This is a genomic window from Kitasatospora sp. NPDC023176 (genome assembly GCF_055560495.1).
In genome coordinates this window covers 1-43,203 of the sequence record NZ_JBVHIP010000052.1, presented here as the reverse complement: position 1 = coordinate 43,203, position 43,203 = coordinate 1, and the positions used below count along the sequence as shown (strand labels likewise).

The window sequence follows — 43,203 nt, the reverse complement described above, 5'->3', positions numbered from 1 at the left end:
AGTCTGAAAATCACCCGTCACGCCCCTCTCCGCAGCCACCCCCTGCGCCGCCCCCTTCCGCAGCGCGTCCCTCTCGCCTGGTGGGGAGGGGGTGGTGCGTGGGTGGGGGAGGTGGGGAGGTGGGTGGGGAGGTGATTGGGGGTGCGGGGGGTGGGTCAGTTGGGGGTGGTGGTGGGGGTGGGGAGGGGCTCGGGGATGCCGGGGAAGGGGGTGTCGGGGGCGCCCCAGTGGTGGGCGCGGAGGGCGCAGTCGCGGAGGGCGGTGGCTGCGGTGGGGCGGTGGGGGGTGGGGAACTCGGCGACCAGGTCGGCGTAGACGGTGGTGAGGCGGGTTTCCAGGTGGGCGGCGAGTTGGGTGGCGGTGGTGGTGTCGGTGACGGGGAAGGGGAGTTGGTAGCCGCCGGCGGCGGGGGCGGGGGTGGCGCCGAGGCCGGTGATGAGGCGTTGCCAGGCGTCGCGTTGGGCTTGGTGGGCGGCGTAGGCGGTGCGGGCGTCGGCGCGCTGTTGGTCGTCGGGGAGGTGGGCGCCGACGACGCCGTAGCCGTAGATGGCGGCGTGTTCGGCGCTCAGGGCCTGCTGGAGGGCGGGGAGTGCCGCGCCGGGGGTGGCGGTGGGGGTGGGGGTGGTGGCCGGGGCGGGTTGGTCGGCGGGGGCGCCGAGGGCGGCGGCGTGCAGGGCGTTGGCGGTGGCCACCGAGGCGAGCAGGCGGGCGAGGGGTGGGCGGGCTGCGCCGAGGTCGGCCAGGCGGGCTTGGGCGGTCTGGCGTTCCAGGGTGGCCAGGGTGGCGGGGGTGGGAGTGCCGCTGGGGGGTGTGGTGGGGGTCGTGGTGGTGGGTGTCGGGGGGACGGAGGCGGCCGGGATGCCGTAGGCGAGGGCGGCGCGGTGCTGGGCGGTCTCGGCGCGGAGGGTCCTGAGCAGGGCGGTCTGGGCCCCGGGCGCGGCGAGGAGGGTGTCGTAGGCCGCCAGCAGGGTGTCGGTGGCGGCGACGGCGCGCAGGCGGACGGGGGCGTCCGGGTCGGGGCCGGGGCCCTTGGCGCCGGGTAGGACGTCGCCGTCGGGGTCGGTGCCGGAGTTGGTGCAGGCGGTGGTGAGGGTGATCAGGCCGAGGGCCAGGAAGGTCCTTCGGCTGGGCGGCTGCATCGGGGTCACTCCGGAGCGGGTACGGGAGGACGGCCTCCCCGCCTGCCCTCGAGGGAATGAATCTTCGCAGAACCCCCACGTTTGCGGGTGGTGTTCGAGGGTTCGGTGCGGTGGGTGGGGCGGTGTGAGCTTGCTCGCAGTGAGTGGCGTGCGGCTGGTCGGGGGAGGTCCGGAATCGGTGGTTCGCGGCTTCACCGGCTAGGCTTTGGGCCGAGCTGCCGTGACCCGGTGTGCGCCCCGAGGGGCGCGGAGGGTGCGGGGCGACCTCTGACAACAGCAGACGCGGCCGAGGAGTCCACCCGGATGAGCACCACCCACACCGACCGGCTGCGCGCGTTGCTGGAGCCGCTGGCCGTCCAGGCCGGACTGGACCTGGAGGACGTCAAGGTCACCAAGGCGGGCAACCGCCGGCAGGTGCAGATCGACGTCGACACCGACGGCGGCGTGGACATGGACGCCATCGCCGAGTTCAGCCGGGCGGTCGGTGAGGCCCTGGACGCCTCGGACGTGATGGGGGACGAGCCGTACCTGCTGGAGGTCGGCTCGCCGGGGGCGGAGCGTCCGCTGGTCCTGCCGCGGCACTGGCAGCGCGCCGAGGGCCGGCTCGCCAAGATCCACCTGGTCGACGGCGGGGAGCTGGTCGCCCGGGTGCTGGAGGCGGACGAGGCCGGCGCGCTGGTCGAGGTGCAGCCGGTGAAGGGGCGGGGCCGTCCCAAGGAGCGCCGCCTGGAGTACGTCGAGGTGGCCCGGGCGCGGGTCCAGGTCGAGTTCAACCGCAAGGACGACGAGCAGCTCCTGGACGAGGCCGCCGACTTCGACGAGGGGGACGACGGCGCCGAGTGAGCCGGCCGCCGTACGACCATCATGAACGTGACGAAAGACGAGGAGGCGTAGCCGTGGACATCGACATGAGTGCCCTGCGCACGCTGGTCAACGAGAAGAACATCCCCTTCGACCTGCTGGTCGAGTCCATCGAGTCCGCCCTCCTCACCGCGTACCACCGCACCGAGGGCTCGCGCCGTCGCGCCCGGGTGCAGCTGGACCGCAAGAGCGGCCACGTCACCGTGTGGGCCATGGAGGACCCGGCGGAGCTGGACGAGGGCGTCGAGCCGAAGGAGTTCGACGACACCCCGAACGGCTTCGGCCGGATCGCGTCCAGCATCGGCATCCAGGTGATGATGCAGCGCCTGCGCGACGCCGCCGACGACCAGACCTTCGGTGAGTACGCGGGCAAGGAGGGCGACATCGTCACCGGTGTCGTCCAGCAGGGCAACGACCCGAAGAGCGTGCTGGTCGACATCGGCAAGCTGGAGGCCATCCTGCCGCCGCAGGAGCAGGTCCCGGGCGAGGACTACCGGCACGGCACCCGGCTGAAGTGCTACGTGGTGGCGGTGCGCCGTGGTGTCCGCGGCCCGTCGGTGACGCTGTCGCGCACCCACCCGAGCCTGGTGAAGAAGCTGTTCGCGCTGGAGGTCCCGGAGATCGCGGACGGCAGCGTGGAGATCGCGGCGATCGCCCGTGAGGCCGGCCACCGCACCAAGATCGCGGTCTGGTCGCGCCGGGCCGGGCTGAACGCCAAGGGCGCCTGCATCGGCCCGATGGGCTCCCGGGTGCGCGCCGTGATGGGCGAGCTGCACGGCGAGAAGATCGACATCGTCGACTGGTCCGAGGACCCGGGCGAGATGGTCGCCGCGGCGCTGTCCCCCGCGCGGGTGACCAGCGTGGAGATCGTGGACGCCGCCCAGCGTTCCGCCCGGGTGATCGTGCCGGACTACCAGCTGTCCCTGGCGATCGGCAAGGAGGGGCAGAACGCCCGTCTGGCCGCGCGCCTCACCGGGTGGCGGATCGACATCCGGCCGGACACCGAGGGTCAGGGCGAGCCCCAGTAGGAAGACGGAGGGCCCCCGGCCCGGTAGTCAGCGTTGTTCCCGGCGCCCCCGCCGGTCCTCCGGGATCTGCGGGGCGGCGCCATCTCCCTTCGGAGGGGTAGACTTGCCTTCGTCTGGCCGGACGCACGTCCGAGCACGCCCGGAACGCACCTGCGTGGGCTGCCGCAAGCGCGCGGCCAAGCACCAGCTGTTGCGTGTCACGGCGGTCGAGGGCGTCTGCGTCCCTGATCCCCGTGGCGCACTGCCGGGCCGGGGCGCGCACCTGCACCTCGATCCGGCCTGCCTCGACCTCGCGGTCCGCCGTCGGGCGTTCCCCCGGGCCTTCCGGCTCCAGGGGACGCTCGACACGGAGCGGCTCCGCGGGTTCATCGAGGAGCGGGCGGGCGGAGCCTCCTAGGCGGGCCGCCTCACGCGACAACCGCCGCTCATCGCGGCGGAGAACCACCGCAACAAGCACAGCGCTTGGGCAGCCGCGCGCCGTGCCACCAGTCAGGTACCTCGCGATGTGGAAGTAGGTCGAGATTGCGATGAGCACTCGATGAGTACGCGATGAGTACGCGATGGGTACGCCCATGAAGTAGCGACAGTCCGGCGGACGAGACCCCCGGACTCATAGACAGGAGTGAAGTGGCTAAGGTCCGGGTTTATGAACTCGCCAAGGAGCTTGGTTTGGAGAGCAAGGCCGTCATGGCCAAGCTCACCGAGCTCGGTGAGTTCGTCCGTTCGGCGTCCTCGACCATCGAGGCGCCGGTCGTACGCAAGTTGACTGACGCGCTTGGTGTGGCCCCCACCGGTGGTGGCGCTGCCAAGCCTGGCCCGCGGAAGCCCGCGGCGCCCCAGCCCGCGGCAGGTGCCGCGGGTGCACCCAAGCCGGGTGCCCCGACCCCGGGTCCGCGCCCCAGCGCGACCCCTGGTCCCCGTCCGACCCCGGCCGCCGCGGCTCCCGCCGCCCCGGCCGCCCCCGCGGCTCCGGCTGCCCCTGCGGCTCCGGCCGCTCCCGCCGCCTCGCGTCCCGGTGCGCCGACCCCGGGCCCGCGCCCGGCCGCGCGTCCCGCCGCTCCGGCGGCCCCGGCCGCTCCCGCGGCCGAGTTCTCCTCGCCGGCTCCGGCCGGTGCCGACGCCCCGCGTCCGGCCACCCAGGCCCCGCGCCCGAGTGGCCAGGCCTCCGGCGGCGCCCGTCCGGGCCCGCGTCCGGCCGGCCCGCGTCCGGGCAACAACCCGTTCACCTCGGGTAGCGCCACCGGCATGGGTCGCCCCGGCGACCGGCGTCAGGGCGGCGCCCAGGGTGGCGACCGTCCGCGTCCGGCCGGTGCTCCGGGTGCCGACCGTGGCGCCCCGCGTCCCGGCGGTGACCGTCCGCGTCCGGCCGGTGCTCCGGGTGCCGACCGTGGCGCCCCGCGCCCCGGCGGTGACCGTCCGCGTCCGGCCGGTGCTCCGGGTGCCGACCGTGGCGCCCCGCGTCCCGGTGGCGACCGTCCGCGTCCGGCCGGTGCTCCGGGTGCCGACCGTGGCGCCCCGCGTCCCGGTGGTGCCCCGCGTCCCGACGGCATGCCCCGTCCGGCCGGTCCCCGTCCCGGTGGCCCGACCCCGTCCGGCATGCCGCGCCCGAACCCGGGCATGATGCCGCAGCGTCCGGCTCCGGGCCCGCGTCCCGGTCCTGGTGGCCGTGGCCCCGGTGGCCCCGGCGGCCGTCCGGGTGGTCCGGGTGGCGCCGGTGGCGCCCGTCCCGGCTTCCAGGGTCGTCCGGCCGGTCCGGGCTCGCGTCCGGCCGGTGGCGGCGGCTTCGGCGGTCCGCGTCCGGGTGGCGGCGCCCCCGGTGGTGGCGGCGGCTTCGGCCCGCGTCCCGGTGGCTTCGGCGGTCGTCCCGGCGGCCCGGGTGCCCGTGGTGGCACGCAGGGCGCCTTCGGTCGTGGCCCGGGCGGTCGCCCGGCGCGCGGTCGCAAGTCGAAGCGGGCGAAGCGCCAGGAGTACGAGGCCATGCAGGCCCCGTCCGTCGGCGGTGTGATGCTGCCTCGCGGCAACGGCCAGACCGTTCGCCTGTCGAGCGGCGCCTCGCTGATGGACTTCGCGGAGAAGATCAACGCCAACCCGGCCGCGCTCGTCTCGGTGATGTTCAACCTCGGTGAGATGGTCACCGCGACCCAGTCGGTCTCCGACGCGACCCTCGAGCTGCTGGCCGGCGAGATGGGCTTCATCCTGGAGATCGTCAGCCGGGACGACGAGGACCGCGAGCTGCTGGAGTCGTTCGACATCGACTTCGGTGCCAACGAGGGCGATGAGGATCAGCTGGCCCCGCGCCCGCCGGTCGTCACCGTCATGGGTCACGTCGACCACGGTAAGACCCGCCTGCTGGACGCCATTCGCAAGTCGAACGTGGTGGCCGGCGAGGCCGGTGGCATCACCCAGCACATCGGTGCCTACCAGGTCGCCACGGTCGTCAACGGCGAAGAGCGCCCGATCACCTTCCTCGACACCCCGGGTCACGAGGCGTTCTCCGCCATGCGTGCCCGTGGTGCCAAGTCCACCGACATCGCGATCCTGGTGGTCGCGGCCAACGACGGTGTCATGCCGCAGACGGTCGAGGCGCTCAACCACGCCAAGGCCGCGGGTGTGCCGATCGTGGTCGCGGTCAACAAGATCGACGTCGAGGGCGCCGACCCGACCAAGGTCCGCGGTCAGCTGACCGAGTTCGGTCTGGTGGCCGAGGAGTACGGCGGCGACACCATGTTCGTCGACATCTCCGCGCGCCAGGGTCTCAACATCGACCAGCTGCTGGAGGCCGTGGTCCTGACCGCGGACGCCTCGCTCGACCTGCGGGCCAACCCCGAGCAGGACGCGCAGGGTATCGCCATCGAGGCGCACCTCGACAAGGGCCGCGGCGCCATGGCGACCGTGCTCGTGCAGCGCGGTACCCTCCGCGTCGGCGACTCGATCGTGGTCGGCGACGCCTACGGTCGCGTCCGCGCCATGCTGGACGAGAACGGCAACAGCCTCGCCGAGGCCGGCCCGTCCCGCCCGGTGCTGCTGCTCGGTCTGACCTCGGTGCCCCGCGCCGGCGACAGCTTCATCGTCGTCGACGAGGACCGCACCGCCCGTCAGATCGCCGAGAAGCGCTCGGCCCGCGACCGCAACGCCGCCTTCGCGCAGCGTCGGGTCCGGGTGTCCCTGGAGGACCTGGACAAGGCCATCGCCGCCGGCGAGATCGAGCAGCTCAACCTCATCATCAAGGGTGACGTCTCCGGTTCGGTCGAGGCCCTCGAGGACGCCCTCGTCAAGCTGGACGTGGGCGAGGAGGTCGAGCTCCGCATCCTGCACCGCGGTGTGGGTGCGATCACCGAGTCCGACGTCAACCTGGCGATGGGTTCGGACGCCATCATCATCGGCTTCAACGTGCGCGCCGAAGGCCGTGCGCGCGCTGCGGCCGACAAGGAAGGCGTGGACGTCCGGTACTACTCGGTCATCTACCAGGCGATCGAGGAGATCGAGAACGCCCTCAAGGGCATGCTCAAGCCCGAGTACGAGGAGGTGCGCCTCGGCTCCGCGGAGATCCGCGAGGTGTTCCGCTCCTCCAAGTTCGGCAACATCGCGGGTGTCATCGTCCGCGAGGGCCTGCTGCGCCGCAACGCCAAGGCCCGCCTCATCCGCGACGGCAAGGTCGTGGCGGAGAGCCTCACCATCGAGGGTCTGCGCCGCTTCAAGGACGACGCGACCGAGGTCCGCGAGGGCTTCGAGGCCGGTGTCACCCTGGGGTCGTTCAACGACATCAAGGTCGAGGACATCATCGAGACCTACGAGATGCGCGAGAAGCCGCGCGCCTAGTCGGTGTCAGCCGGGGCCGGTCGACGGAAGGTATTTCCGTCGACCGGCCCCGGTCTCGCTGTGTAGGGTCCTGGGAAGCCGGCCCGGTTCCGGACCGGCTTCCCGAGGCCTTCCAGGTCGGCGAGACCTGTCATACATGTTCGTGGGAACACTCACCTTCGACCTGCTGCTGGGCGACGTCCACTCGCTCAAGGAGAAGCGTTCGATCGTGCGGCCCATCGTGGCCGAACTGCAGCGCAAGTACAGCGTGTGCGCTGCCGAGACCGGGAACCAGGACCTGCACCGCCGGGCCGAGATCGGCCTCGCGGTGGTCGCCGGCGAAGCCGGGTACGTCACCGAGGTCCTGGACAGCTGTGAGCGGCTGGTCGCCGGCCGCCCCGAGGTGCAGCTCCTCTCCGCGAGGAGGAGGTACCACAACGACGACGACGAATGAGAGCTGTGGAGCCGGCCGGCGGAAGTCGCCGTTCTCACACAGATCAGGACCGAGAGCGCCCGCAAGGCCGGGCGCGGGCCGGTATTTTGGGGCATGGGCCCCGACGGGTGCGCAGCTCGCCCGGGTACCGGGCCCACTGCACGAGGAGGCAACGTGACCGACACCGCAAGGGCGCGCAAGCTCGCCGACCGCATCCAGGTGGTCGTCGCCCAGACCCTGGAGCGGCGGATCAAGGACCCCCGACTGGGGTTCGTGACCATCACCGACACCCGGGTGACCGGCGACCTGCGCGAGGCCACCGTCTTCTACACCGTCTTCGGTGACGAGACCGACCGCGAGGCCACCGCGGCCGCGCTGGAGAGCGCCAAGGGCGTGATCCGCTCCGAGGTCGGCAAGATCGGGGTGCGCTTCACCCCCACGCTGACCTTCGTCGCGGACGCGCTGCCGGAGAACGCCCGGAACATCGACGACCTGCTCGACCGGGCCAAGGCCATCGACGCGGCGGTGCGCACCACCGCCGCGGGCGCGACCTACGCCGGTGACGCGGACCCGTACCGGGTGCCCGCGGCCGAGCGTGACGACGAGGACGAGTAGTCATGGCGGGTGAGTCGGCGCAGGCCGCCTCGCGAGCCGGAACGACCACGGGGGCGTCCTCCACCAGCACGGTGGAGGGTGCCCTCGCGGCGCTCCCCGGCCCGCGCGCCGAGGAGAGCGGCTTCGAGCTGCTCTGGCAGCAGGTGGTGGCGGAGATCGGGCGGGCCCGCTCGATCGACCTGATCTGCCACATCTGCCCGGACGGCGACGCGCTCGGCTCCTCGCTGGCAGCGGCCCTGGCGCTGCGCGGGCTCGGCAAGCAGGTGCGGGTCTCCTTCGGCGACGACCCGCAGATCGTGCCCGAGTCGCTGGCCTTCCTGCCCGGCCAGGAGCTGATCGTGCCGGCCGCCGAGGTGCCGGACGTGCCCGAGCTGGTGCTCTGCTTCGACGTCGCCGCGCAGAGCCGGCTGGGGCTGCTGCACGACAAGGCCTTCGCCGCGCCCGTCCTGGTGGTGTTCGACCACCACGCCTCCAACCCGGGCTTCGGCACCCACCAGCTGATCGACCCGTCCGCGCCGGCCACCGCCGTCCTGGTGGACGAGCTGCTGCGCCGGCTCGGCGTCGAACTCGACCAGTCCCTGGCCACCTGCCTCTACACCGGGGTCGCCACCGACACCGGCTCCTTCAAGTACCGGGCCACCACGCCCGCCACCCACGAACTCGCCGGACGGCTGCTGGCCACCGGGATCCGGCACGACCTGATCTCCCGGCAGCTGTGGGACACCTCCTCCTTCGGCTACCTCAAGGTGCTCGCCGCCGCGCTGGACCGGGCCGTCTACGAGCCGGACGCGGCCAGCGGACTGGGCCTGGTGTGGACCTGGGTGCCCTACCAGGACCTGGCGCTGTTCAGCGTCACCGTCGAGGAGATCGAGGGACTGATCGACATCCTGCGCCGGCCGGCCGAGGCCGAGGTGGCGCTGGTGCTCAAGCAGGACCCGGACGGCACGCTGCGCGGCTCCTCCCGCTCCAAGGGGGCGGTGGACGTGGCCGCCGCCTGCGCCGAACTGGGCGGCGGCGGGCACGTCTTCGCGGCCGGGTTCAGCGCCCGGGAGGACGTCGCCGCCGTGGTCGAGCGGTTCCGGGGCGCGCTGCGGCCCTGCCCCTGACCGTCCTGCGGGGAGCGACTCCCGCACGTCCGCATGTTCGTACGACCGCACGTCCGCATGTCCGCATGTCTTGGAGAAAGAACTCGATGAAGCGCAAAGGCACCGGCCCGGACGGCCTGGTGATCGTCGACAAGCCCGAGGGCATCACCTCGCACGGGGTCGTCGCCAAGATGCGGTGGCTGGCCGGGACCCGGAAGGTCGGGCACGCCGGCACGCTGGACCCGATGGCCACCGGGGTGCTGGTGATCGGCGTCGAGCGGGCCACCCGGCTGCTCGGCCACCTGATGCTGACCGCCAAGACGTACGAGGCGACCATCCGGCTCGGCCAGACCACCGTCACCGACGACCGCGAGGGCGAGATCACCGCCTCGGCCCCGGCGGACGGCGTCACCCAGGAGGCGGTCGACGCCGGGATCGCGGCGCTCACCGGCGAGATCATGCAGGTGCCGTCCAAGGTCAGCGCGATCAAGATCGACGGCAAGCGTTCGTACGCCCGGGTGCGCGAGGGCGAGGACTTCGAACTCGCGGCCCGGCCGACCACGATCCACTCCTTCACCGTCCAGGCGCGGCGTGAGGCCGTCGCCGAGGACGGCACGCCGGTGATCGACCTGGACGTCACCGTCGAGTGCTCCTCCGGCACCTACATCCGGGCGCTGGCCCGCGACCTGGGCGCCGGGCTGGGCGTCGGCGGGCACCTGACGGCGCTGCGGCGCACCAGGGTCGGGCCGTACGGGGTGGAGTCGGCGCGCACCCTGGAGGAGCTGGAGGCCGCCGTCACCGGCGAGTCCGGCGCGCCGCTGGAGGTGCTGCCGATCGCGGCGGCCGCGGACGCCGCCTTCCCGCGCTGGGACCTGGACGAGGACTCGGCGGAGAAGCTGTCGCACGGCGCCCGGCTGAAGGCGCCCGGGCTGGGCGTGGACGGGCCGATCGCGGTGTTCGGGCCGGACGGGCGCTTCCTCGCGCTGGTCGAGGAGAAGGGCGGGCAGGCGAAGCCGGTCGCGGTGTTCGTCGGCTGAGCAGGGCGTGCTGTCACCCCCCGTCGGGAAGTCCTCCCGGCGGGGGTTTCCGCATTCAGGGGGCACCCTCGGGGGCACCGGTGGAGGAACCACCGGAGGGGGTCCTTCACCCGAACCGGGGGTATCACCCGTGCGGGGGAGCGCGCGAGGTGAACCGCCGTGGTGAACGGCGCAGGCGCGGTCGGGGCGCCCCGGCGGCGGGCAGGCTCCCGGCGGCGAGCGGGCGACGGGCCCGGTCGACGGTCGAGGGGGCGTTCATGCCGGGGTTTGCGGAAGGCGATCCGGAGCGGTACCTGCTGCGGATCCGCGACCTCAACGGGCGGCTGCACGGCTTAGGGTTCGCCGCCGACCCGCAGGGCGGGGTGCTCACCGCACACGAGGCCGTGGCGGGCCTGGACCGGGTGGTGCTGCACACCCCCGGCGGACAGACCCGGGTGCTCGGCCCGGACGCGGTCCTGCCGCTGCCCGAGCACGGGCTCGCCCTGCTGCGCACCGACGCCGTCGGCGGGCTGCCGGTGCCGCCGCTGCCGCTGCCGGTGGCCGCGGTGGGGGCCGGGCACGAGGTGCTGGTGCCCGCGCTCACCGGCGAGGACGGCCGGGCGGTCGTGCTGCGCTGCGGGCTGCTGGGCGTCAGCGGCGCGGCCTACGGCGGGCACCGGCTGGCCGGGGTGCTGGTCCTGGACGTGCCGGTGGTGGGCGGGATCCTGGTGCCGGCCGGCTCCCCGGTGCTGGACGCCCGCAGCGGCGCCGTGGTGGCGCTGGCCGCGCCCGCGCTGCGCGGGGCGCAGTACGGCGGGCAGTACGGCGGGGCGCAGTACGGCGGAGCGCTGTTCGCTGTGCCCGCCGGTGGCGGGGCGGTGGTGGCGGAGGCGTTGGCCGGGCTGCTGGCGCGCAACGCGGCGGCGGTGCCCGGGTACGGCCCGGCGCTCAACCTGGCCGGGGTGCTGCGGCTGACCGCCGCCCAGCTGGCCGCCGCCGGGGCCGGTCCGGGCCGGGTGGCCGGGCTGGCCGCCGACCGGGTGGACCGGCCGGACGGCCTGGCCGGGGACGAACCGGAGGCGACCGTCACCGCCTTGGTCGGCGCCCCCGGCAGCGGACGCTCCACCGAACTGGCCGCGCTGGCCGTCCGCCGCTCCGGCGGTGACCGGCCGCTGCCCACGCTCTGGCTGCGCGGCGCTGACCTGCGCGCCGGGGACCGCTCGCTCGCCGAACCGGTGGAGCGCGCGCTGGCCGCCGTCGCGGCCGAACACGGCGTCCCGGCGCCCGCCCCGGAACCGGTGGCGGCACTGTGCGCGGCCGCCGGGCGCCCGCTGCTGGTGGTCCTGGACGGCCCCGAGGAGGCCCCGGCCGAGCTGGACCCGCGCTGGCTGCGCGGCGCCGGGCAGTGGCTGACCGGCTGCGGGGCGCGGCTGCTGACCGCCTGCGGCGAGGAGGTCTGGGAACGGCTGGCGGCCGAGCCCTGGAGGAGCGGCACCCCGGACGCCGCCCGCCCGGTCGAACCGGCGCCGGACGGCGACCTGGCCAGCGCCCCCACCGTCCGGATGGACGGCGCCGGCCCCGGCGCCCCGACCCTGGCCGGGCACCGGCTGGGCCCGCTGCCCGCCGAGGCGGCCGAGCGGGTGCGCCGCCGCTACGGGCTGCCGCCGGGCCACCCGTCCGCCGCCGCGGACGCCCGGCACCCGCTGGCCGTCCGGCTGGCCGGGGAGCTGTGGGCGCAGGGCCTGCACGACGGGCCGGCGCGGCGCGGCGAGCTGTTCGGCGCCCACCTGGACCTGTGCTGCCTGCGGGTGGCCCAGCGGCTGGCCGAGGACGGTCGGCCGCGCCGCCCCGGCGCGCACCGTCGGGGCGCCGCCCGGCCCGCCGGACCGCGCCAGCGCCGGGTGCGCCGGCTCGCGGCGGCGGTCGCCGGGCGGGTGCACGAGGCGGCCCGGCGGATGCTCGGCCAGGAGCCGGGCGCGCTGGGCCTGGAGGCCTTCGAGGGGCTGTTCCCGGTGGACGGCGGCTGGGCGGGCGCGGTGCTCGCCGAGGGGCTGTTCGTCCCCGCCGGGCCCGGCTACCGCTTCGCCCACGGGGAGTTCGCCGACTGGCTGCAGGGCCGGCACCTGGACCTGGACGCGGCGCTGCGGATGCTGCTCGGGGAGGCCGAGGACACCCCGCCCGGGCCGGAGGGGGCCGGTCCGGCCGTCGCCCGGCACCGGATCGGTCCGGTCGCCGCCGCGCTGCGCCGGGTCGCCGAGACCTGGGGCGCGCCCGCCCTGGACCCGTGGCTGCACCGGATCTGGCGCGCGCTGGACCTGCGCCCGCCGGGCAGCGAACCCGCCTGGTGGGCGGCCCGGTTGCTCACCGCCGGGCTCGCCGCCAGCCCCGACCTCGCCGAACACCGGGCGCTGCTCGACCAGTTGGCCCGCCGGATCGCCGAACGGGCGGCGACCGCCGGACGCTGGGAGACGCTCGACGGGCTGAACCGCTTCGGACCGGCGTTCTGGACCGGCCTCGGCCTGCCCGTCGAGGCCGAACTCGCGCTGCTGCGCCGCCTGGTGGCCGCCGACGGTCCCGGGCAGCACTTCCTCGGCGCGGTGGCCGAGCGGCTGCGCGCCGACCCGGCGGCGGTGCTCCCGCTGCTCTGCGCCTGGTTCGACGACCCGGCCGGGCTGCCGGGCCGACCCGGCCTGACGGTCGCCGACCTCGCCCACGACCTGCTGTACGCCCACCGCCGGCTGGCCCTGGACGAGTTGGCCGACGCGCTGGCCGACGCCGCGCACCCGAGGGCGGACGCGCTGCTCACCGTGCTCGCCGCCGAGGAGCCGTCCGCGCTCTGCCGCGCGGTCGACCGCTGGAGCCACGACCGGCGGCCCGAGCGGCACGTCGCGGCTGCCGTGCACGCGCTGCGGACCGCCCCGTACGCCGGCGGCGCCGGGGCCGGACTGCTGCGGTTCACCGCGCTGACCCTGCTCGCCCGCGAGGACGAACCGGCCCTGCACGGCGCCGCGCTGGCCCTGCTGGTCGGCGACCCGGAGACCCGGGCCGGGCACCTGGACGCCGCCCTCGCCCGCCACCGCGCGGGCGGCGACGCCTTCCTCACCCCGCGCGCCCTCGCCCCGGCCCTGGAGAGCGACCCGGAGCCCGTCCTGGCCGCGCTCGCCGACGGGTTGGAGCTCCCCGGCGCGGCCCCCGCCGAGACCCTGCGGGTGCTCGCCGACGCCAGGGCGCCGGTGGCCGCCCGGCGCAGCGCCGACCTGGCCGCCCGGCTGCTGCGCCGGCACCCGGCGCTGGCCGGGCCGGTCGCCGTGGACTACCTCGGCCGCCGGCTGCGGCACGCCGCGATCGACGGGCCGGCCGCCCGGCTGGATCTGCGGGTGCTGCTCGGCGGGGCCCTGGCCGCCCGGGCGGCCGCCGTCCGCCGGCCGTTCGCCGAGGTGCTGTCCGTCCCGGTGGCCGATCCGGCGGCGGACGCGCTGCGCTGCGAACTGCTGGACACCCTGCTCGCCACCGAGACCGACCGGACGGTGCTCACCGCCGCCGTGGAACGCCTCGCCGAGCACTGCGCGCAGGAGAACCCGGCCCGGGCCCGGGCCGTGCTGGCCCGGGCGACCCCGGGGCTGGCGGGCGCGGACGAACTGCTGGTGCGCTGCGCCGGGCGCTCTGCGGCCTTCGCCCGGCTGCTCGCCCGGTGGCCGCGCGACGCCGCCCCGACGGCCCCGGACGGCCCCCGGCTGGCCCGGCTGCGGGCCCTGGTCGCGGCCGGCCGGGACCCTCAGTACGCCGCCGCCGAGGCCGAGCGGGCCGTACCCGCGGGAGCGCTGCGCGCACCGGTGCGCCCAACCCCCCTTCCGGTGCCTGAGCCCGGGCAGGCGCATGGCACGCTATAGGGGTTCGGTTGTGAGCGTTTGAGCGTGCCGAGGGTACGCACCGTACGGAACTAGGAGCAGTCGGGTGCAGCGCTGGCGTGGCCTGGAGGAGATCCCCGGTGACTGGGGACGCAGCGTCGTCACCATCGGCTCGTTCGACGGAGTGCACCGCGGGCATCAGCTGATCATCGGCCGGGCCGTCGAGCGGGCCCGCGAACTCGGCCTCCCCTCGGTCGTGGTGACCTTCGACCCGCACCCGCGCGAGGTGATCCGCCCGGGCAGCCACCCGCCGCTGCTCGCGCCGCACCCGCGCCGGGCCGAGCTGATCGCCGAACTCGGCGTGGACGCGGTGCTGGTGCTGCCGTTCACCACCGCGTTCTCCCAGGAGTCCCCGGAGACCTTCGTCCAGCAGGTGCTGGTGGACGCGCTGCGCGCCCGGGTCGTCATCGAGGGCCCCAACTTCCGCTTCGGGCACAAGGCCGCCGGGGACGTCGCGCTGCTCACCGAGCTGGGCCGGGCGGACGACTTCCAGGTCGAGGTGGTGGACCTCCAGGTGTCCGGCACCGCCGGGGACGGCGAGCCGTTCTCCTCCAGCCTGACCCGCCGCCTGGTCGAGACCGGGGACATGGCCGGCGCCAACGAGGTGCTCGGCCGCCCGCACCGGGTCGAGGGTGTGGTGGTGCGCGGGGCGCAGCGCGGCCGGGAGCTCGGCTACCCGACCGCCAATGTGGAGACCGTGCCGCACAGCGCCGTCCCGGCCGACGGCGTGTACGCGGGCTGGCTGACCGCCGGGGGCGAGAGGATGCCGGCGGCGATCTCGGTCGGCACCAACCCGACCTTCGACGGCACCGCCCGCACCGTCGAGGCGTACGCCATCGACCGGGTCGGTCTGGACCTGTACGGGCTGCACGTGGCCGTGGACTTCCTGGCCTACCTGCGCGGGATGGAGAAGTTCGACTCCATCGAGGCGCTGCTGGACCGGATGGCCGACGACGTCAAGCAGGCCCGGGAGCTGACCGAGGCCTGATCCCGGCCGGATGTGGAAGGGCCCGCCGACTTCGGAGTCGGCGGGCCCTTCCGTCGTCACTGCTGGGGCGGCGCCTGCGGCGGGTAGCCGTAGCCCGGGCCCGGCTGCGGGGCGCCCGGCTGCTGCGGCCAGGGGGCTCCGGGGGCGGGCTGCTGCGGGTAGCCGTACCCGGGTGGCGGCGGGGCCTGGCCGGGCTGCGGCGCCCACGGCGCCCCGGGGACGGGCTGGGCGGCCTGGCCGGGGTAGCCCTGCTGCTGGGGGTCGGCGTACGGCTGCGGCTGCTGCTGGTACCCGGCCTGGGCCTGCTGCTGCCAGCCGGCCTGCTGGGCGGCCGCCTGCTGGGCCCGGGCGATGTCCTCGCCGACCAGGGTGGCCAGCTCGAAGTACGCCTCGCGGACCTTGGGCCGCATCATGTCGAGGTTGACCTCGGCACCGGCGGCCAGGCTTTCGTCGAAGGGCACCACGATGACGCCGCGGCAGCGGGTCTGGAAGTGCGCGACGATGTCCTCGACCTTGATCATCTTGCTGGTCTCGCGCACCCCGGAGACCACCGTGATGCTGCGCTGCACCAGGTCGGCGTAGCCGTGCGCGGAGAGCCAGTCCAGGGTGGTCGAGGCGCTGGAGGCGCCGTCCACGCTCGGGGTGGAGACGATGATCAGCTGGTCGGCGAGGTCCAGCACCCCGCGCATCGCGCTGTACAGCAGGCCGGTGCCGGAGTCGGTCAGGATGATCGGGTACTGGCGGCCCAGCACGTCGATGACCTGGCGGTAGTCCGAGTCGTTGAAGGTGGTCGAGACGGCCGGGTCGACGTCGTTCGCCAGGATCTCCAGGCCCGAGTTCAGGTCCTGCGAGGTGAACTGACGGATGTCCATGTAGCTGCGCAGGTGCGGGATCGCCGTCACCAGGTCGCGGATGGTCGCGCCGGTCTGGCGCTTGACCCGGCGGCCCAGGGTGCCGGCGTCCGGGTTGGCGTCGATCGCGATCACCTTGTCCTGGCGCTCGCTGGCCAGGGTCGCGCCGAGCGCGGTGGTGGTCGTGGTCTTGCCGACGCCGCCCTTGAGGCTGATCACGGCGATCCGGTAGCAGCTCATCACCGGGGTGCGGATGGTCTCCAGCTTGCGGGCCTTCTCGGCCGCCGCGGCCTTCCCGCCGAACTGGAACCGCGGCTGCTGGCGCTGCTGCTTGGGCTGGCTGCGCAGCAGCCGGTCGGAGGACAGCTCGACGGCGGCGGTGTAGCCGAGCGGGGCGCCGTGGGCGGTCTGCTGCGGGGCGGCGGCCTGCTGGAACGCGGCCGGCGGCGGCGCGGCGGGGCCCTGCGGCGGCCAGGGCTGCGCGGGGGCGGGCTGCTGCGGCTGGCCGGGCTGGCCGGGCTGGCCGGGGTACGGCTGTCCGGGCTGGGGCTGTGGCTGGGCGGTAGCCGGCTGCTGATAGGCACCGGGCTGCGGCCAGCCGCCCTGACGCGGGTCCACCGGGGCGGCGGGCTGCGGCTGGACCGGCTGCGGCTGCGGCGGCGCGGGCTGCGGCTGGACGGGCTGCGGCTGGCCGGCGGCCGACTGCTGGGCGGCCCAGGCCGCCTGCGGGTCCCAGCCGGCCTGCGGGTCCTGCGGCGCGTGCGGAGCCTGGACGCCCTGCGGGGCCGCCGGGCCGGGAGCCGACACCGGCGGGACCGGCGGCTGCGCGAAGTGCTGCGGCGTGACGGGCTGCGGCGGTGCGGGCTGCGCGGGCTGCGGCGCGGCGGGGGGCGCCGCCGCCGGGTACGGCTGCGGCGCGCTCGGCAGGCCCGGTGCCTCCGGCTGCGGAGCCGGCGGCCAGGTGGCCGCGGCGGGGGCCTGCGGCTGCTCCGGCGTCACCGGTGGGGCCGGCGCCGGGAACGGGACGTGCTGCGCCTCGGCCTGGACGGGCGGTGTCGGGGGCACGGGAGCGGGCGCCGGTTCCGGCTCGGCCACCGGGGCCGCCACCGGAGCCGGAGCCGGAGCGGGTACCGGGGCGGGTGCGGGCGCCGGAGCGGGTGCCTCGGCAGCCGTCGGAGCCGGAGGACCGGGAACGCCCGGCGCGGCCGGGACGGCAGGCGCCGCGGCCGCGGGCGCCGGTGCGGCCGGAGCCGCCGCCGGGCCCGACTGCACGTACCAGGACGGGGGAGTGTAATCGGGCGCGTCGGACCAGTCGTCGTCGTCCTCCGCCGCGTTGTCGCCGACGTAGACGCCGTCCCGATCGCTGCTCACTAGGGCTCCCTCGTGTTCGCCGCCGCTTGTTCAGCGGTGCCGTTTCCGCAACAAAGACTAGGCCGTTCGGCTGCCCCTGTTGAAGGCGGCTTCGGTTCCGGACCGGGATCGACCGGCCCGGAAGCGCCCCTCAGTCCATCCGGCGCGGCCCGCCGAGCACCTGCTGTTCGGCCTGCCCGGCCACCGCGCGGACGTACTGACGCCGCATCCGGGTGGCCCACAGGGTGAGGTCGTCGCCGAGGGCGGGCAGCGCGGCCACGTCCTCCGGCGGGAGCGACAGCACCCGGCCGACCAGCTCCGCCTCCTGGGGCATGATCCGCTGCACACCGACCAGGTCGGCCGCGTTGAGCACCCGGGAGGCGTTCGGGCCCAGGTACGGGAGCAGCGTCAGGGTGGTCTGCCAGGGCGCGGCGGAGAGCCGGGTGCGCGGCGGGCGGGCGCCGAGGTCGCGCACCACGAGCACCGGCGAGGCCACCGAGGCGCCCTGCGGGCCGAGCCGTCCGACCTGGTGGACCGTCACGCAGGGCTGGCCGCCGCCGGCGGCCTGCGCCATCGGGCCCCAGAGCTGGGCGCGGGCGGTCTCCACCGCGACCCGGGCGCCGATCGCGGCCGCCCGCAGCGCGATGATCTGTGCCGTCCACACGCCGCCGACCAGCACCAGGTCGTACGCGCTGGGGCGGAACAGGCCGAGCACCGCGGGCAGTCCCTGCGGGTCGACGCCGATCACCACGCCGTCGTCGCCGACCGGGAAGGCCAGCGCCGCGAGGTCGGCGGCCTCCAGCACGTGCTTCTCCCGGCGCGGACCGCGCAGGCCGAAGCCCGGCAGGATCCGCGGCCGCGGCCGGCGCTGTTCGGGGCCGGGCGTCGGGCCGGGGGCGGGGTAGGTCTGGTACGCCATCAGGACGTTCCTCCCAGCGGCAGGGTGGCGAGCATGCCGGGGGCCTGTTCGAGGTCGAGCCGGACGAGGCCGAGCCCGGCGCTCTGCGCCCGCGCCTCCAGCTGGCGGCCGACGTCGCCGACCTCGCCCTCACTGCGGCCGGTCACCCGCAGGTGGCCGCTGACGGTCACCGAGCCGCCGGTGCCGTGTCCGGCGGTGAGGCTGAAGGTGCTGGCCAGCGCGGGGGAGCCGGTGATCAGGTTGACCAGGTCCGGTGCGCCGATCCGGCCGGTGCCGCCGCCGGGGCGGGTCAGCTGCGGCCAGCGGGAGATCGCGTAGGTGCTGTGCCAGCGGTCGTCGATCCGCCAGAAGCGGTTGCCCTCCTGGGTGCGGCGGGCGGTGCCGCCGCCGCTGCCGGTGCCCTGGCGCCCGGCGACCGCGATCGGGTTGGCGCAGGTGGCGATGGCCAGGGCGGCGATCAGTTCGCGCTCGTCCAGCACGGTCGCGTTGAACCCGGCGCTGTTGAGGCGTCCGGCCAGCTGGTCGGTGACCCGCTGGAGCGCCTTGCGGGCGCCGTCCTCGCCGCCGCCGCGGGCCCGGACGGCGGTGGCCGAGCGCTCCGGGTCGAGCTTGAGGGCGACCCAGGTCAGCCGCAGTCCGGGGGTGGAGGTGCCGTCCGGCAGTTCGCGGTAGGCGCGGGCGGCCAGCGACTGCTCCGGCAGGTGCTGGGCCGGGGCGGGCTGGGTGTGCTGGACCAGCTGCACCGACTCCAGGGCGATGTCGTCCACGGTGAGCGCGGAGCAGATCACGTCCAGCGGCAGCGGCAGCGCGGTGCGCACCGGGCGCAGCGGCTGGTCCTTGGCCTGGACGAGCAGCACCGAGGTGAGGAAGGTGCCGTCGCCGACCATGCCGGTCTCGCGGCGCACCGGGCGGCCGCCGAAGTCGGCCTCGGTGGCGTGGGTGCAGGTGCGCAGCGCCGGTTCGAGCTCCAGCGCGGGCGCCAGGGCCGGGTCGGTGCCGGGCGGCGGCAGCAGCGACTTCGCCTGCCTGCGGCGGGACTTGAGGGCGGAGCGGACCCGCAGCAGCTCCGGGATGGTGCGGCCGCGCAGCGGGACGACCGCCAGCACCAGCAGGACCAGCGAGACCGCGCCGAAGCCGGCCGCGACCGGGCGGCTGATCGTCCAGCCCACCGCCACCAGGGCGGCGGCGACCTCGACCAGGACGACCTGCTGGAGCTTCAACCGGCCGCCGAGCAGCCCGGGTCGGGGGTTGACGCGCACCTGGACGGGGCCGCCGGTGCCGGCCGCCGCCGGTCGGACGGCCGCGGCCTCGGCGGGCGGGCCGCCGCGGCGGGCCCGTCCGGACCGGCGCGACCTCCCTGCGCCCGCGGTGCCGCGGCGTTCTGGAGCGGTCTGGCTTGGCATCCCCCGGTGGCCCTCTCTGATCCTTTGGCGCGGCCCGGCTGGCTGGTTCGCGGACCGTACCCGTACCGTACTCACCGTCTGCTGCCGCATCGTAGAGGGTTCGGGCCGGATCCCGCCCGGCGGGTGCGGACCACGGGGCAGGTCGGGCCGACGGAGGCCGACCACGGCCGGCACAGGTCTGACAGAGGGGGACGACGAGGATGGCATCGCGTCGGGACGAGCTGAACGCGTACACCTTCGCCCGCAAGCGCACGGTGGGGGCGTTCCTGCTGCCCTCCGGCGGCGGCAGTGACGAGGACGCGCCGCGCCCGGTGAAGGCGGTGCTGCCGAGCGTGCTGGTGGGGACGCTGGTGGTGGCCGGGTTCGGGCTCTGGGGGGTGTTCAAGCCCGCCGCGCCGGTGCAGTGGGACAGCGGGAAGAACATCGTCCAGGGCAAGCAGTCGACCACCCGCTACGTGGTGCTGACCGATCCGGACGGCAAGACCAAGCGGCTGCACCAGGTGCTCAACATGTCCTCGGCGCGGCTGGTGCTGCCGGCCGGCGCCAAGGTCGTGGTGGTGGACGACGGGGTGCTGGACCGCTACCCCAACCACGGCCCGACCATCGGGATCCCGTACGCCCCGGACAAGTTGCCGGGCAGCGCCAGCCAGCCGATGAAGTGGGCGGTCTGCGACCGTCCGGGGTCGGACGAGAAGCAGGAGACCGTCAACCAGGCGGTGTTCGTGGCGGCCGGCGCGGACGCGGCCGCGCTGTCCGCCAAGGACCGGATGCTCGGCCCGGACCAGCTGATGCTGGTGCAGCAGGCGGACGACCAGCAGGTCTCGACCTCGGGGCCGGGCCAGCCGGCCGCGGGCGCCGCGAAGGTGTACCTGGTCGACGCCCAGGGCCGCAAGCACGAGATCGGCTCGGCGCAGTCGGACGACAAGGAGCGCAAGGCGCTGATCACCGCGGTCTTCGGGCCCAACGCGGTGCCGCAGCGGGTGAAGCGGGAGTGGCTGGACACCCTGGTGACCGCCAGTCCGATCACCTTCCCCGACGTCCAGGGGATGGCCGACAGCCCGAACCCCAACTCCAGCGTGAACCTGGGCAACGCGGCGGACCGCCGGATCGGCCGGCTGGTGCACTACCAGGACCGCAACTACGTGGTCGGCAAGGACGGCCTCTTCCTGATCACCCCGTTCCAGGCGGAGCTGATCCGGCAGAACCCGGCCTACCAGGTGCTCTACAAGTACGACCAGGACAGGCGCCCGCGCAACGACGAGATGACGCCGGACGACCAGTTCAAGAACAACACCGACGTCCGGCTGCCGAAGACCCCGGACGACTGGCCGCTGAAGTCCGGTGCGCCGGTGAACAACTGGCAGGAGCGCCAGGACGCCCGGCTGGTCGTCTGCAGCACCTTCGACGGCATGGCCGAGGACGGCCGCACGCCCCGGCGCAGCGTCTGGGCCGGGACGTCCTACCCGGCGGCGTACAACAACGGCGCGGGCGCGGCGTACGTGACGCCCGGTCACGGCCTGTTCTACCGGGCGGTGGACAACGCGGCCGCCGGCAACGGCGCCGGTGCCGTTGCCGGTACCGCGGCCGGTGCCGGTGCGGCCGGTGGCTCCGGCACCGACTTCCTGATCACCGAGACCGGCCTGCGCTACTCCGTCCCGGCCAACGGCGACGGCGGCCACGGTCCCACCCCGTCGCCCGGCTCCAGCGGCTCCGCGAAGGCGACGACCCCGCCGTCGAGCACCCCGAACCCCGGCTCCGGGGACCAGTCGGCTCCGAACCCGGACGACCAACCGGGCGGCAACCAGGCCCGATTGGGCTACCAGAACGTCCAGCCGCTGCCCGTCCCCAAGGAGTGGTCGAACCTGGTGCCGGCCGGTCCGCCGCTGACCGCGAAGAGCGCCGCGCAGCCGCAGAACGCCTGATCAGCCAAGCCCGGCAACGGAATTGGCCCCAGTGTCATGGTCTGGTAACTACTCGACACTCGATGTTGGGTGAGTTGCGTGTGCCGACTACAGTGCTGCTGGACATCACACGGGTGATGCGGCGGCAGGGCCCCGGGGGCTCTCCGTACACACAATGTTTTTTCTCATGGGGGACGGTGGATCATGAGTGACGGCCAGTTCACGGTGACCGCGCAGGAGATGATGGACTTCGCCGGGAAGATCGAGACGGCGATCGGCCAGATCGAGGCGGAGCGCAACACGCTCCAGACGACGGTCGACAACATCACCAGCGGCTGGAAGGGCCAGGCGGCGGACGCCTACAAGGCCCTGCAGACGAAGGTCAACGATGACGTCAAGGCGCTGAAGGAATCGCTGACCGCGATCAAGCACGCCATCGAGCTGACCACCAAGCACTACGCGAGCGCGGAAGAGGAGCAGAAGTCCCTGTTCGGCCCGCAGGGCTGATCGTCGAAGGACTGATCTCCACTCCGTTCCGACCGTCCGCTCGACGGGGTGCCCGCGACTGAGCGCCGGGTGCTCCGCATCCTCGTCCAGGGAGACATTGTGACCGACCACATTCTCGTCAACTTCCAGACCCTCCACCAGGCGTCCCAGGACGTCCAGAACTCGGCCAACAAGATCGACCACATGCTGGGCGAGCTGCAGAAGGAGGTCACCAAGATCTCCCACGGCTGGCAGGGCCAGGCCCAGCAGGGCTACAAGACCCAGCAGACCAAGTGGGACAACGCCGCCCAGGACCTGAAGGACACCTGCGGCAAGATCTCCAGCGCGCTGGAGAGCGCCGCTCAGAACTACCAGGCGACCGAGAAGAAGAACGCCGGTCTCTGGGGCGGCCACTGATCCGGACGTTCCCGGACGGGAACGACAGGGGGCGGGTACCCGGGTTCCGGGTACCCGCCCTTCGGCGCGCGGCGCGGCACGGGGTGGCGAACATGAGGGGTGGCAGGGTGTCCGGACGCGGGTTCCGTAGGACGGCCGCGGCGCTGGCCGCGCTCGTGGTGCTGGGCGGCCCCTGCACCGCCCCGGCGTTCGCGGACGGCGGGCCCGCACTGGCCGCCGCCGGTGACTGCCCCAAGCCCGCGCCCGACGTGCCGACCGTGCCGTGGTCGCTGCAGCGGATACTGCTGGACGAACTCTGGCAGGGCGGGAAGACCACCGGCGGCGGGGTGACGGTCGCCGTCATCGACACCGGGGTGGACGACCGCAACCCCCAGCTGGCCGGCAAGGTCGACGCGGGCTCCAGCCTGCTGTTCGACAAGCAGAACAACAAGCCGGTCGACGGCACCTCCAAGGACGACACGGTCGGTCACGGCACCAAGGTGGCCGGCATCATCGCCGCGGGCCGCAGCGACCGGACGGGCTTCGTCGGGCTGGCCCCCGACGCCAGGATCTACGCGATCCGGCAGAACGACAGCGAGGGCAACGGTGACGTCTCCAGCCTCACCGCGGCCATCGCCGAGGTCGTCAAGAACAACACGGACCCGAAGAAGGCCCCGATCAGGGTCATCAACATCTCCCAGGACGTGCGCGGCGCGGGCGACGCCCACTTCGGCGGCTACCAGGAGCTGAAGGCCGCGATCGAGTCCGCCGAGAGCGCCGGCATCGTGGTGGTCGCCTCCAGCGGCAACGACGGCAAGGAGGGCGACACCTACCCGGGCGCCTTCCCGACCGTGCTCTCCGTCGGCGCCTCCGACCGCAACAACGAGCGCGCCCCGTTCTCCCAGTACGGCTCCTTCGTGAAGGTCGCCGCGCCGGGCGTCGACATGCTCTCCACCGTGCCCGGCGGCGGCCAGTGCGTCGACAACGGCACCAGCTTCGCCGCCCCGTACGTCTCCGGGCTCGCCGCGCTGCTGGTCGGCGCGCACCCCGGCTGGACGCCGGCCCAGGTGCGCGCGTGGATCGAGCAGTCCGCCCAGCGCACCGAGCGCGGCTCGAACGAGTTCATCGGCTGGGGTGTGGTGGACCCGGTCAAGGCCGTCACCAAGGCGCCCGACAATCCGCCGTCCGCCGCCGCCCCGGACGCTCCGGTGCAGCTGGCCGCCGCCCCGATCGTGCCGGCGCCGGTCGGCCTCGGCGAGACCCAGGCCGACCGCGACGGCCGCACCGCCACCTACGTGGTCGGCGTCGGCGCCCTGCTGGTGGCCCTGCTGATCGGCGGCGGCGTGGTGCTCCGCGACCGGCGCCGCGGGAAGAACCCGTGAACCGCCTGTAACACCGCGGCCCGTTCACCGCATCCATCAGGTGTCGGAGGCACACGGACGCGGGGGAGCGACGGGCGATGGGGTGGATCGGTGGTGGCCGCGAGGCCAAGGACGCGGAGTTCCTGGAACTCGTCTCCAGTCGCACCGGCCACCTCTACCGCTCGGCCTGTCTGCTCACCAGCGGCGACACCCACTACGCCGAGGACCTCGTACAGGAGGCCCTCAGCCGGATGTACGTGCTCTGGCGGCGCAGCGCCTTCACCGGCGGCCGGAACCGGATCGACAACCCGGCGGCCTACACCCACACCGTGATGGTGCGCACCTTCATCGCCCAGCAGCGCCGCCGCTCCAGCGGCGAGCGTCCGACCGAGGCGCTGCCGGAGCCGGAGGGGCACGACGCGGACAGCAGTCTGCGGCTGACCCTGCTCGACGCGCTCGGGCGGATGCCGGCCAAGGACCGGGCGGTGCTGGTGCTGCGCTACTGGGAGGACCGCAGCGTCGAGGAGACCGCCGAGGTGCTGCGGGTGTCCTCCGGCGCGGTCCGGACCAGGACCACCCGGGCGCTGGCGCGGCTGCGCGCCCTGCTCGGCGATTCGCTGGCCGAACTCGCGGCCCGCTGAACGACCCGCGCACCGGCCGCCGAGCGACCTGCGCACCACCGCTGACCACTACTGGCACTTCCACGACGCAAGGAGACGGTGATCCGCCATGTCCGAGCCGGACAAGTTCGAAGACGATCTGCTGTTCGCCCTCACCCGCACCGGTGAGGGCTTCCGCCCCGACCAGGCCGACCAGGCCGGGCTGGTGGCGGGCGGCTACCAGCGCGGCCGCAGCCGCTGGCGCCGCCGTTCGGCCGCCGCGGTGGTGGGCGGCGCGGCCGCGCTGGCCCTGGTGGGCACCGGCGCGGTCTACCTGACCGGTGCCACCTCGCACTCCGGCGCGGGCACGGTGGCCGCTGCCGCCTCCACCGCCTCCACCGGAGTCGCGGTGACCCCGGCCTCGGCGGGCACACCCACGCCCACCGCGGCCCCGAAGGTCGTCACCGGCGATGCGGTGCTGGCGGCCTTCAAGGCGCTGCTGCCCAAGGGGCAGATCACCGAGGCCGCCGGCCGCGGCACCGACGACCCCGCGATGAAGGGCACCTTCGCGGGCGCCCAGCTGGTGTTCGACGACGGTCAGGGCAAGTCGCTCCTGTCGGTCGCGGTCCAGAAGCACCGCAAGGGCCAGGGCCAGGAGCCGTCCTGCCCGGACCCCAAGCTCAACCGGATCGACTCGTGCTCGGTCGCCACCCTGGCGGACGGCTCCAAGCTGTACCTCAGCGAGGGGTACGAGTACCCGGACCACCGCGCCGACACCAAGGAGTGGTTGGCGGTGCTGACCGGGCCCGACGGCCGGGAGATCACCCTCAGCGAGTGGAACTCGCCGCAGGAGAAGGGCTCGCCCGACAGCCGTCCCAACCCGCCGCTCACCCTGGACCAGCTCAGGGGGATCGTCACCGACGGGTCCTGGGACCCGATCGCCGCGGCGGTCCAGTACGACGGCGTCGACTACGCGGCCCAGAGCACCGGGCTGTCCCTGCCGGACCGCCAGGCCGTCCTGGCCGGTCTGCTGCCCGCCGGGGTGAGCGTCGGCAAGGTCGACGGCAACGAGGTCGTCATGAACGTCCAGCTCGCCCAGGGGGGCACCGCCGGATCGCTGGTCGTGCGGGTGCAGAAGCTGGCGCCGCAGTCGGAGGCCGAGACGAAGAAGACGTCCGAGGGTGCGACGGTGCTGCCCGACGGCGGCCTGCTCAAGCTCTTCGGCCCGGGGACGTCCAGTCCGGGGGGCGCGCCGATGGCCGAGGTCCGGCGGGACGGCCTGCTCGTCCAGGTCGGCGAGCCGCCGACCGGCAAGCCGCTGCTCGGCCTGGACCAGCTCAAGGCGATCGCCACCAGCCCGGAGTGGCTCAGGAAGTAGCGGTCACGGACGTGGCGGTGCCCCGGGCTTGGGGGAGAGCCCGGGGCACCGCCGTGTGGGGGTGGGGGTGGGGGATCGGGGGGTCAGTCCCGCTGGTCCTCGGGGAGGCTGATCACCCAGCGGGTGGCCTGCCGGGGGCGCAGGTAGAACAGCCAGTAGAGGGTGGCGGCGGCGGTGATGCCGCCGGTCCACAGCAGGGGTTCGGCGTCGAGCTGGGTCATGACGTAGACCAGGACGACGATCAGCAGCGCGGGGACGGCCGGCCACAGCGGCATCCGCCAGGCGGCGGCGTGCTTGTGGTGGCTGCGGCGGGAGAGCAGCGAGGCGATGGCGACCAGCAGGTACATCGCGGTGACGGCGACGCCGGTGATGTTGCTGAGCAGCTGGCCCTTGACGAAGCAGAGCGCGGCGCCCGGCAGGCCGACCGCGAGGGTGGCGATCCACGGGGAGCCGAAGCGGCCGAGGGTGCCGAAGGCCTTGTTGACGGGCTCGGGCCAGGCCTTGTCGCGGGCGGAGGCGAACAGCACTCGGGAGTTCTGGATGACCATGACGATGCCGGCGTTGATGATGGCCAGCGCGATGCAGAGGCTGATGAAGGTGCCGACCGCGGAGTTGCTCCAGGCGGTGACCATGCCGGGGATGTCGCCGGAGGTCAGGGTCTGCAGGTCGGGGGCGCCCATGGTGATGGCGGCGACCGGGACCAGGATGATGGCGCTGGAGAGGCCGAGGGTCCACAGCACGGTGCGGGAGACGGTGCGGCGGGGGTTCTCCAGCTCCTCGGAGAGGTAGACGGCGGTGGAGAAGCCCTGGGTGGCGAACAGGGCGATGCCGAGGGCACCGACGATGGCGCCGATGCCGACCGGGCTGGCGGCGCCGCCGTCCGTGGAGACCAGGCCGTGCAGCAGGCTGGGGTGGGCGGCGTTGGCGTGGGAGAAGCCGAGCACGGAGACCACGCCGGCCGCGATGACCTCCAGGACCAGGAAGATGCCGGTGATCCAGGCGTTGGCGCGCAGGTCGAGCAGGCCGGCCAGGGTGGCGGCGAGCATCACGGCGGCGCCGGCGATCGGCTTGTCGATGTGCAGGGCGGGCGCCAGGTAGTCGGCGGTGCCGAGGGCGATGACCGAGGGGACGATCATCACCACGATCAGCGACTGGATGAAGACCAGCCAGCCCGCGAGCCGCCCGGCCAGGGTGCCGACCATCGCGTACTCGCCGCCGGCGCTGGGGATCAGGGTGCCGAGCTCGGAGTAGCAGAACGCGACCGCGACGCAGAGCAGCGAGCCGATGCCGATGGCCAGGGCGGTGGCGCTGCCGATGCTGGAGAACAGTTCCGGCACGATCACGAAGAGCGTCGAGGCGGGGGTGACGCAGGACAGCGTGAGCAGGGTGCCGCCCACGACGCCGATCGAGCGCTTGAGCTGTTGGGGCGCGGCTGCCCCGTCCGCCGTGGCGGTGACGTTCTGTGGCGGGCGAAGCGTGTCGGTCATGTGGCTTCCGATCGGCTCTGTGCGGTCCTGGGATGGGAGCGGTATCGCCTCCGCTGGCTGGTTGCTCGGGTCCTGTCCGGTCGCTCCCAAGGCCGCAATGGAACCTTGGCGTATTGATTGCGTCAACGCCGGAAGTGCTTCGGAATCCGTTGCGGTGAACGGCATAGACATGCGATCCGATGATCACTTACTGTCATGGCGCTGTTTGTCCGACTTGTTACTTTGGCCACATCAAGCATGAATCCAAGGTGAACTGCGGATTGCAGGCCACCTTTCAAAGGCGACGCCTCGATGGGGCGGCGATACGTCCAGGTGCTGCTGAGCAGCAGGGCAACCCCCGAGGTGGGTGCGGGAATCGCAGCCCCACCCCGGAAAGATCTAGGTAACGTTTCAGCACCTGGGACGCCGAAGGGGCCGGACTCCGCTGAGTCCGACCCCTTCGATCACCGTCCGTAGCGAACGGCCCGACTGCTCCACCCGGTCACTGCTCCGGCAGCCAGCCCGTCTGGACCATCTGCCCGTTGGTCGCGCGGCGTGACACGTACACCCCGCGGCCCGGCGGCAGCGCCTGCGGCTTGACCGTCCCCAGCAGCGCGCCCTCGTCCCGGTTGCCGGACAGGATGATGCCCTGCCCGCCCAGCTCGCGCATCCGCTGCATCACCGGCTCGTACAGCGAGCGCCCGGCGCCGCCCGCGCTGCGGGCCACGATCACCCGCAGGCCGATGTCCCGGGCGAACGGCAGGAACTCGGCCAGCGGCGCCAGCGGGTTGCCCGAGCCGGTCGCGACCAGCTCGTAGTCGTCGACGATCACGAACATGTCCTTGCCGGTGTACCAGCTGCGGTTGCGCAGCTGCTCGGCGGTCACGTCCGGGCCGGGCAGGCGCCGGGCGCAGGCCCCGCGCAGCATGTCCACGATGGCCGTCATGGCCGGCTGCGCGGCCGCGTACTCCACCAGGTACTCCGGCGGGACGGTGCCCAGCAGGGCGCGCCGGTAGTCGCCGACCACGATGCCCGCCTGGTCCGGGGTGTAGCGCTCGGTGATCTGCTTGATCAGCATCCGCAGCACCGCCGACTTCCCGGACTCGGTGTCACCGAAGACGATGAACAGCGGGTCGGTGTCGAAGTTGACGAACACCGGCGCCAGCTCGGCCTCGTCCACGCCGAAGGACACGCCGCGCTCCGGGTGCTCGAAGCCCTTCGGCAGCGAGTGGCCGTCCAGGACGGCCGGCAGCATCCGCACCTGCGGGGCGCGCTGGCCGGTCCAGGCCGCGTCGACCGCGCCGACCAGTCCGGCGACGCCGTCCTGCAGGTCCTCCACCGAGGAGGAGCCGTCCAGCCGGGGCAGGCCGCCCAGGAAGTGCAGCCGCTCCGCGGTGATGCCGCGCCCGGCCAGCGGCGGGACGTTCTGCGCCACCCGGCGGTCCACCTCGGACTCCATCGAGTCACCGAGCTTCAGCTCGATGCGGTTCTGCAGCAGGTCCTTCAGCGCGGGGCGCACCTCCGCGTACCGGGCCGCGGTGATCACCAGGTGGACGCCGTAGCCGAGGCCGCGCTGGGCGATGTCGCCGATCACCGGCTCCAGGCCCTCGAACTCCTGCTTGAAGGTGTTCCAGCCGTCGATCATCAGGAACACGTCGCCGAAGGCCTCGTCCGGCAGCTGCCCGGCCGCCCGGCGGGCCCGGTAGGTGGTGATGGTGTCGATCCCGGCCGTCCGGAACAGCTCCTCGCGCCGGTTCATCACCGCGTGCACCTCGGATACCATCCGGCGCACCTTGTCCACGTCCAGGCGCCCGGCCACCCCGCCGACGTGCGGCAGCCCGGTCAGCGACTGGAAGCTGCCCGCGCCGAAGTCCAGCAGGTAGAACTGCACCTCGCGCGGCGTGTGGGTGAGGCCGAAGGCGGTCGTCACGGTGCGCAGCACGGTGGACTTGCCCGAGCGCGGGCCGCCCACCACCAGGCCGTGGCCGGCCGCCCCGGAGAAGTCGACCTCCAGGATGTCGGTCTTCTGCTCGCGCGGCTTGTCCACGATGCCGATCGGGGCCCGCAGCCGGCCGCCCGGGTAGCCCGGCGCGGTCAGCCCGCGGTCCGGGACGACCTGCAGCGGCGGCAGCAGGTGGTCCATGCTCGGCGCCTCGTCCAGCGGCGGCAGCCACACCTGGTGTGCGGCCGGGCCCTGGCCGGTCATCCGCTGGACGAAGACGTCCAGCACGGTGTCCACCAGCGCGTCGTCCTGCTCCGGGGCCTGCGGCGTCTCCTCCTCCACCGGCTCCGGCGGCAGGTCCACGAAGGACGAGGTGAACGCCACCGGCCGGGCGTTCACCCGCCGCCCGCCGGTCGACCGCTGCTGCCCCGGCGCCCGGTACGGCCCCGAGACGTACGCGGCCTTGAACCGGTCCATCACGTCCTCGCCGAACTTCAGGTAGCCGACGCCCGGCACCGGCGGCAGGTGGTACGCGTCCGGCACGCCGATCGCCGCCCGCGACTCGGCGGCGGAGAAGGTGCGCAGACCGATCCGGTACGAGAGGTAGGTGTCCAGGCCGCGCAGCTTGCCCTCCTCCAGGCGCTGCGAGGCCAGCAGCAGGTGCACGCCCAGGGAGCGGCCGATCCGGCCGATCTGGATGAACATCTCGATGAAGTCGGGCTTGGCGGTGAGGAGTTCGGAGAACTCGTCGATGATCAGCACCAGCGAGGGCAGCGGGTCCAGCGCCGCGCCCGCGGCCCGGGCCCGCTCGTACTCGTGGATGTTGGCGTAGTTGCCGGAGCGGTGCAGCAGTTCCTGGCGGCGGTGCAGCTCGCCCTCGATCGCGTCGCGCATGCGGTCGACCAGGGTGAGTTCGCCCTCCAGGTTGGTGATCACCGCGGAGGTGTGCGGCATGTCCGCCATGCCCAGGAAGGTCGCGCCGCCCTTGAAGTCGGCGAGCACGAAGTTCAGCGTCTCCGAGGAGTGGGTCATCGCCAGCGCGAGCACCAGCGTGCGCAGCAGCTCCGACTTGCCGGAACCGGTCGCGCCCACGCACAGGCCGTGCGGGCCCATGCCCTCCAGCGCGGCCTCCTTGATGTCCAGGTAGACGTGCTCGCCGCCCGCGCCGACGCCGATCGGCACCCGCATCCGCTCGTGCTGGGCGCGCGGGCGCCAGCTGCGGGCCACGTCGAAGGAGCCCGGGTCGCCCGAGTTCATCATGTCGGTGAAGTCCAGGTTGGACAGCAGCGGCTCGTCGTCACCGCCGGCCGAGGCCCGGTACGGCGCCAACTGCCGCGCCAGCGCCTCGGACTGCCACAGCGAGAGCAGGTCCGGCTTGCCGCTGTAGGTCGCCCCGGAGGCCGAACGCAGGACCAGCTCCTGCGGGGTGACCGTCACCATCAGGTGTCCGCTCGGCTCGTCCACCTCGCCCGGGACGACCTCGATGACGGTCACCCCCTGCACGCCCTCGGGGCTCGCCAGCACCGAGTCGTGCGGCACCCCGGCGCCGTCCATGATCACCACCAGGTGCGGCTGGTCCGCGGCGGGCGCCGCGTCCCGGACGAAGCGCTGGCGGCCGGACAGCTCGTCCTGCAGCAGGTACTCCAGCTCGCCCAGGTCGGCGGCGCTCAGCCGGCGCGAGCCCGCGCCGTCGCTCTCCTTGCGGTGCTGGTTGTGCGGCAGCCACTTGGTCCAGTCCCACTCCTCGGCCGCGCCGGGCGCCGCGGCGACCGCGATCAGCAGGTCGTCCGGCGAGTGCAGGGTGGTCAGTTGGGCGATCATCGCGCGCACGTTGCCGTACACCGCGTCGGGGTCCCCGCACACCGTGATGTGGTAGAACGCCCGCAGCGAGACCGCCAGCGGCAGGTCCTGGAGGGTGCCGTGGGCCTTCAGGAAGGAGTGCATCGCGGCCGCCGACAGCGGCTCCAGCTCGTCCATCGGCGCGGTCTGCGGCGCCACCAGCGGGGTGGACAGCTGCACCGGCCCGAGGCCCACCCGGATCTGCGCGAAGTCGCCGTCCGCCGTGCGCCGTTCCCACAGTCGCCGGCCGTCCTCGACGATCGACCACAGCTGGTCCGGCGCCGGGTTCAGGAACAGCAGCGCGCCGCGCTGGCTCTCCGCCGTGCGGCGCACCTGGCGGCGGGTCTGCTGCAGGTACTTGAGGTAGTCGCGCCGCTCGTCCGCCATCACGGTCGAGCCGCCCTTGCGGGCCCGCACGATCTGGGCCAGCACCATGCCGACCGTCGAGACGATCATCAGACCGCCCATGATCTTCATCGGGGCGGCCGCGCCGGGCGAGAAGAAGAACACCGCCGAGCCGCCCATGCCGAGCATCGGCAGGACGCTCATCAGCCAGTCCTCGCCGCCGTGCCGGGGCAGCTCGGGCGGGCTGACCAGCTCCACCGGCTCGTCCGGAACGGTCGGCGGGTAGGCCCTGGCCGGTCGCTTGACCATGATCACACCCATGTGCCATCCACCCCGCGGCGTCGATCGATCACTTCGGCATCAGCCCTCACGCGACTGCGCCCGGGCCGGTACGGATACCCGTGGCTGAGGACGCCCCACCCAGCGCAGCCCCCGTACCACCGTGCGCAGGCGCCCGATACTAACGGTCGGCCCCCGCACCGCCCGCCGGGCCCCGCCCGCGGCAGCACCGGGCCCCGCCCCACGGCGGCACCGACCCCCGCCCCGCAGCGACGGCGGGCACGAACCGAGCGGGTAGGGTAACGCCGCGCCAACTCGCGGCCCGGCCGGGCCGGTTCCACAGCCACACCGCGCGCCGCCGTGCGGCGGCACCGTCAACACAGGGGGAGCGCCCAGTGCGTCGAAGGATCGAGGTGCGGCCGTGACTTCAACCGCCGCCACGGGCTACTGCCGGGTGACCGTCGTCGCCCCGGACCGCCGGATCGACGTCGCCCTGCCCGAGGACGTCGCCCTCGCCGACGTCTACCCCGAGGTGCTGCGCCTGGCCAAGCAGAGCCAGCCCGACGGCACCCCCACCGGCTTCCACCTGGTCCGCCGCGACGGCACCGTGCTCGACAGCAGCCTCTCGCTGGCCGCCCAGCAGGTCCGCGACGGCGACCTGTTGGCGCTGCGCCCCTTCGCCGAGTCGCTGCCGCCGGCCGTCTACGACGACGTCGCCGACGCCATCGCCAGCGCCGTCGAGGCCGACCGCCGGTTCTGGACCGTCGACCTGATGCGCGGCTTCGGCCTGATCGGCGCCGGGGTGCTGCTCACCCTGCTCGGCTTCGCGCTCTGGTTCTCCGACCTGCGCCACGACATGCACAGCCTGCCCGGCGTACTGGCCGGCGTCGCCGCCGTGGTGCTCACCGCGCTCGCCGGGGTGCGCGCCCGGGTCTACCAGGACGCCCCCGCCGCGGTCGCGCTCGGCCTCGGCGCCCTGCCGCACGCCATGATCGCCGGCAGCGGCATCATCGCCGTCGCCCACCCGTGGGACGGCCCCGGCCGGCTGCAGTTCCTGACCGGCTGCGTCACCGCCCTGGTGATCGCCGTGCTGCTGGCCGGACTCCTGCCGGAGAAGGACGCGGTGTTCGTCGCCGCCGCCTTCGTCGCCACCGCCGGCGCGCTCGCCACCTTCACCGCCGTGCTGATGCCCGGCACCCCGGCCGGGAACATCGCCGCCGTCACCGGTGTCGCCGCGGTCGCCGCGGTCGGCTTCCTGCCCAGCCTCTCCGCCCGCTTCGCCCGGCTGCCGGTCGGCTTCAGCGCCCCCGGCCAGACCCGCACCCGCAGCCGCGACTACGACGAGGAGGCCGAGCGCGCCGAGGCCGTCCAGTACGAGCGGATCGCCCACCAGGCCCGCCGCGGCCACGAGGTGCTGGTCGGCCTGGTCGGCGGCTGCGCCGCGGTCGTGGTCGGTGCCTGCGCCGTCCTCTCCTTCACCGACCGGACCTTCCCGGAGCTGCTGGCGCTCGCCCTGGGCATCGCCACCATGCTGCGCGCCCGGCTGTTCCGCTACACCGCGCAGGTCCTCAGCCTCACCGTCGCCGGACTGCTCGGCCTGTGCCTGCTGATCGTCGGACTGTCCCTGCACACCCCGCAGTTCATCCTGCGGGCGGCCGGCTCCGGCACCGAACTCGACCTGCGCACGATCTGGCTGGCCGCCTCCATCGCCTTCGGCGCCGCGCTGCTCACCGCGATCGCGCTGGTGGTGCCCCGACTCGGCGTCTCCCCGTTCTGGGGCCGCATCCTGGACCTGGTGGACAGCCTCACCCTGATCTCGCTGGTCCCGCTGGCGCTCGCCGTGCTGAACGTCTACCGGCTGGTCCGCGGCGCCACCGGCTGACCGCCGCCGGCCGGTGGCCACCGGTGCCGCCCGCCCGCCGACTGGCCGGGTGGCCGACACTGGTACCCTTGGCCTCCGAGCGCAGCCGTGTGTCCGACCCCGTGGGTCGCAGACCTCGGACCGCGCTCACGACACCGAGTTCTCGCAGAGCCCTGTGCAGTCGACCAGGACCGCTCGGTAGACCTTGAAGGAGTTGCAGTGGCTCTCGCCTCTGACGTCAAGAAGCAGATCTTCGCCGAGTTCGGCCAGAAGGAGGGCGACACCGGCTCCCCCGAGGTCCAGGTCGCCATGCTCTCGCGCCGTATCTCGGACCTGACCGAGCACCTCAAGTTCCACAAGCACGACCACCACTCGCGTCGTGGCCTGCTGATCCTGGTCGGCCAGCGCCGCCGCCTCCTGCAGTACCTGGCCAAGAAGGACATCGAGCGCTTCCGTACGCTCGTCGACCGTCTGGGCATCCGTCGCGGTGCCGCCGGCGGCGCCCGCTGAGAACGCCGCTCGGGGCGGCTCCCCACACCGGGGAGCCGCCCCTCGCGCGTATGCCGCGGCGGTTCGACCGCGGCACCCTGACATAACAACTCGCGCGCACCTCCCCAGGTGGCCGAGGATTGCACCGTAGGGTTGTGGGCATGCCGGGTGATGGCGCACCAGCGCGCCACCCGGGCAGACAGCCCGAACCCCCCCGCGGGACGAAGGCTTCAAACGGAAGCCGCCCGCATCCGAGAGAGCGTCCAGACGCGGACCGCCCGTCCCGGCCCGGCAGCCGTGAGGCGCCGGTCCTCGGTAGTGGCCCCCGGAACCCCCGCAGCCGAGCGGGGCACCCCGGAGGCTTCGATCGAAGACCGGCCCGGCTGCCGCCCTCCCTGGCAAGAGGGCCCCGGAGCCAACGCGAGGCACTGCGCGGGGACGCTTTCCCGGAGACGTACGAAAGAGGAGATCTTCCAGGTGGAAGAGAACGTGTTCTACGCCGAGGCCGTGATCGACAACGGTTCCTTCGGCACCCGTACCATCCGCTTCGAGACCGGCCGTCTGGCCCGTCAGGCCGCCGGCTCCGCCGTGGCCTACCTGGACGACGACACCATGGTGCTGTCGGCCACCAGCGCGTCCAAGCAGCCGAAGGAGCACTTCGACTTCTTCCCGCTGACGGTGGACGTCGAGGAGCGGATGTACGCCGCCGGCCGCATCCCCGGCTCGTTCTTCCGTCGTGAGGGCCGGCCCTCCGAGGACGCGATCCTCACCTGCCGCCTGATCGACCGCCCGCTGCGCCCGTCCTTCGTCAAGGGCCTGCGCAACGAGGTCCAGGTCGTCTGCACCGTGATGGCGCTCAACCCCGACCACCTGTACGACGTGGTCGCGATCAACGCCGCCTCCGCCTCCACCCAGCTGGCGGGCCTGCCGTTCTCCGGCCCGATCGGTGGCGTCCGCGTCGCGCTGATCAACGGCCAGTGGGTCGCTTTCCCGACCCACAGCGAGCTGGAGTCGGCCGTCTTCGACATGGTCGTCGCCGGTCGCGTCCTGCCGGACGGCGATGTCGCGATCATGATGGTCGAGGCCGAGGCCACCGACAAGACCATCAAGCTGGTCGAGGGCGGCGCCGACGCGCCGACCGAGGAGGTCGTGGCCGCCGGTCTCGACGCCGCCAAGCCCTTCATCAAGGTGCTGTGCGCCGCGCAGGCGCAGCTGGCCGCCCAGGCCGCCAAGCCGACCGCCGAGTTCCCGGTCTTCCTGGACTACCAGGACGACGTCCTCGCCGCGCTGACCAGCGCCGTCAAGGACGAGCTGGCCCAGGCCCTCACCATCCCGGGCAAGCAGGAGCGCAACACCGAGCTGGACCGCGTCAAGGCCCTCGCGGCCGAGAAGCTGCTCCCCGAGTTCGAGGGTCGCGAGAAGGAGATCAGCGCCGCCTACAACGCGCTGACCAAGAAGATCGTCCGCGAGCGCGTCATCAAGGACAAGGTCCGCATGGACGGCCGCGGTGTCACCGACATCCGCACCCTGGCCGCCGAGGTCGAGGCCATCCCGCGCGTCCACGGCTCGGCGCTGTTCGAGCGCGGCGAGACCCAGATCCTGGGTGTCACCACGCTGAACATGCTCCGCATGGAGCAGCAGCTCGACACGCTCTCCCCGGAGACGCGTCGCCGCTACATGCACAACTACAACTTCCCGCCGTACTCGGTCGGCGAGACCGGTCGCGTGGGCGCCCCCAAGCGCCGCGAGATCGGCCACGGCGCCCTGGCTGAGCGCGCCATCCTCCCGGTCCTCCCGACCCGCGAGGAGTTCCCGTACGCCATCCGCCAGGTCTCCGAGGCGCTCGGCTCCAACGGCTCCACCTCGATGGGCTCGGTCTGCGCCTCGACCATGTCGCTGCTGAACGCCGGTGTGCCGCTCAAGGCCGCCGTCGCCGGCATCGCCATGGGCCTGATCTCGCAGGAGATCGACGGTGAGACCCACTACGTCGCGCTGACCGACATCCTGGGCGCCGAGGACGCGTACGGCGACATGGACTTCAAGGTCGCCGGTACCCGCAACTTCATCACCGCGCTGCAGCTCGACACCAAGCTGAACGGCATCCCGGCCTCCGTGCTGGCCGCCGCGCTGAAGCAGGCCCGCGACGCGCGCCTGCACATCCTCGACGTGATGAACGAGGCCATCGACTCGCCCGACGAGATGTCCCCGAACGCGCCGCGCATCATCACCATCAAGATCCCGGTGGACAAGATCGGCGAGGTCATCGGCCCCAAGGGCAAGATGATCAACCAGATCCAGGAGGACACCGGCGCCGAGATCACGATCGAGGACGACGGCACCATCTACATCGGTGCCTCCGACGGGCCGGCCGCCGAGGCCGCCCGCACCACGATCAACCAGATCGCCAACCCGACCATGCCGGAGGTCGGCGAGCGCTACCTGGGCACCGTGGTCAAGACCACGACGTTCGGCGCGTTCGTCTCGCTCATGCCGGGCAAGGACGGCCTGCTGCACATCTCGCAGATCCGCAAGCTGGCCGGCGGCAAGCGCGTGGAGAACGTCGAGGACGTCCTCGGCGTCGGCGCCAAGGTGCAGGTCGAGATCGCCGAGATCGACCCGCGCGGCAAGCTCTCCCTCATCCCGGTCGTCGAGGGCGAGGACGGCGACGAGGCCGCTTCCGAGTGAAGCGCCGCTAGCTGACCCTTGCGGCCCGTACGCCTCCCCGGCGTGCGGGCCGCACCCTGTTGTCCACGCGTTCGTCCGTACGTGCCATTCCACGTGCGATTCCTCTGGAGGTACCCACCGTGGCCCAGGCCCCGGCGGTAAAGCAGCGTCCCGGCAGCACCCGGACCCTGCTCAAGGGCGTCGACGGCGCCGGCACGGTGCGCCGCTCCGTCCTGCCCGGCGGCCTGCGGGTCGTCACCGAGACCCTGCCGACGGTGCGCTCCGCGACCTTCGGCATCTGGGTCGGCGTCGGCTCGCGGGACGAGACCCCGCAGCTCAACGGCGCCACCCACTACCTGGAGCACCTGCTCTTCAAGGGCACCGAGCGGCGCAGCGCGCTGGACATCTCGGCGGCCCTGGACGCGGTCGGTGGCGAGATGAACGCCTTCACCGCGAAGGAGAACACCTGCTACTACGCCCGGGTCCTGGACACCGACCTGCCGCTGGCCATCGACGTGGTCTGCGACATGCTGACCGGCTCGCTGATCCGCCCCGAGGACGTCGACGCCGAGCGCGGCGTCATCCTCGAGGAGATGGCGATGGCCGAGGACGACCCGGGTGACGTCGTCCACGACCTGTTCGCCAAGGTGATCTTCGGCAGCGGCCCGCTCGGCCGCCCGATCCTCGGCACCCAGGAGACCATCAAGGCGCTCACCCGGGACCAGATCGCGGGCTTCTACCACCGCCGCTACCGCCCGGAGAACCTGGTCGTCGCCGCGGCCGGCAACCTGGACCACCGCAAGGTCGTCAAGCAGGTGCAGGAGGCCTTCGCCCCGGTGCTGGCCCGCTCCACCGCGGCGCCCGCCGAGGCCCGCCGCGGCGTCAAGGCGCTGCGCACGGCCGGCAGGGTCGAGGTGCTCAACCGCTCCACCGAGCAGGCCCACCTGGTGCTGGGCGTGCCCGGGGTACCCCGGCACGACGAGCGCCGCTGGGCGATGGGCGTGCTCAACGCGGCCCTGGGCGGCGGGATGAGCTCCCGGCTGTTCCAGGAGGTCCGGGAGAAGCGCGGCCTGGCCTACTCGGTCTACTCGTACTCCTCCTCCTACGCGGACACCGGCCTGTTCGGCATCTACGCCGGCTGCCAGCCCAAGCGGGTCGAGGAGGTGCTGCGGATCTGCCGCGAGGAGCTGGCCAAGGTGGTCGCCGAGGGCATCACCGAGGAGGAGCTGCAGCGGGCGATCGGCCAGATCTCCGGCTCCACCGTGCTCGGCATGGAGGACACCGGCTCGCTGATGAACCGGATCGGCAAGGCCGAACTCAGCTACGGGCACCACCTGTCGGTGGACGAGATGCTGGAGCGGATCGCCGCGGTGACCCTGGAGGACGTCCACGCGGTGGCCCGTGATGTGCTGGGCGCGTACCGGCCGTCGCTGGCACTGATCGGCCCGGTCAACGACAAGCGGGCCGCCAAGCTCGCCGATCTGCTGGCCTGAGGATTGTCTTCCCGGAGAGGAACGTCGCTATGACGCTGCGTGTCGCCGTGATCGGTGCCAACGGACGGATCGGCTCGGAGGCGGTCAAGGCCGTCGAGGCCGCGCCGGACCTGGAGCTGGTGGCCACCCTCGGCCGCGGCTCGAAGCTGGAGGAGCTCACCGAGGCGGGCGCCCAGGTCGCCGTCGAACTGACCCACCCGGACTCGGTGATGGGCAACCTGGACTACTGCCTGCACCACGGCATCCACGTCGTCACCGGCACCACCGGCTGGACGGACGAGCGGCTGGCCACCGTCGAGGGCTGGCTGTCCGGGGCCCCCGACCTCGGCCTGCTGATCGCGCCCAACTTCTCCATCGGCGCGATCCTCGGCATGAAGTTCTCCCAGATCGCCGCTCGGTACTTCGAGTCGGTCGAGGTGGTCGAACTGCACCACGACCGCAAGGCCGACGCGCCCAGCGGCACCGCCACCCGCACCGCCCAGCTGATCGCCGCGGCCCGCGCCGAGGCCGGCCGCCCGAAGCAGCAGGACCCGACCACCCACAGCCTGCCCGGCGCGCGCGGCGCCGACGTGGACGGGGTGCCGGTGCACGCCGTACGGCTGCGCGGCCTGCTGGCCCACCAGCAGGTGATGTTCGGCGACACCGGCGAGACGCTCACCATCCGGCACGACTCGCTGCACCACAGCAGCTTCATGCCGGGCATCCTGCTGGGCGTGCGCAAGGTCGTCGAGACCCCGGGGCTGACCTTCGGCCTCGAACACTTCCTGGACCTGTGACCGTGGTGACCTCCAGGAGCGTGACATGACCTCCCGTACCGGTTTCTTCGTCCTGTCCGGCGTGCTGCTGCTGGTCGCCCTCCTCTGCGTGGGGGAGGGCGTCCAGCTGGTCGCCACCGGAAAGCCGCTCGGCATCGGCATCGGCCTCTGCGCCTTCGTGATCCCGGTGATCGGCCTCTGGTTCCTGCGCCAGACCGTCCGCTTCGGCCGGGCCAGCGAGCAGCTCGCCCGCGAACTGGAGGCCGAGGGCGGCCTGCCGGTGGACGAGCTGAAGCGCACCGGCGGCGGGCGGATCGACCGGGCCTCGGCCGACGCGGTGTTCGCCCGCCGCCAGGCCGAGGCGGAGGCCGAGCCGGGCGACTGGCGGGTGTGGTTCCGCCTCGCCGTGGCCTACGCCGACGCCGGCGACACCCCGCGCGCCCGCAAGACCATGCAGCACGCCATCAGGCTGCACAGCACCGAACCCGCAAGGAGCAACGCGTGAGCGACGAACCGACGGCCCCCAGCTTCCGCAGCGATGTGACGGTGGAGCTGGTCCGCAGCGCCGCCGCGGACTCGGACGTCATCTGGGCGGCCCGGGTGTCGACCGCGGGGGAGCAGTCCCTGGACGCGCTCCAGCAGGACCCGGAGAAGTCCAAGGGCCTGATCAACTTCCTGATGCGCGACCGGCACGGCACGCCCTTCGAGCACAACTCGATGACCTTCTTCATCAGCGCGCCGATCTTCGTGTTCCGCGAGTTCCACCGGCACCGCAGCGGCTGGTCCTACAACGAGGAGTCCGGCCGCTACCGCGAGCTGGAGCCGGTCTTCTACGTCCCGGCCGAGGACCGCAAGCTGGTCCAGCAGGGCCGCCCGGGCAAGTACGAGTTCCACCAGGGCACCCCGGAGCAGCACAAGACCACCACCGGGGCGATGGAGGCCGCGTACCTCGAGTCCTACGCCCGCTACCAGGAGATGCTGGCGGCCGGCGTGGCCCGCGAGGTGGCCCGCGCGGTGCTGCCGGTCGGCCTGTTCTCCTCGATGTACGCGACCTGCAACGCGCGTTCGCTGATGCACTTCCTCTCGCTGCGCACCCGGCGGGAGAACTCGGCGGTGCCGTCGTTCCCGCAGCGCGAGATCGAGATGGTCGCGGAGCAGATGGAGGAGCAGTGGGCGCAGCTCATGCCGCTCACCCATGCGGCCTTCGAGAAGCACGGCCGGGTCGCCCCCTGACCTGGGACGACAGGCATATGGGCAGAGTGTCTGGCATGTCTGGATTGCGGCTTTTCTAGCCGCTCCCTACATTCGAGACCACGGATTCCGGTGCTGCCCGAACCCCCGAGCGGGCAGCACCGGAATCCCATCTCCCCGCCCTGACCTGCTCCACCTGTCCGAACCATGGACCGGCATGGGTACCGCCCCACCGCCTACGAGTAGCTTTGGACGCATGGCTCCGACCTCCACCCCCCAGACGCCGTTCGGCCGGGTACTGACCGCGATGGTCACCCCGTTCACCGCCGACGGCGCACTCGACATCGACGGCGCCCAGCGCCTCGCCACGTACCTCGTCGACTCCGGGAACGACGGCCTCGTCGTCAACGGCACCACCGGTGAGTCCCCGACCACCAGCGACGCCGAGAAGGCCCAGCTCGTCCGCGCCGTGGTGGAGGCGGTCGGGGACCGTGCCCACGTGGTGGCCGGGGTCGGCACCAACGACACCCACCACAGCGTCGAGCTGGCCCGCCAGGCGGACGCCGCCGGGGCGCACGGCCTGCTGGTCGTCACGCCGTACTACAACAAGCCCCCGCAGGAGGGCCTGTACCGGCACTTCACGCAGGTCGCCGACGCCACCGGGCTGCCGGTCATGGCGTACGACATCCCGGGCCGCAGCGGGGTCGCGCTGAGCCACGAGACCCTCGTCCGGCTCGGCGAGCACCCGCGGATCGTCGCCAACAAGGACGCCAAGGGCGACCTCGGCGCCGCGGCCTGGGCGATCGCCCGCTCCGACCTCGCCTGGTACTCCGGCGACGACATCCTCAACCTGCCGCTGCTGTCCGTCGGAGCCGTCGGCGTGGTCAGCGTCGTCGGGCACGTGGTGGCCGGTGAGCTGAAGTCGATGATCGAGGCCTACCTGGCCGGCGATGTGGCCAAGGCCACCGCCATCCACCAGGGCCTGCTGCCGGTGTTCACCGGTATGTTCCGCACCCAGGGCGTGATCCTCACCAAGGCCGCGCTGGACCTCCGGGGCCTGCCCGCCGGGCCGCTGCGACTGCCGCTGGTCGGAGCGACGGCCGAGGAGATCGACCGATTGAAGCAGGATCTCGCCGCCGGCGGGGTACACCTGTAGCAGACACAGACGTGCGTGCCCCGGCTCGCCGGACCCGACCGGGTCCGCCGCTGGACCGGACCGAAGGCGCGAGTGCACAGACCCAGTAGGAAAACGACACTGAGTACACACGCCATATGTCTCTGGGGGAGGACCCCAGGCATGTGGCGTGCGTCGTGAGGAGAGTCTTTTGAGCCACCCGCATCCCGAACTCGGCACCCCTCCGGCCCTGAAGGAGGGCGCCCTCCGCATCACTCCGCTCGGCGGCCTCGGTGAGATCGGCCGCAACATGACGGTCCTCGAGTACGGCGGCCGCATCCTGATCATCGACTGCGGCGTCCTCTTCCCCGAGGACGAGCAGCCCGGCGTCGACCTGATCCTCCCGGACTTCACCTACATCCGGGACCGTCTCGACAAGGTCGACGGCATCGTCCTCACCCACGGGCACGAGGACCACATCGGCGCCGTCCCCTTCCTCCTGCGGGAGAACCCGGACATCCCGCTGATCGGTTCGAAGCTGACCCTCGCCCTGATCGAGGCGAAGCTCGCCGAGCACCGCATCCGGCCGTACGTGCTGGAGGTGAAGGAGGGCGAGCGCGAGCGCATCGGCCCCTTCGACTGCGAGTTCATCGCGGTCAACCACTCCATCCCGGACGCCCTCGCCGTGGCCGTCCGCACCCCCGCCGGCATGGTCGTGGCCACCGGTGACTTCAAGATGGACCAGCTGCCGCTGGACGGCCGCCTCACCGACCTGCCGACCTTCGCCAAGCTGGCCGAGGAGGGCATGGACCTGCTGCTGGTGGACTCCACCAACGCCGAGGTCCCCGGCTTCATCCCGCACGAGCGGGACATCTCGGCCGCGCTGCGAAACGTCTTCGCGAACGCCGACAAGCGCATCATCGTCGCCTCCTTCGCCAGCCACGTGCACCGCATCCAGCAGGTGCTGGACGCCGCGCACGAGTACAAGCGCAAGGTCGCCTTCGTCGGCCGCTCGATGGTCCGCAACATGGGCATCGCCCGCGACCTGGGCTACCTGAAGGTCCCCGGCAACATGGTCGTCGACGTCAAGCAGCTCGACGACCTGCCGGACAAGGACGTCGTGCTGATCTGCACCGGCTCCCAGGGCGAGCCGATGGCGGCGCTGTCCCGGATGGCCAACCGCGACCACCAGATCCGCATCGTCGAGGGCGACACCGTCGTCCTGGCGTCCTCGCTCATCCCGGGCAACGAGAACGCCGTCTACCGCGTCATCAACGGCCTGACCCGCTGGGGCGCCAAGGTCGTGCACAAGGGCAACGCCAAGGTGCACGTCTCCGGCCACGCCTCGGCCGGCGAACTGCTGTACTTCTTCAACATCTGCAAGCCGCGCAACCTGATGCCGGTCCACGGCGAGTGGCGCCACCTGCGGGCCGCCGCCGAACTCGGCATCGCCACCGGCGTGCCGCGCAACCGCGTGGTCATCGCCGAGGACGGCGTCTGCGTCGACCTGGAGAAGGGCGTCGCCCGGATCGTCGGCAAGGTCCAGGCCGGTTACGTCTACGTGGACGGTGCCTCGGTCGGCGACATCACCGAGGCCTCGCTCAAGGACCGCAAGATCCTCGGCGAGGAGGGCTTCATCTCGGTCTTCGTCGCGGTCGACTCGGCCAACGGCAAGATCGTCGGCGGCCCGACCATCCAGGCGCGTGGCTCCGGCATCGACGACAACGCCTTCGGGCCGGTCGTCGCCAAGCTCCAGGAGGGCCTGGACCGCTCGGCGAGCGACGGCGTGCTGGAGCCCCGTCAGGTGCAGCAGCTCGTCCGCCGGACCATCGGCAAGTGGGTCGCGGACAACTACCGCCGCCGGCCGATGATCCTGCCGGTCGTCGTCGAGGTCTGAGTTCGGCTCTGAGCTCTGTCTCTGAGTCCCGTCTCTGAGTCCTGTCTCTGAGTCCTGTCTCTGAGCCTTGCCTCTGAGTCTCGTCCGGCCCTGCTGTGGCTGGTTTGACGTGGGGCAACCCGGTGCGTAATGTTCTCCGGGTTGCCCCACGGGACGAGCCCCAAGGAAGTCCTCGAATGCGAATTCGAGAACAGCCGGGAAAACGGACCGAGAAACTCTGGTAGAGTTCGGGAGCGCCGAAAGGCGAAAGCCAAATCGGATGAATGAAACTCCGGAAAACGGAGCGGAAAACATCTGATAAGCTGGAAACACGAAAGAACGAAGCGCCCGGAGGGCCCGCTGGAAGGCGGCTC

Annotated in this window: 31 protein-coding genes; 25 read left to right on the top strand and 6 right to left on the bottom strand. The window is 73.2% G+C overall.

Features of this window, described 5'->3' with window-relative positions; all coding sequences use genetic code 11:
• Nucleotides 1-155 precede the first annotated feature (155 nt).
• Entirely contained in the window at nucleotides 156-1,139 is a 984-nt protein-coding gene (locus ACZ3YL_RS39170) for a ferritin-like domain-containing protein (RefSeq protein WP_465662354.1), read from the bottom strand.
• Nucleotides 1,140-1,442: 303 nt separating this feature from the next.
• Between ACZ3YL_RS39170 and rimP the strand changes: the two genes are divergently transcribed.
• From rimP to ACZ3YL_RS39120, 10 genes are all read left to right on the top strand, one after another.
• Nucleotides 1,443-1,982 (top strand): ribosome maturation factor RimP, encoded by a 540-nt coding sequence (gene rimP, locus ACZ3YL_RS39165; RefSeq protein ID WP_188306570.1) that lies wholly within the window; start codon nucleotides 1,443-1,445, stop codon nucleotides 1,980-1,982.
• Nucleotides 1,983-2,035: 53 nt separating this feature from the next.
• On the top strand, nucleotides 2,036-3,028 hold the full coding sequence (gene nusA / locus ACZ3YL_RS39160) for a transcription termination factor NusA (RefSeq protein WP_188306571.1): 993 nt from the start codon (nucleotides 2,036-2,038) through the stop codon (nucleotides 3,026-3,028).
• Between the two features lie 154 nt (nucleotides 3,029-3,182).
• The gene (locus ACZ3YL_RS39155; protein WP_317621212.1) at nucleotides 3,183-3,425 is read left to right on the top strand and encodes a YlxR family protein; all 243 of its coding nucleotides are present in this window, start codon (nucleotides 3,183-3,185) and stop codon (nucleotides 3,423-3,425) included.
• A 230-nt stretch (nucleotides 3,426-3,655) separates the two neighbouring features.
• On the top strand, nucleotides 3,656-6,847 hold the full coding sequence (gene infB / locus ACZ3YL_RS39150; RefSeq protein ID WP_465662351.1) for a translation initiation factor IF-2: 3,192 nt from the start codon (nucleotides 3,656-3,658) through the stop codon (nucleotides 6,845-6,847).
• Nucleotides 6,848-6,983: 136 nt separating this feature from the next.
• The gene (locus tag ACZ3YL_RS39145; protein ID WP_030311386.1) at nucleotides 6,984-7,280 is read left to right on the top strand and encodes a DUF503 domain-containing protein; all 297 of its coding nucleotides are present in this window, start codon (nucleotides 6,984-6,986) and stop codon (nucleotides 7,278-7,280) included.
• A gap of 153 nt (nucleotides 7,281-7,433) precedes the next feature.
• A complete protein-coding gene (rbfA, locus tag ACZ3YL_RS39140) occupies nucleotides 7,434-7,874 on the top strand; it encodes a 30S ribosome-binding factor RbfA (protein WP_188307213.1) in 441 nt (146 codons plus the stop codon).
• A 2-nt stretch (nucleotides 7,875-7,876) separates the two neighbouring features.
• Nucleotides 7,877-8,980, top strand: coding sequence for a DHH family phosphoesterase (locus ACZ3YL_RS39135; RefSeq protein ID WP_465662349.1), 1,104 nt, complete (start codon nucleotides 7,877-7,879; stop codon nucleotides 8,978-8,980).
• An 86-nt stretch (nucleotides 8,981-9,066) separates the two neighbouring features.
• Entirely contained in the window at nucleotides 9,067-9,996 is a 930-nt protein-coding gene (gene truB, locus ACZ3YL_RS39130; RefSeq protein ID WP_465662347.1) for a tRNA pseudouridine(55) synthase TruB, read from the top strand.
• 257 nt (nucleotides 9,997-10,253) lie between these two features.
• Entirely contained in the window at nucleotides 10,254-13,865 is a 3,612-nt protein-coding gene (locus ACZ3YL_RS39125) for a serine protease (protein WP_465662345.1), read from the top strand.
• 64 nt (nucleotides 13,866-13,929) lie between these two features.
• Nucleotides 13,930-14,871: a bifunctional riboflavin kinase/FAD synthetase gene (locus tag ACZ3YL_RS39120; RefSeq protein WP_465662343.1), complete on the top strand. Its 942-nt coding sequence runs from the start codon at nucleotides 13,930-13,932 to the stop codon at nucleotides 14,869-14,871.
• A 56-nt stretch (nucleotides 14,872-14,927) separates the two neighbouring features.
• Here ACZ3YL_RS39120 and ACZ3YL_RS39115 read toward each other — a convergent pair whose 3' ends face one another.
• The 3 genes from ACZ3YL_RS39115 to eccE all read right to left on the bottom strand — a co-directional run bounded on the left by ACZ3YL_RS39115 (nucleotide 14,928) and on the right by eccE (nucleotide 19,394).
• Nucleotides 14,928-17,093 carry a MinD/ParA family ATP-binding protein gene (locus tag ACZ3YL_RS39115; RefSeq protein WP_465662341.1) on the bottom strand — a complete coding sequence of 722 codons (2,166 nt, stop codon included), beginning with the start codon at nucleotides 17,091-17,093 and terminating at the stop codon, nucleotides 14,928-14,930.
• Nucleotides 17,094-17,223: 130 nt separating this feature from the next.
• Entirely contained in the window at nucleotides 17,224-17,991 is a 768-nt protein-coding gene (locus tag ACZ3YL_RS39110; RefSeq protein ID WP_188302780.1) for a hypothetical protein, read from the bottom strand.
• On the bottom strand, nucleotides 17,991-19,394 hold the full coding sequence (gene eccE / locus ACZ3YL_RS39105) for a type VII secretion protein EccE (protein ID WP_188302781.1): 1,404 nt from the start codon (nucleotides 19,392-19,394) through the stop codon (nucleotides 17,991-17,993). Before eccE ends, ACZ3YL_RS39110 begins: the two co-directional genes overlap by 1 nt.
• 200 nt (nucleotides 19,395-19,594) lie before the next feature.
• Between eccE and eccB the strand changes: the two genes are divergently transcribed.
• The 6 genes from eccB to ACZ3YL_RS39075 all read left to right on the top strand — a co-directional run bounded on the left by eccB (nucleotide 19,595) and on the right by ACZ3YL_RS39075 (nucleotide 25,515).
• On the top strand, nucleotides 19,595-21,316 hold the full coding sequence (gene eccB / locus ACZ3YL_RS39100) for a type VII secretion protein EccB (protein WP_465662338.1): 1,722 nt from the start codon (nucleotides 19,595-19,597) through the stop codon (nucleotides 21,314-21,316).
• Between the two features lie 183 nt (nucleotides 21,317-21,499).
• On the top strand, nucleotides 21,500-21,802 hold the full coding sequence (locus ACZ3YL_RS39095) for a WXG100 family type VII secretion target (RefSeq protein ID WP_188302783.1): 303 nt from the start codon (nucleotides 21,500-21,502) through the stop codon (nucleotides 21,800-21,802).
• A gap of 99 nt (nucleotides 21,803-21,901) precedes the next feature.
• A complete protein-coding gene (locus ACZ3YL_RS39090; protein WP_188302784.1) occupies nucleotides 21,902-22,198 on the top strand; it encodes a WXG100 family type VII secretion target in 297 nt (98 codons plus the stop codon).
• Nucleotides 22,199-22,305: 107 nt separating this feature from the next.
• Nucleotides 22,306-23,559 carry a type VII secretion-associated serine protease mycosin gene (mycP, locus tag ACZ3YL_RS39085; RefSeq protein ID WP_317620897.1) on the top strand — a complete coding sequence of 418 codons (1,254 nt, stop codon included), beginning with the start codon at nucleotides 22,306-22,308 and terminating at the stop codon, nucleotides 23,557-23,559.
• A gap of 77 nt (nucleotides 23,560-23,636) precedes the next feature.
• On the top strand, nucleotides 23,637-24,179 hold the full coding sequence (locus tag ACZ3YL_RS39080; protein WP_188302786.1) for a SigE family RNA polymerase sigma factor: 543 nt from the start codon (nucleotides 23,637-23,639) through the stop codon (nucleotides 24,177-24,179).
• Between the two features lie 88 nt (nucleotides 24,180-24,267).
• Nucleotides 24,268-25,515, top strand: a complete 1,248-nt coding sequence (locus tag ACZ3YL_RS39075; protein ID WP_465662335.1) for a hypothetical protein — start codon at nucleotides 24,268-24,270, stop codon at nucleotides 25,513-25,515.
• A gap of 83 nt (nucleotides 25,516-25,598) precedes the next feature.
• Here ACZ3YL_RS39075 and ACZ3YL_RS39070 read toward each other — a convergent pair whose 3' ends face one another.
• Both ACZ3YL_RS39070 and eccCa read right to left on the bottom strand, forming a co-directional pair.
• Complete coding sequence (locus ACZ3YL_RS39070) at nucleotides 25,599-27,002, bottom strand: APC family permease (protein ID WP_465662333.1); 1,404 nt, start codon at nucleotides 27,000-27,002, stop codon at nucleotides 25,599-25,601.
• A 481-nt stretch (nucleotides 27,003-27,483) separates the two neighbouring features.
• Nucleotides 27,484-31,428 carry a type VII secretion protein EccCa gene (gene eccCa / locus ACZ3YL_RS39065; protein WP_188302789.1) on the bottom strand — a complete coding sequence of 1,315 codons (3,945 nt, stop codon included), beginning with the start codon at nucleotides 31,426-31,428 and terminating at the stop codon, nucleotides 27,484-27,486.
• 379 nt (nucleotides 31,429-31,807) lie between these two features.
• Between eccCa and eccD the strand changes: the two genes are divergently transcribed.
• The 9 genes from eccD to ACZ3YL_RS39020 all read left to right on the top strand — a co-directional run bounded on the left by eccD (nucleotide 31,808) and on the right by ACZ3YL_RS39020 (nucleotide 42,850).
• Nucleotides 31,808-33,268 (top strand): type VII secretion integral membrane protein EccD, encoded by a 1,461-nt coding sequence (eccD, locus tag ACZ3YL_RS39060; RefSeq protein WP_188302790.1) that lies wholly within the window; start codon nucleotides 31,808-31,810, stop codon nucleotides 33,266-33,268.
• Nucleotides 33,269-33,466: 198 nt separating this feature from the next.
• Nucleotides 33,467-33,757 (top strand): 30S ribosomal protein S15, encoded by a 291-nt coding sequence (gene rpsO, locus ACZ3YL_RS39055; RefSeq protein WP_188302791.1) that lies wholly within the window; start codon nucleotides 33,467-33,469, stop codon nucleotides 33,755-33,757.
• A gap of 456 nt (nucleotides 33,758-34,213) precedes the next feature.
• Entirely contained in the window at nucleotides 34,214-36,421 is a 2,208-nt protein-coding gene (locus ACZ3YL_RS39050; protein WP_188302792.1) for a polyribonucleotide nucleotidyltransferase, read from the top strand.
• A 119-nt stretch (nucleotides 36,422-36,540) separates the two neighbouring features.
• Complete coding sequence (locus ACZ3YL_RS39045) at nucleotides 36,541-37,893, top strand: M16 family metallopeptidase (RefSeq protein WP_317620898.1); 1,353 nt, start codon at nucleotides 36,541-36,543, stop codon at nucleotides 37,891-37,893.
• A 29-nt stretch (nucleotides 37,894-37,922) separates the two neighbouring features.
• On the top strand, nucleotides 37,923-38,669 hold the full coding sequence (gene dapB, locus ACZ3YL_RS39040; RefSeq protein ID WP_188302793.1) for a 4-hydroxy-tetrahydrodipicolinate reductase: 747 nt from the start codon (nucleotides 37,923-37,925) through the stop codon (nucleotides 38,667-38,669).
• Nucleotides 38,670-38,694: 25 nt separating this feature from the next.
• On the top strand, nucleotides 38,695-39,153 hold the full coding sequence (locus tag ACZ3YL_RS39035) for a tetratricopeptide repeat protein (protein WP_465662329.1): 459 nt from the start codon (nucleotides 38,695-38,697) through the stop codon (nucleotides 39,151-39,153).
• Nucleotides 39,150-39,881: an FAD-dependent thymidylate synthase gene (gene thyX, locus ACZ3YL_RS39030; RefSeq protein ID WP_188302795.1), complete on the top strand. Its 732-nt coding sequence runs from the start codon at nucleotides 39,150-39,152 to the stop codon at nucleotides 39,879-39,881. Before ACZ3YL_RS39035 ends, thyX begins: the two co-directional genes overlap by 4 nt.
• Nucleotides 39,882-40,095: 214 nt before the next feature.
• Complete coding sequence (dapA, locus tag ACZ3YL_RS39025) at nucleotides 40,096-40,995, top strand: 4-hydroxy-tetrahydrodipicolinate synthase (protein ID WP_188302796.1); 900 nt, start codon at nucleotides 40,096-40,098, stop codon at nucleotides 40,993-40,995.
• A gap of 169 nt (nucleotides 40,996-41,164) precedes the next feature.
• Entirely contained in the window at nucleotides 41,165-42,850 is a 1,686-nt protein-coding gene (locus ACZ3YL_RS39020) for a ribonuclease J (RefSeq protein ID WP_188302797.1), read from the top strand.
• Nucleotides 42,851-43,203: the final 353 nt, after the last annotated feature.

Coding starts and splice junctions, on each gene's coding strand:
- ACZ3YL_RS39170 (WP_465662354.1), bottom strand. CDS start 1,139: ATGCAGCCGCCCAGCCGAAGGACCTTCCTGGCCCTCGGCCTGATCACC.
- rimP (WP_188306570.1), top strand. CDS start 1,443: ATGAGCACCACCCACACCGACCGGCTGCGCGCGTTGCTGGAGCCGCTG.
- ACZ3YL_RS39145 (WP_030311386.1), top strand. CDS start 6,984: ATGTTCGTGGGAACACTCACCTTCGACCTGCTGCTGGGCGACGTCCAC.
- ACZ3YL_RS39135 (WP_465662349.1), top strand. CDS start 7,877: ATGGCGGGTGAGTCGGCGCAGGCCGCCTCGCGAGCCGGAACGACCACG.
- truB (WP_465662347.1), top strand. CDS start 9,067: ATGAAGCGCAAAGGCACCGGCCCGGACGGCCTGGTGATCGTCGACAAG.
- ACZ3YL_RS39125 (WP_465662345.1), top strand. CDS start 10,254: ATGCCGGGGTTTGCGGAAGGCGATCCGGAGCGGTACCTGCTGCGGATC.
- ACZ3YL_RS39110 (WP_188302780.1), bottom strand. CDS start 17,991: ATGGCGTACCAGACCTACCCCGCCCCCGGCCCGACGCCCGGCCCCGAA.
- eccE (WP_188302781.1), bottom strand. CDS start 19,394: ATGCCAAGCCAGACCGCTCCAGAACGCCGCGGCACCGCGGGCGCAGGG.
- eccB (WP_465662338.1), top strand. CDS start 19,595: ATGGCATCGCGTCGGGACGAGCTGAACGCGTACACCTTCGCCCGCAAG.
- ACZ3YL_RS39095 (WP_188302783.1), top strand. CDS start 21,500: ATGAGTGACGGCCAGTTCACGGTGACCGCGCAGGAGATGATGGACTTC.
- ACZ3YL_RS39080 (WP_188302786.1), top strand. CDS start 23,637: ATGGGGTGGATCGGTGGTGGCCGCGAGGCCAAGGACGCGGAGTTCCTG.
- ACZ3YL_RS39075 (WP_465662335.1), top strand. CDS start 24,268: ATGTCCGAGCCGGACAAGTTCGAAGACGATCTGCTGTTCGCCCTCACC.
- ACZ3YL_RS39070 (WP_465662333.1), bottom strand. CDS start 27,002: ATGACCGACACGCTTCGCCCGCCACAGAACGTCACCGCCACGGCGGAC.
- eccCa (WP_188302789.1), bottom strand. CDS start 31,428: ATGGGTGTGATCATGGTCAAGCGACCGGCCAGGGCCTACCCGCCGACC.
- dapB (WP_188302793.1), top strand. CDS start 37,923: ATGACGCTGCGTGTCGCCGTGATCGGTGCCAACGGACGGATCGGCTCG.
- ACZ3YL_RS39035 (WP_465662329.1), top strand. CDS start 38,695: ATGACCTCCCGTACCGGTTTCTTCGTCCTGTCCGGCGTGCTGCTGCTG.
- dapA (WP_188302796.1), top strand. CDS start 40,096: ATGGCTCCGACCTCCACCCCCCAGACGCCGTTCGGCCGGGTACTGACC.